Origin of the sequence: Nocardiopsis sp. LOL_012 (assembly GCF_048060475.1) — a bacterium.
Classification (GTDB): Bacteria; Actinomycetota; Actinomycetes; order Streptosporangiales; family Streptosporangiaceae; genus Nocardiopsis.
The window spans coordinates 56,101-112,503 of sequence record NZ_JBHMIV010000015.1 but is presented as its reverse complement, the minus strand read 5'-3'; the positions used below and the strand labels follow the sequence as shown (position 1 = coordinate 112,503).

At 72.4% G+C, this 56,403-nt stretch carries 53 protein-coding genes, 1 pseudogene and 1 other annotated feature; of the genes and pseudogenes, 24 read left to right on the top strand and 30 right to left on the bottom strand.

Annotated features, from left to right (window positions below; genetic code table 11):
• Nucleotides 1–234: 234 nt before the first annotated feature.
• The 5 genes from ACFHWE_RS12185 to ACFHWE_RS12165 form a co-directional block, all read right to left on the bottom strand.
• The gene (locus ACFHWE_RS12185) at nt 235–408 is read right to left on the bottom strand and encodes a hypothetical protein (protein WP_416601253.1); all 174 of its coding nucleotides are present in this window, start codon (nt 406–408) and stop codon (nt 235–237) included.
• Between the two features lie 618 nt (nt 409–1,026).
• A complete protein-coding gene (locus ACFHWE_RS12180; protein WP_416601251.1) occupies nt 1,027–3,003 on the bottom strand; it encodes a hypothetical protein in 1,977 nt (658 codons plus the stop codon).
• Nucleotides 2,993–3,835, bottom strand: coding sequence for a hypothetical protein (locus ACFHWE_RS12175; RefSeq protein WP_416601250.1), 843 nt, complete (start codon nt 3,833–3,835; stop codon nt 2,993–2,995). Before ACFHWE_RS12175 ends, ACFHWE_RS12180 begins: the two co-directional genes overlap by 11 nt.
• Nucleotides 3,836–3,946: 111 nt before the next feature.
• Complete coding sequence (locus ACFHWE_RS12170) at nt 3,947–4,657, bottom strand: Crp/Fnr family transcriptional regulator (protein WP_416601249.1); 711 nt, start codon at nt 4,655–4,657, stop codon at nt 3,947–3,949.
• Between the two features lie 135 nt (nt 4,658–4,792).
• Nucleotides 4,793–5,473, bottom strand: a complete 681-nt coding sequence (locus ACFHWE_RS12165) for a winged helix-turn-helix transcriptional regulator (protein ID WP_416601247.1) — start codon at nt 5,471–5,473, stop codon at nt 4,793–4,795.
• A gap of 53 nt (nt 5,474–5,526) precedes the next feature.
• Between ACFHWE_RS12165 and ACFHWE_RS12160 the strand changes: the two genes are divergently transcribed.
• The 5 genes from ACFHWE_RS12160 (at nt 5,527) to ACFHWE_RS12140 (ending at nt 9,295) form a co-directional block, all read left to right on the top strand.
• Nucleotides 5,527–6,162 carry a maleylpyruvate isomerase family mycothiol-dependent enzyme gene (locus ACFHWE_RS12160; RefSeq protein WP_416601246.1) on the top strand — a complete coding sequence of 212 codons (636 nt, stop codon included), beginning with the start codon at nt 5,527–5,529 and terminating at the stop codon, nt 6,160–6,162.
• Between the two features lie 612 nt (nt 6,163–6,774).
• On the top strand, nt 6,775–7,257 hold the full coding sequence (locus ACFHWE_RS12155; protein ID WP_416601244.1) for a hypothetical protein: 483 nt from the start codon (nt 6,775–6,777) through the stop codon (nt 7,255–7,257).
• A complete protein-coding gene (locus ACFHWE_RS12150; protein ID WP_416601280.1) occupies nt 7,254–7,523 on the top strand; it encodes a DUF6507 family protein in 270 nt (89 codons plus the stop codon). The genes ACFHWE_RS12155 and ACFHWE_RS12150 overlap by 4 nt, the downstream gene beginning before the upstream one ends.
• 75 nt (nt 7,524–7,598) lie before the next feature.
• A complete protein-coding gene (locus ACFHWE_RS12145; protein ID WP_416601243.1) occupies nt 7,599–7,877 on the top strand; it encodes a hypothetical protein in 279 nt (92 codons plus the stop codon).
• Nucleotides 7,878–8,203: 326 nt separating this feature from the next.
• Nucleotides 8,204–9,295, top strand: coding sequence for a DUF6177 family protein (locus tag ACFHWE_RS12140; RefSeq protein WP_416601242.1), 1,092 nt, complete (start codon nt 8,204–8,206; stop codon nt 9,293–9,295).
• A 76-nt stretch (nt 9,296–9,371) separates the two neighbouring features.
• Here ACFHWE_RS12140 and ACFHWE_RS12135 read toward each other — a convergent pair whose 3' ends face one another.
• The 10 genes from ACFHWE_RS12135 to ACFHWE_RS12090 all read right to left on the bottom strand — a co-directional run bounded on the left by ACFHWE_RS12135 (nt 9,372) and on the right by ACFHWE_RS12090 (nt 18,092).
• Entirely contained in the window at nt 9,372–10,358 is a 987-nt protein-coding gene (locus tag ACFHWE_RS12135; RefSeq protein WP_416601240.1) for an SEC-C domain-containing protein, read from the bottom strand.
• A 72-nt stretch (nt 10,359–10,430) separates the two neighbouring features.
• Nucleotides 10,431–10,898 (bottom strand): peroxiredoxin, encoded by a 468-nt coding sequence (locus tag ACFHWE_RS12130; RefSeq protein WP_416601238.1) that lies wholly within the window; start codon nt 10,896–10,898, stop codon nt 10,431–10,433.
• Between the two features lie 95 nt (nt 10,899–10,993).
• Entirely contained in the window at nt 10,994–11,767 is a 774-nt protein-coding gene (locus tag ACFHWE_RS12125; RefSeq protein ID WP_416601278.1) for a DUF4241 domain-containing protein, read from the bottom strand.
• A 266-nt stretch (nt 11,768–12,033) separates the two neighbouring features.
• On the bottom strand, nt 12,034–12,258 hold the full coding sequence (locus ACFHWE_RS12120; protein ID WP_416601236.1) for a hypothetical protein: 225 nt from the start codon (nt 12,256–12,258) through the stop codon (nt 12,034–12,036).
• 96 nt (nt 12,259–12,354) lie between these two features.
• Nucleotides 12,355–13,311 (bottom strand): SEC-C domain-containing protein, encoded by a 957-nt coding sequence (locus ACFHWE_RS12115; protein ID WP_416601234.1) that lies wholly within the window; start codon nt 13,309–13,311, stop codon nt 12,355–12,357.
• Nucleotides 13,312–13,390: 79 nt separating this feature from the next.
• Entirely contained in the window at nt 13,391–15,154 is a 1,764-nt protein-coding gene (locus tag ACFHWE_RS12110) for a hypothetical protein (protein ID WP_416601232.1), read from the bottom strand.
• 200 nt (nt 15,155–15,354) lie between these two features.
• Complete coding sequence (locus ACFHWE_RS12105; protein WP_416601230.1) at nt 15,355–16,320, bottom strand: aldo/keto reductase; 966 nt, start codon at nt 16,318–16,320, stop codon at nt 15,355–15,357.
• Nucleotides 16,320–16,718 (bottom strand): MerR family transcriptional regulator, encoded by a 399-nt coding sequence (locus ACFHWE_RS12100; RefSeq protein WP_416601229.1) that lies wholly within the window; start codon nt 16,716–16,718, stop codon nt 16,320–16,322. The genes ACFHWE_RS12105 and ACFHWE_RS12100 overlap by 1 nt, the downstream gene beginning before the upstream one ends.
• Nucleotides 16,719–16,776: 58 nt before the next feature.
• Nucleotides 16,777–17,565 carry a hypothetical protein gene (locus ACFHWE_RS12095; RefSeq protein ID WP_416601227.1) on the bottom strand — a complete coding sequence of 263 codons (789 nt, stop codon included), beginning with the start codon at nt 17,563–17,565 and terminating at the stop codon, nt 16,777–16,779.
• Between the two features lie 239 nt (nt 17,566–17,804).
• Complete coding sequence (locus ACFHWE_RS12090) at nt 17,805–18,092, bottom strand: hypothetical protein (RefSeq protein ID WP_416601225.1); 288 nt, start codon at nt 18,090–18,092, stop codon at nt 17,805–17,807.
• A 206-nt stretch (nt 18,093–18,298) separates the two neighbouring features.
• Between ACFHWE_RS12090 and ACFHWE_RS12085 the strand changes: the two genes are divergently transcribed.
• Nucleotides 18,299–19,075: a putative protein N(5)-glutamine methyltransferase gene (locus ACFHWE_RS12085; protein ID WP_416601224.1), complete on the top strand. Its 777-nt coding sequence runs from the start codon at nt 18,299–18,301 to the stop codon at nt 19,073–19,075.
• Between the two features lie 34 nt (nt 19,076–19,109).
• On the opposite strand, the gene ACFHWE_RS12080 is transcribed toward ACFHWE_RS12085, so the two are convergent.
• From ACFHWE_RS12080 to ACFHWE_RS12070, 3 genes are all read right to left on the bottom strand, one after another.
• Nucleotides 19,110–19,526, bottom strand: coding sequence for a hypothetical protein (locus ACFHWE_RS12080; protein WP_416601222.1), 417 nt, complete (start codon nt 19,524–19,526; stop codon nt 19,110–19,112).
• Nucleotides 19,527–19,761: 235 nt separating this feature from the next.
• Nucleotides 19,762–20,160 (bottom strand): hypothetical protein, encoded by a 399-nt coding sequence (locus ACFHWE_RS12075; RefSeq protein WP_416601221.1) that lies wholly within the window; start codon nt 20,158–20,160, stop codon nt 19,762–19,764.
• A 456-nt stretch (nt 20,161–20,616) separates the two neighbouring features.
• Nucleotides 20,617–22,059, bottom strand: coding sequence for a helix-turn-helix domain-containing protein (locus ACFHWE_RS12070; protein WP_416601219.1), 1,443 nt, complete (start codon nt 22,057–22,059; stop codon nt 20,617–20,619).
• 214 nt (nt 22,060–22,273) lie between these two features.
• On the opposite strand from ACFHWE_RS12070, the gene aceA reads away from it, so the two are divergent.
• Nucleotides 22,274–23,572, top strand: a complete 1,299-nt coding sequence (gene aceA, locus ACFHWE_RS12065; protein WP_028648200.1) for an isocitrate lyase — start codon at nt 22,274–22,276, stop codon at nt 23,570–23,572.
• A gap of 171 nt (nt 23,573–23,743) precedes the next feature.
• On the top strand, nt 23,744–24,553 hold the full coding sequence (locus ACFHWE_RS12060) for a CPBP family intramembrane glutamic endopeptidase (RefSeq protein WP_416601218.1): 810 nt from the start codon (nt 23,744–23,746) through the stop codon (nt 24,551–24,553).
• On the opposite strand, the gene ACFHWE_RS12055 is transcribed toward ACFHWE_RS12060, so the two are convergent.
• Nucleotides 24,522–25,805, bottom strand: a complete 1,284-nt coding sequence (locus ACFHWE_RS12055) for an MFS transporter (protein ID WP_416601216.1) — start codon at nt 25,803–25,805, stop codon at nt 24,522–24,524. The genes ACFHWE_RS12060 and ACFHWE_RS12055 overlap by 32 nt on opposite strands.
• A gap of 164 nt (nt 25,806–25,969) precedes the next feature.
• Between ACFHWE_RS12055 and ACFHWE_RS12050 the strand changes: the two genes are divergently transcribed.
• Nucleotides 25,970–26,677 carry a FadR/GntR family transcriptional regulator gene (locus ACFHWE_RS12050; protein WP_416601214.1) on the top strand — a complete coding sequence of 236 codons (708 nt, stop codon included), beginning with the start codon at nt 25,970–25,972 and terminating at the stop codon, nt 26,675–26,677.
• Between the two features lie 122 nt (nt 26,678–26,799).
• Here the strand turns inward: ACFHWE_RS12050 and ACFHWE_RS12045 are convergent, their stop codons facing one another.
• Nucleotides 26,800–27,708, bottom strand: coding sequence for an Lrp/AsnC family transcriptional regulator (locus ACFHWE_RS12045; protein ID WP_416601213.1), 909 nt, complete (start codon nt 27,706–27,708; stop codon nt 26,800–26,802).
• A 487-nt stretch (nt 27,709–28,195) separates the two neighbouring features.
• Between ACFHWE_RS12045 and ACFHWE_RS12040 the strand changes: the two genes are divergently transcribed.
• From ACFHWE_RS12040 to ACFHWE_RS12030, 3 genes are all read left to right on the top strand, one after another.
• On the top strand, nt 28,196–29,737 hold the full coding sequence (locus tag ACFHWE_RS12040) for an LCP family protein (RefSeq protein ID WP_416601212.1): 1,542 nt from the start codon (nt 28,196–28,198) through the stop codon (nt 29,735–29,737).
• Nucleotides 29,738–29,871: 134 nt separating this feature from the next.
• Entirely contained in the window at nt 29,872–30,585 is a 714-nt protein-coding gene (locus tag ACFHWE_RS12035) for a cell wall anchor protein (protein WP_416601211.1), read from the top strand.
• Nucleotides 30,586–30,677: 92 nt separating this feature from the next.
• Nucleotides 30,678–31,475 carry a hypothetical protein gene (locus ACFHWE_RS12030; RefSeq protein ID WP_416601210.1) on the top strand — a complete coding sequence of 266 codons (798 nt, stop codon included), beginning with the start codon at nt 30,678–30,680 and terminating at the stop codon, nt 31,473–31,475.
• A gap of 49 nt (nt 31,476–31,524) precedes the next feature.
• On the opposite strand, the gene ACFHWE_RS12025 is transcribed toward ACFHWE_RS12030, so the two are convergent.
• On the bottom strand, nt 31,525–31,734 hold the full coding sequence (locus ACFHWE_RS12025; RefSeq protein ID WP_028648192.1) for a dodecin: 210 nt from the start codon (nt 31,732–31,734) through the stop codon (nt 31,525–31,527).
• A gap of 518 nt (nt 31,735–32,252) precedes the next feature.
• On the opposite strand from ACFHWE_RS12025, the gene ACFHWE_RS12020 reads away from it, so the two are divergent.
• Entirely contained in the window at nt 32,253–32,471 is a 219-nt protein-coding gene (locus ACFHWE_RS12020; protein WP_416601209.1) for a hypothetical protein, read from the top strand.
• A 111-nt stretch (nt 32,472–32,582) separates the two neighbouring features.
• Here ACFHWE_RS12020 and mobA read toward each other — a convergent pair whose 3' ends face one another.
• Together mobA and ACFHWE_RS12010 are read right to left on the bottom strand one after the other, a co-directional pair.
• Entirely contained in the window at nt 32,583–33,164 is a 582-nt protein-coding gene (mobA, locus tag ACFHWE_RS12015; protein ID WP_416601208.1) for a molybdenum cofactor guanylyltransferase, read from the bottom strand.
• A 22-nt stretch (nt 33,165–33,186) separates the two neighbouring features.
• Nucleotides 33,187–34,374 carry an RtcB family protein gene (locus ACFHWE_RS12010; RefSeq protein ID WP_416601206.1) on the bottom strand — a complete coding sequence of 396 codons (1,188 nt, stop codon included), beginning with the start codon at nt 34,372–34,374 and terminating at the stop codon, nt 33,187–33,189.
• A gap of 184 nt (nt 34,375–34,558) precedes the next feature.
• On the opposite strand from ACFHWE_RS12010, the gene ACFHWE_RS12005 reads away from it, so the two are divergent.
• Entirely contained in the window at nt 34,559–35,377 is an 819-nt protein-coding gene (locus ACFHWE_RS12005) for an enterochelin esterase domain-containing protein (protein WP_416601205.1), read from the top strand.
• Here ACFHWE_RS12005 and ACFHWE_RS12000 read toward each other — a convergent pair.
• Nucleotides 35,374–35,814 (bottom strand): RidA family protein, encoded by a 441-nt coding sequence (locus ACFHWE_RS12000; protein ID WP_416601203.1) that lies wholly within the window; start codon nt 35,812–35,814, stop codon nt 35,374–35,376. The two genes, ACFHWE_RS12005 and ACFHWE_RS12000, sit on opposite strands and share 4 nt — an antisense overlap.
• A gap of 164 nt (nt 35,815–35,978) precedes the next feature.
• On the bottom strand, nt 35,979–36,986 hold the full coding sequence (moaA, locus tag ACFHWE_RS11995) for a GTP 3',8-cyclase MoaA (RefSeq protein ID WP_416601277.1): 1,008 nt from the start codon (nt 36,984–36,986) through the stop codon (nt 35,979–35,981).
• A gap of 338 nt (nt 36,987–37,324) precedes the next feature.
• On the opposite strand from moaA, the gene ACFHWE_RS11990 reads away from it, so the two are divergent.
• Nucleotides 37,325–38,146, top strand: a complete 822-nt coding sequence (locus ACFHWE_RS11990) for a lysophospholipase (RefSeq protein ID WP_416601201.1) — start codon at nt 37,325–37,327, stop codon at nt 38,144–38,146.
• A gap of 4 nt (nt 38,147–38,150) precedes the next feature.
• Here the strand turns inward: ACFHWE_RS11990 and ACFHWE_RS11985 are convergent, their stop codons facing one another.
• Nucleotides 38,151–39,617 carry a PLP-dependent aminotransferase family protein gene (locus ACFHWE_RS11985; protein ID WP_416601199.1) on the bottom strand — a complete coding sequence of 489 codons (1,467 nt, stop codon included), beginning with the start codon at nt 39,615–39,617 and terminating at the stop codon, nt 38,151–38,153.
• A 137-nt stretch (nt 39,618–39,754) separates the two neighbouring features.
• Between ACFHWE_RS11985 and ACFHWE_RS11980 the strand changes: the two genes are divergently transcribed.
• Nucleotides 39,755–40,435: a YczE/YyaS/YitT family protein gene (locus tag ACFHWE_RS11980; protein ID WP_416601197.1), complete on the top strand. Its 681-nt coding sequence runs from the start codon at nt 39,755–39,757 to the stop codon at nt 40,433–40,435.
• Between the two features lie 431 nt (nt 40,436–40,866).
• Entirely contained in the window at nt 40,867–42,672 is a 1,806-nt protein-coding gene (locus tag ACFHWE_RS11975) for a glycoside hydrolase family 15 protein (RefSeq protein WP_416601276.1), read from the top strand.
• A gap of 45 nt (nt 42,673–42,717) precedes the next feature.
• Here the strand turns inward: ACFHWE_RS11975 and ACFHWE_RS11970 are convergent, their stop codons facing one another.
• Nucleotides 42,718–44,943 (bottom strand): protein kinase domain-containing protein, encoded by a 2,226-nt coding sequence (locus tag ACFHWE_RS11970; RefSeq protein ID WP_416601196.1) that lies wholly within the window; start codon nt 44,941–44,943, stop codon nt 42,718–42,720.
• Between the two features lie 240 nt (nt 44,944–45,183).
• Between ACFHWE_RS11970 and ACFHWE_RS11965 the strand changes: the two genes are divergently transcribed.
• From ACFHWE_RS11965 to ACFHWE_RS11940, 6 genes and pseudogenes are all read left to right on the top strand, one after another.
• Nucleotides 45,184–46,827: a protein kinase domain-containing protein gene (locus tag ACFHWE_RS11965; RefSeq protein WP_416601274.1), complete on the top strand. Its 1,644-nt coding sequence runs from the start codon at nt 45,184–45,186 to the stop codon at nt 46,825–46,827.
• Between the two features lie 474 nt (nt 46,828–47,301).
• The gene (locus tag ACFHWE_RS11960) at nt 47,302–47,535 is read left to right on the top strand and encodes a DUF4258 domain-containing protein (protein ID WP_416601195.1); all 234 of its coding nucleotides are present in this window, start codon (nt 47,302–47,304) and stop codon (nt 47,533–47,535) included.
• Nucleotides 47,487–47,678: pseudogene (locus tag ACFHWE_RS11955) on the top strand (DUF2283 domain-containing protein); the annotation flags it as partial. The gene ACFHWE_RS11960 and the pseudogene ACFHWE_RS11955, both read left to right, overlap by 49 nt.
• A gap of 144 nt (nt 47,679–47,822) precedes the next feature.
• Entirely contained in the window at nt 47,823–48,050 is a 228-nt protein-coding gene (locus ACFHWE_RS11950; RefSeq protein ID WP_416601273.1) for a helix-turn-helix domain-containing protein, read from the top strand.
• A 90-nt stretch (nt 48,051–48,140) separates the two neighbouring features.
• A complete protein-coding gene (locus tag ACFHWE_RS11945; RefSeq protein WP_416601193.1) occupies nt 48,141–48,815 on the top strand; it encodes a uracil-DNA glycosylase in 675 nt (224 codons plus the stop codon).
• 94 nt (nt 48,816–48,909) lie between these two features.
• Nucleotides 48,910–52,125, top strand: a complete 3,216-nt coding sequence (locus tag ACFHWE_RS11940) for an NACHT domain-containing protein (protein WP_416601191.1) — start codon at nt 48,910–48,912, stop codon at nt 52,123–52,125.
• A 37-nt stretch (nt 52,126–52,162) separates the two neighbouring features.
• On the opposite strand, the gene ACFHWE_RS11935 is transcribed toward ACFHWE_RS11940, so the two are convergent.
• A complete protein-coding gene (locus ACFHWE_RS11935) occupies nt 52,163–53,449 on the bottom strand; it encodes an SIR2 family NAD-dependent protein deacylase (protein WP_416601188.1) in 1,287 nt (428 codons plus the stop codon).
• Nucleotides 53,392–53,500, top strand: a sequence feature (AL1L pseudoknot). (Overlaps the previous gene by 58 nt.)
• Here ACFHWE_RS11935 and ACFHWE_RS11930 point away from each other — a divergent pair.
• Entirely contained in the window at nt 53,438–54,745 is a 1,308-nt protein-coding gene (locus ACFHWE_RS11930; protein WP_416601271.1) for an IS3 family transposase, read from the top strand. Its footprint overlaps the feature before it by 63 nt. The two genes, ACFHWE_RS11935 and ACFHWE_RS11930, sit on opposite strands and share 12 nt — an antisense overlap.
• 473 nt (nt 54,746–55,218) lie before the next feature.
• Here the strand turns inward: ACFHWE_RS11930 and ACFHWE_RS11925 are convergent, their stop codons facing one another.
• Nucleotides 55,219–55,806 (bottom strand): hypothetical protein, encoded by a 588-nt coding sequence (locus ACFHWE_RS11925; RefSeq protein ID WP_416601185.1) that lies wholly within the window; start codon nt 55,804–55,806, stop codon nt 55,219–55,221.
• Nucleotides 55,803–55,985, bottom strand: coding sequence for a hypothetical protein (locus ACFHWE_RS11920; protein WP_416601182.1), 183 nt, complete (start codon nt 55,983–55,985; stop codon nt 55,803–55,805). The genes ACFHWE_RS11925 and ACFHWE_RS11920 overlap by 4 nt, the downstream gene beginning before the upstream one ends.
• Nucleotides 55,986–56,403: the final 418 nt, after the last annotated feature.

Sequence of the window (56,403 nt, the reverse complement as noted above, 5' to 3'; positions counted from 1 at the left end):
CTGCGGAGACCACCATGGTCAGCCCTTCCGTGGATTCGCGGACCCGACAACAACGACTGTGGCGCCCCGGGGCGCCCGATGCCACGGCACCCGGTGTCCGATTGCGGCCAATGGGCTCCCACCGGCCCCTGGAGTACGGCAGGACCCTCCCGCCCCGGATGCCGTGGCATTCCGCCGATCCGTGGGGGTGTCTGGGCCGCCGAACCCCGACAGCCCCTCCCCGTGGTCCCCGGATCACGCTTCGGCCCACCTCTGCCGCAGTCGTTCGGCCAGGTCACGGCGTTCGAAGGCTTCCAGGAGTTCAGTGAGGTTCTGGACGACCGCCGACTTCTGGTAGTCGTCCAGACCGGACAGGAAGGCGTCCAGGACCGGGTCCCGCCCGGCTCCGGCGCCCTCCTCCGGAAACACGTGGCCGGGGCGGGGGCGAACACCTGCCGCGGGGACAGCAGGTCGAGGGCGGCGCCGGCTGCGGCGATCTCGTTCCACCGGTCCTGATGCTGCTCGAACCACCACACGCGGGCGGTCAGGGGGTCGTGGAGGACCTCGTCGAGCAGCTCCCGGACCCTGCGCATGCGCACCCGGTGCTCCTCTCGGGCGACCTCGGCACGGTGCCACACGAGTTGGCGCTGGCGCTCCAGTGCCAGGTCCTCCTCATGCACGGTGAGGGCCACTCGGACGCTCAGGCGGTGGACGGCCTCCACCCCCAGGCCACCGCCCTCGTTGAGCACGCAGGAGACCTCCGCCTGGGCGCGCCCGTGGTCGCCGAGCGCGAAGCCCGAGCTGCGGCGGGCCGCTTCGCGGATCAGCGAGCTCTGAAGACGGGCGCGGTCACGGACGCGGTCGCCGTCCTGGCTCCGGTGCCAGGTGACCGCCAGGTCGAAGGCGGCGTCGAACCACAGCCCCTGGCCGCTGCTGGGCAGGCGCGCGGGGAAGGCGAGTGTCTCCTCGGGGAGCTCCTCGCCGAAGCGGTGCCCCGGCGGTGGGCCGAAGAAGGCGCGGAAGAGTTCTCGAAGCACGGTGTCCTCCTCAGATCCCGTCGAGGGTGCGGCGCAGCCCCTCGACTGCGGGTGATGTGCGGGTGTGGGCGTGGGACCAGCGCCGTGCGCAGCCCCGGAGTTCGGCGGCGAAGCCGGGGTCCTTCGCCGCCGCGTCCATGAGTGTGGCAGCGGCGGGACCCCCGGTCCCCGGCCGGTCGGCGAGGGCATCGAACCAGGACCACAGCACGCGCTCCACGCCGTCTCCGGCTCGGAAGGAGGCCGTCCAGGCGTCGGCCACCGTTTCCGTCCTCAGCGCGCCCCGCTCCAGTTCGTCCTGTAGGCCGGAGGCCTCCGCTGTACCTGCGTGCAGGAGCCGGAGCAGCGCCACGGCTCCGATGCCGCCCCCTGGGCCCGACCAGCCGGAGACGGTCTCCAGCACCCGGGGGAGGTTGCCCGGTTCGGCGGCGATCTCCACCAGTGCGCGGATCAGGCTCTCGGTCCACTTTTGGGGTGCCTTGTCCGCGATGTGGCGCAGCCGGGTGAGGGCGGTGCCGGGCTGGACCCGGCCGTAGACCCGGCACACCTCCAGCACCATCAGGTCCTGCGACGTCGCCTTGGGCGAGGTGGCGACGCGGTAGAGCCGGGAGCGCACCGCCGACCCCAGTTCCCGGGTGACGGCGGCCTCCGCGAGCACGGGGATGGCCGCCCACCTCAGGGCGGGCGAGTCGGACCACCGGTGCAGCAGGGTGTCGACCGGCGCCGGGTCGCGGTGCCGACGGGCCAGTTCCAGCCAGCGCCGGGCCACCAGCACCCGTTCCCTCCTGGGGAGGTCCCGCACCGCTCCGCAAGCCCACTCCTGGAAGGGGCCGCGTGCGTCCGGATGCTCGCGCCACAGGTGGTCCAGGGCGTCGTCGCGGTGGCCGGGGCGGTGGAAGCGGACCCGGTCGTCCCGGACCCGGGCGCCGATCTCCGCGAGGTCCCCGCTGAATCCGTCACCCGAGACGGGGGTGGGCCGGATCGGCGGTACGCCCCACGCCTCGGCGAGCCGGTGGGTGTGGTGGGCCACGATGCCCGAGGGGGCTCCCTCCAGCAGCGCCACCGCCTGGGTCAGGACACGGCGGAACTCGGTGCCCTCGCCGTCGTGCGACCACCCGGGGAGCACGTCGGCAGGGTCGGTGAAGTCCTTGAGGGCGCGGTCGATCCAGGCGGCGTGGTCCTCCTCGGCGAGGGGCGCGTGCGGCGGACGGGTCCGTTCGGCCTCGCGCACCAGCCGCACCGCACGCTCCGGTCCGGCCCCCGACAGCGCCGCCGCCACCCGGGGATCGTCCGCCCAGCGACCGGCGCGGTCCGCCCCGTAGCGCCGGGCCATGGTGCGCCGGAAGACGTCCGCGGCGGCCACCGGGGCGTCGATGCGCAGCCGCGCCCGGCAGGCGGAGAACTCCTGTTCCCAGGGTCCGGGGCGGCAGACGAGGACGAGGAGGGCCCCGGAGGCGCGGACCCGCTCGACCAGGGTCCTGACGGCGGCCCGCTGCCCGGCTGCGGGAGCGGGCAGATCACTCAGGTCGAGGAACCGGGGGCGGTCCGGGACGGGGGTGAAACCGGCCAGTCCCGCGTCGGCGGTGTCGGCGTCGATGACCACCTCGTCCACGGGTGCGCCGGGGCTCAGATCGGCCAGGGCGTGGATGGCGGTGTGGGTCCGCCCCCGGCCGGGTTCGCCCGTGATCAGGCCCAGGCGGTGCCGTGCGAGTTCCTCGGTGAACACGGTGTACTTGCGGGCGTCACTGGGGCAGAAGGTGTCCAGGACGTCCCTGATCCGGTCGGGGCCCAGACCGGACGCGTGGCGGATCCTGCGCAGGGCGGACTCGACGAGGGAGTCGAGGCTCTCGTGGAAGTGCACCCCTCCGTGCAAGGTCCCGGCTTGGACGAGACGGCCGTGGTCGTTGTGGCCGACGTGGTGGGCGGCGGGCCGGGTGTCCCAGGGGTCGGGCGGCGCCGCGTCCTGGTGCCCCTCCTCCTCAGGTGCCATCGGAGACGCCTCCGAACGTGACGCCGCCGTTGAGGGTTCCGGCCTGGACGACCTGGCCGTGGTCGTTGTGGCCGACGCTGTTGCCCGGTGCGCTCTGAGTCCCAGGGGAGGGCTTCGGCCGTGTCTGCGCCCTGTCTCCGCCCTCGTGTCCGGGCTCCTCCTCGGGGCGGGCGGTGCCGGCCCCGAGGGAGGGGGTGGGGACGAAGAGGTAGCCCTCGGACCGGAAGTCCTTGGCCGGCACGGCCGCCTGGACGGGCCGCCAGCGGCTGGCCCGGACGGAGCTGAACCCGCCGAGCACCACGTCCTCGTAGACGCGCCGGGAGATGATGGTGGCCAGCAGGGTGGTGTCGGGGTCGGAGCGCTCCAGCTCGCGCCGTACGGGTTCGGAGTCCAGCAGGCGGTGGGTGCTGACCATCGCCTCGCCCATGGCGTCGAGGCCGCTGCCGTCGCCGGTGTCGGGCAGGGGGCCGACGTCGATGCTGGCGCGCAGCCGCATGCGCAGGTTCCGGTCGAGGACGGCCAGGTGGGGCTGCGCTCTCTCCAGGGCCTTCTGCAGCTCCTCCAGGAAGGGGCTGATGAGGTAGGGCAGGTGCTCGGGTTCGGCCCCCATGACGTAGCCGTCGCCGCTGTGACGGGGGAAGCGCGCGTCCTTCCACACGGGGAGCATGTCGGCGCAGGTGAACGCCTCCTCCAGCACCTGCGGTATCAACCGGCCGATGGCCTGCTGGTTGCGGGCGCTGCTGGCGCTGAACTTCTCCATGTCCACCGCCAACACCGCGCGGTAGGGCGGAAGCGGCGTGCTCTCGCCGATACGGGACAGGTCGATCTCCACGGCGCACTCCTGGGGGTCGGGCCTCGTCTCAGGCCGGTCGGGACCACACTCCCCGCAGGCGCCGTGGCGCTGTGTTCACCTTTGAACACAACCGGGCGGAAGTGTCCGCCGTCACACCGCCCGGCCTTCCTCCACCAGTTCCTCCAGCGCGGCCAGGTCCAGGATCGCCACGTACTGCCGTCCGGTGCGGATGATGCCGCGCTCGCGCAGGCCGGTGTAGGCGTGGTGCACGGAGGTGCGCGACATGCCCGCGAACTCGGCGATCTCGCGCTGGGCCAGCGAGATCGCCAGCAGGCAGCCGCGCGCGGACCGGCCCCCGCCCTCGCGCGCGGGATCGGGGATGGGTTCGCCCACGACCGAGGCGAGATGGAGCAGTGCGGCGGGCAGCCTGAGTTCGACGGGCAGCGCCGCCTGCCGCACCCTGATGCTGTCGCCCTCGTCCTGGCGCATGAGGACGCTGCGCCACAGGACGGCTTGCAGGTCGAGTTCGGACAGCAACCGCTGGAAGCGCGCCGCGGGCAGGAAGGCGGTGGTGCTGGGGCACAGCGCCGTCACCGTGGCGTTCCTGGGGCGCTCCGCGCCGACCAGCGCGGACTCCCCCAGCATCTCCCCGCAGGCACGGAAGGCCAGGGGCACCCGGGAACCGTCGGCGCGGAGGAAGACCACCTTGGCGCGGCCGCTGACCATGAGGTGGACGCCCGCGCCCGTCTCGCCCTGGCGCAGCAGGGCATCGCCCGTGGTGAAGGTGCGCGGCACCGCAGCGGCGACCAGGCGCCGCCACTGCTCGTCGGTGACCAGCCCTCCGAAACCGTGCCTGCGCATACTGCGGCCTCCTTCTCCGACGGGGCACGACCGGCAAGGAGATTCTCACCGTCCGTGGCGTTCCCGGCGAGGGGATGGCCGGAAACGGCCGCGGTACCCCCGGGCGACGTCCGGCGGCCGACCCAAGACCGCGACCTACCCCGGTTCGAGGCGCACGGCGTCGACGAGGGCCCGGGCGGCCCGGATGTCGCCCTCGACCTGGACGCCGACGCTCGCGTCGAGCCGCCCGCTTCCCAGGACCAGTGGCTTCCAGGCCCGGGTCGTGGTCCGCACGACGGCGTCGACGGCGGCGTCCGCGGGTTCCTTGGCGATCGACGTGCCGTGCGCGGTCACGGTGGCCGAGTAGCCGACCGGTTCCCGGTCCAGGGCCCGGGGGTCGGCGAGTTCGAGCGCCACGCGCACCGCCCGCGCCCCCGGCGGCAGTGGCCGTGCGTGGGCCCGCATGGCGAGGACCAGGGTGTCCGGGCTCATGTCGGCGTCCCGTGGGAGCCGCGGCGATCCGACCGCCCACAGTGAGAGCGCCGCGTTGACCGCTTCGAGTCCGCGCCCCCAGTCCGTCAGGTCGTAGACGGCCACCCGGGCCGGGCTCGGCAGGGTGCGCCGCAGGGCGACCCCGGCGGACTCCAGGTCGTTCAGGCGGTGGGTCAGTGCGGTGGGGCCGATACCGGGGATGTCGCGTTGCAGGTCGGCGAAGCGTTTGGGGCCCAGGAGCAGTTCCCGGACCACGATGAGCGCCCATCGCTCGCCGATGAGGTCGAGTGCGTGCGCCGAGGCGCATCCGTCGTTGTAGGAACCGTACGTTCTGCGTGCAGCCACACCCCCATGTTAACTACTTGACCAGTAGTGGCTACTACTGTTTATGTAGTGCCATGAATCGACAGGACTCGGCCGCCGTGTGGCGCGCCGTGCACGCCGAGCGCGCGGCGCTCATCCAGGACCTGGCGGACCTCGCTCCGCAGCGGTGGGAGACCGCGTCGTTGTGCCGCGGGTGGACCGTCCACGATGTCGTGGCGCACCTGGTCGACGGCGCGAAGACGACACGGCTCGGCTTCGCCAGGCAGCTCATCGCCGCCCGGTTCGACTTCGACCGCGGCACCGCCGTCGGGGTGGAGCGGGAACGGGCCGGTGATCCCGCGGACACGCTCGCCGCCTTCCGGGACGTGGCCGGTATGACCGCCACACCCCCCGCGTCGCTCGCCACCCGACTGGTCGAGGCCTTCGTGCACGGCGAGGACATCCGCCGCCCGCTGGGGCTCCACCGGGACTACCCGTCACAGCCCGTCCTGGCGGCGGTGCGGTACCAGGTCAGGACCCCGGTGGGCTTCGGCGGCGGCAAGGAGCGGGCTCGGGGCCTGTGCCTGAGGGCCGGCGGAGCGGACGCCCCGATCGGTACGGGCCAGGACGTCCACGGGTCGCCCATCGCCCTGCTGCTCGCCCTGTCCGGCCGGCCGACCCGGGAGGGTGAGATCAGCGGCCCGGGAGCCGCGTCCCTCACCGGGCGGTGAGGCACCGTCCGGTTTCGGGCGTGTCCTCCGCCGTACCCCCGCCCACCCGTCCGGCGGATCCGCGCGGCGATACCCGCCCCTCACCGGCCGGAGCGGCGCAGCGCCTCGTACACGGGGGCCAGGCGGGCGGCCACGCCGACGCCGCCGACCCACGGCGGCAGGAGCACGCCGAACCTGGGACCGGGGCGCGGCCGCCTCGGTGAGCGGGCCGTGATCCAGGGCGTAGGGGTGGGGGCGGAAGCGCTTGCGGGAGGCGGTCGCGGCGGGCAGTGCGGGGTCCAGGCCCCACACCCGCAGCCGGTCCGCTTCCCAGAACGCCTCGATCACATGCACATCTCCCACTGTCACGGCTCAGCGGAGGTGGCGTGACCGGTTGGGGAGCCTCCCTGGTGGGGTCGGGGTTCGCTCTGCGGCACAGGCGGGCGCTGGATCTCGTCGTGAGGAGAACCTCGACCGCGTGATGGCCTGTGCCCTCCCGGTCACTGGGTACCGTGTTCCCCGGCGCGGTCGTTCAGGGCGGGGGGGCGGACGCGCGGGTTCGAGCGGCTCCCGGCGCGGATCTTCGACTTCACGGCGGGCGGCCGCCGCGACCTCTACTTCGCGGTCCTACACGTGTTCAACGACGCCAACGAGCGGTTGGAGACGTCCCTGCTGGTGGAGGAGGTGCACGCCAGGCTGCAGCGGGTCAGCGCGCTCCTGGACGGGGTCCGGGTGGGCGCGCGAGGGCTGCACACCAAGCTGGCCGAGGAGCAGCGGCCGCGCTCCTCCGACCTCACCGAGGAGGAGCGCGGGCTGTTCGACCGGGTGCTGACCGGTGACACGCGGCGGCACCTGGCGGACCGGCTGCGCCGGGCGAGCGGGCTGGTGGAGTCGATGAACGGCCGCCTGGCACGGCTTCGCGGATCGCGGTGCGGCTGCGCTGGGAGGTGGCCCCCGACGCCCCGAACGGCACCCGCAGCGCGCGAGTTGCTGATGCGCGACCCCCGGCGGCTCAGCGACGCCGAACGCGAGGCCCTGCACGGGTTCTTCCGTGAACGGATCGACGACGCGCGCTCGGAGGACTCGTCGGCGACGAGGAGGGCACCAACGGCCTGACCGGCGAGCACCTCGACCTCGCCACGAGGCTGGAGGAGGCGAGCGGGGAGGCGTGCAGCGTCCCGGTCGCCATCGCGCTCGGCGAGTTCGCCGAACACTTCCTCGGCGTGGTCGGGGAGATGACCTCCCTCAGCGCGAGCGCCACCGGGGGCGCGGGCGAGGCCACCCTGCACTACGTCAACGGCAACCTGGAGATGGCCGGGGACGCCCAGGCCAACGCCTGCGCGGTCCCCGACGGGTCCGGTGACCCCCTGCGGCCGCACTGACCCCGCCTCCGGAGGAGAGCGATGGTCACCGCTCCCCCGCCATAACCTTCCCTTCCCCCTCACCCCCTAGGGACCATGGAATTCACCACCTTCTCGATCGAAGCGTGCGCACCGGCTGCGGACGGCGGAGTCGTCCCAGGGCTGGTGCCCGTCCCCACCCTCGACCCCGACGCGCTGGAAGAGGCGGCCGGGAACCTGCGTACCGTCGGTGCGGCCATCGAGGAGTACGGTTCGGACATCAGCTCCGCCTGGGCCTCCCTCACCGGTATCTACGCGGCGCCCGAGTCCGACCGGCCTGGGTGTGGGCACCGGCCTCTACCGGGACGGGGAGCTGGCGTATCCGTTCGGCAGTGAGCACGGGCAGAACCTCCTGACCAACCTGGACGAGGCCCAGGACAGCTTCTGGGCGCTGGTGGGCTCGGACGAACGGGGAGGATGGTCCGACCCCGGCCACGCGGGGACGCAGTACCACAACGCGCAGGGCGCCTGGATCGAGGGGGGCGACTCGATCGTCCCGGTCAGCGAGTGGGACGACCAACCGATGTACACCGTCGTCAACGGCGCGGGCAACATCGCACTCATGTTCACCCCGGCGGGGTGGTCCAGGACCTTCCTCGGCGACACGGATCTCGGTCCGGGGACGGGCGGGGACGGCTCCTTCCCCGACGGGCGCGGCTCCGATGGCACGGGGGGCGGGCGCGGCGGCGGGTTCCACGGCACCGACACCGTGGACGCGAGTCCGGACGGGCCCAGCGGCACGGTCGACCCCGACCCGGGCGGAGCGGTCGGGGGGATGCACGACTCCCTGGCCGACCTCCAGGAGCAGATGGGCGGTTCCCAGGGGTCGGGGCCGGGCGCGCCGACCGATTCTGCGGAGCCTGCGCCAGCGCCGTCTCCGTCGCCGGAGACCCCCGGCGACCGGGCCGGTGGGGCGGAGGAGGCCCCTGTTCCGGACAGCAGAGTCAGTACGTCGGCCGCCCCCGAGGGGAGGGACGGACCGTCGCCTCGGCCCGGGCCGCCCAGCGGCTCGCGGTCTCGGCCGAAGCCGAACGCCTCCTGGGGACCGCCCTCCCCGACACGCCGCCCGCGCAGCCCTGGTGGGTGGAGGCACGCCCCACCGACGCGGGTCTGGCCGCCCCGGACACCCGGCAGGCGGTGCGCCGTTTCGCCGACAGCCTGGTGGAGCGGTACGGCGGGCTGGTGTGGCAGTCCGAAGCGCACCCCATCGACCACCTGCCCGGCCAGGGCACACCGGCCGACCCGGGCCTGGTGCTGGGCACGACCGCGGAACTGCTCACCGAGGCCCTGGCCGGGGCCGCCCCTCCCTCTTCGGGCCCACCGAACCCGCCGCTCTGGCCTGGGACACCCGCGGCCTCACCGGACTGTGCCGGGACCGGGCGCCCCGCTCCTCACGGCTGGTGTTCACCGGCCCGCCGGTCTCCGTCCGTCCCGAGGGCGTCCCCGCCTTCTCCGGCACCCTGCGGGTGCGCCGCACCCGTGACGGCCTCCGGGAGACCGTGACCCTCGCGGTGAGCCACTCGCCGGGCTCCGCACCCGACCCGTCCGCGCTGGTGCCGCTCGTCCGGGAGTTGGCCGACCGGGGTGTCCTGCACGTCATGGAGGTACGGCTGCGCCGGGGCCGACCGCGGCAGCGGTTGGAGGGACTGCGGCGCGCTCCTGGCCCACCTGGGCCCCGACGAAGCACGGGACGAGGAGACGGACCGCGGCCCGAAGGCACCGGCGATCCGGTTCCGGTTCACCCCACCCGCTGAGGTGCGGTGAACCGGCCTTCGTCCCCAGGCGAAGCCCGGCGTCCCTTCTCGGCCCAGAACGAAGAGCGGCCCGCCCTCAGCGGTGGGCGGGGGCTCCACAGCACTTCTTGTACTTGCGGCCCGAGGCGCACCAGCAGGCGTCGTTGCGCCCGGGCGGCCACGGCCGGAGCCTGGGGTCGCCGACGGCGAACTCCACCCCCACCTCACCGAGTTCGGTGCCCTCCTGAGACAGGTCGGCGCCCGCCCGATCGGCGGCCTCCACGGCTTCGGCGGCGCTGAGCAGCACCACGTTCCAGCGCGTCTGCGGGTACTGGCGCGCCCGCGCCCGCAGGGAGCGCTCGGCGGCGCGGTAGTAGGCGTCGGCGCCGCCCTCGGCGGCCCGCTTGGCGAGCAGGCCCCGTTCACGGGCCTCGTCGAAGGCGGCGCGGGAGTAGAGCGCCTCCACGCCCTCCACCCCGTCCGGCCCTTCCTCCCCGTCGAACGGCTCCAGGAGGTCCCCGGTCCGCTGTTCGGCCACGGCCAGGGCCACCTCGTCGTGGCCGTCGGCGGGCAGGCCCAGGCGCATACGCATGAGCAGGCGGCCGACGAGCGGGGTCAGGGTGAGGGCGTCCGCGCCGTCGAGCGCCTCCGCAGGCTGGGCGAGCAGCCCCCGGGCGGAGATGTTGTAGCAGCGCAGGGCCTCTTCCCAGCGCTCCAGCTCCTGGAGGTCCTCGCCGAGGATCTGGGCCGGGCCCTCGCCCAGACCGCCGGGGCTCAGGAGTTCGGCGGTGATCCGGTCCGCCTCGGCCGTGTCCCGAACCCGGGGCTCCCCGCGCAGGAGCCGCGCCAGTTCGACGGCGGCGTACTGGCCGTCCTCGGGGGCGGGCGGGTGCTCGCTCACGGCCGCCAGCAGGCGGCGGGCCTGCTCATGGTTCCCGGTCCGCACCAGGTTCTCGGCGTGCTCCAGGAGAAGCTCGCCCGCGAATTCGGGGGCGGCGGCCGCGTCGTCCAGCAGACGGCGGGGCAGGTCCAGGTCGTGGAACGCGGACGCCAGGGGCACGGCGGCGGGGTCGTGGTCGGTCATGGCCGTCAGCCTAGGATCCGTCGAGGCCGCCCGTGGCCGATTCCCCGAAACCGGCGCACCGCCGCCGCGCTCTCACTCGCCCTTGAGCCCCCGGACCACGGTGAGGGCCTCCTCGACGTGCTTGTCGATGCCGGTCATCGAGTTGAAGACGTGGCGCACCACGCCCTCGCGGTCGATCACGTAGGTGACCCGGCCCGGGAGCAGGCCGAGCGCCGAGGGCACACCGAACTTCTTGCGGACGGCGCCGCCCTCGTCGCTGAGCAGGGTGAAGGGGAGCTTGTGCTGGTCGGCGAAGGCCGCGTGGCGCTCCACCGAGTCGGAGCTGATGCCGATCACCTCGGCGCCGGCGTCGGTGAAGACCTCGTGGCTGTCGCGGAAGGCGCACGCCTGCGCGGTGCAGCCCGCGGTGTTGTCCTTGGGGTAGAAGTACAGCACCACGGGGTGCTCGCCGAGCCGGTCGTGCAGGCGCACCTGCTCGCCGGTCTGCGTGGGGAGGGTGACGTCGGGAACGGTGTCGCCGACCTGGATGCCCTTGGCCATCGTCGCCTACCTTCGTATCGGCCGTATGCTCTGCACGGCTTCCGGGGTCCTCCCGGTGAGACTACCGATGGCCGCGCGCCCGGCCGCGAGCCCCCCTACGGCTCGGTGCCGTAGACGTCGGCGGGCCGGTCGAGGGCGCGGGCGTCCAGGACCAGGGAGACGGCGCGGCCGTCGGTGTCCCGGCCCAGCCACACCGGGCAGGGGCCGACGCGGTCGACGAGGACGGCCAGCAGTTCACCGCCCTCCGGGGCGCGCAGGACCCTGAACCACGGGCTCGTGTCGCGGGAGCCCGGAGCCGCGGGCGGGCCGGGGTCCTCGGTTCGGGCGATGGCGTGCGCTAGGCGCAGGAGCGTGTACGGGCCGTCCCGGAACTCCAGCTCGCCTTCGAGGGAGTCGCTGACGGCCTCGGCGAACTCCTGAGCGGTTTGGGTTCCGGGGGCCACCAAGAGGGCGCGGGCGCTCTCCTGGAGGCGGCGTTCCCGTTCGGCCAGGCGTTCCCGCTCCCGTTCGGTGTAGCCGATGAGGAGGTTGGGGTCGCGGTCGGGGTCGGTGAGCAGGTCGGCGAGTCCGGGCAGGGACGCCGCGTCGCACAGGCCCACCAGGCCGGAGTCCCCGTCCACGTGCGTGCCGTGGAACCAGCCCTCGGCCAGGCTCTCGCCGGGGCGCAGGGCCATCTCCCAGGAGGCGGCCTGGTCGGCGCCGGCGGCGTCGACGCGCACGGTGGCCACCCGGGTGGAACCGTCGTCGCAGCGCAGGACGGACAGGCGCACGGGGTGTTCGCCGGACGGCAGGGGCTCGGTGAACGCCGTGTCCTCTCCCGCGAACCCGAGCCCTGCGGGCGCGTGGGCCAGGACCCGGCCGGTGGGCAGGGTGGGGGTGCCCGCGTCGTGGACCTCCAGGACGTCTGAGGCCTTCGTCCCGGCGTCGCGGCACGGCCTGCCGGGCTCGAAGAGCGTCTGGACGCCGTCCGGACGTGTCCGGGGACCGCTCCCGGAGGAGGGCCAGGACGCGCTCGAAGACGGCGTCCTGGCTCACGGTCGCACGCATCGGTCCGCCCCACATGGTTCCCGTGTGTCCGTCTGGCCCGGACATCCAACCAGAACCGTCGGGGGCGGCCCGCGCCGACCGCCCCGGATCAGCGGCCCCGCTCCTCCAGTGCCGTGCACTCCTGGAGGGTGACGCTCTCCTTGTCGAGCGCCTCTCCGCAGGTGGCGGCGCAGATCACCAGGGACCAGAACGAGTCGAGGCGCTCACAGCGGACCTCGACCGGCTGCTCGTCGCCCTGGGCGTGGGCCGTCCCCGGAGCCAGGGTGAGGGCCGCCGCGAGCGCAGCGGTCCACAGTGTCCTTCCAGCGGTCATGGTGTTCCCCCGAAAACCACGTTGACTACTCTCCGATTCCATTCAAGAGCAAAGAGTAGTGCACTTGGGGATCGCACACGGGTGACCCGTGGCCGTTCAGCCGGTGGAGGGGGCGCCGCAGCACTTCTTGTACTTGCGCTCCGAGCCGCACCAGCACGGCCGGTTGCGCTCGGGCGGCCAGGGGCGGCGGCGCGGGGAACCCTCGGGTGCGGTGTCCCGGGCCCAGCGGGCCAGGCCGTCCTCGTCGCCCAGCAGGTCCGCGACCTCGTCGAGGCCGGCCAGGACCACGGCGGGGCGCTCCCCCGGCCAGGTGCGCAGCCGCCGTTCGGCCGCCAGGTAGTAGTCGGCCGCGGACTGCTCGGGGACACGCCCCTCGGCGCGGGCACGCGCGTGGGAGGACGGGTCCAGCACCACCAGGGCTGCGGTCCCGCCGTCGGTCCCGGCGGGGCCGTGCAGCTGTTCGTCGAGCAGGTCGAGTTCGTCGCGCAGGGTCGCCTGCCGACCGTCGGCGGACAGGGCCGCCTCGTCGTGGGCGTCGGGGGCGTGGCCGAGCGCGCCGCGCAGGCGCGCCCGGGAGAGCAGGGGGATGAGGCCCAGGGGGTCCAGGCCCGCGACGAGGTCGGCGGGATGGGCCAGCAGCCCCCGACAGCTCACGTTGTAGCAGGCCAGGGCGCGTTCGAGGTCGCCGTCGGTCTCGAAGTCCTCCGCCAGCACGAAGGCGGTCTCCGGCAGGAGCGTGCCCGGGTCCATGAGTTCGTCGATGAGCCGGTCGGCCTCGGCGGCCTCCCCCTGGCCGCGCAGGATCCCCGCCGCCATGTGGACGGCGTACTGGCGGTGCACGGGTTCGGGGGCCCGCTCCCGCAGGACGCCGAGCAGCCGTTGGGCCCGGTCCGGGTCGCTGTGGCGCAGCCCGTCGGCGAAGTCCAGGAGGATGCCCCCGGCGTCGGCGGGGTCGGCCGCCAGTTCGTCCACGCAGGCCTGGGGCAGGTCGAGGGCGAAGACGGCGCCGAGGAACTCCGGCGGGAGCGGGGCCGAGGGCTGGCTGTGGATCATGTCCCCAGGCTAGGTGCCGCCGGGGTGTGCTCGACCAGACACGACGTGTGGCCCACGACGTTCCAGCGGCCCACGGGGGTCAGCCCAGCGGGAGGCGGGCCCAGGCCAGGGCGAGCAGGTCGAGGGCGCCCCGCCCGTACCGGGCGCCCGCCTCCAGTCCCGCCGCCGCTGCCAGGACTGCCAGGAGCAGGGCCAGCGTCCAGGCGAGCCCGCGGCGCCGCCGTCTGCGGCGGGACCTGAGAGGACCGTCGGCGTCGATCCAGGACTGGTCGAGGCGGGCGACCTCGCGGCGCAGGTCCTGTACCTCGGCGTGGTAGTCGTCGCGCTCGCCGCGGACGCGCTGGAGTTCGGCCCGCTCGGCGCGGACGGCCGCGCGGGCGTCGACGATGTCCACGCGAGCCGCCTCGGGGCCGCGGCGGGTGTGCCAGCGCTCCAGGCGGGCGAGGGGGAGGTCGGCGTACTGGGTGGGCCAGTTGCCCTCGCCGGCGAGGTCGGGGCGGATCTCCTCGGTTCCGGGCAGGGTCTCGGAGGCGTAGTCGGATTCGAAGGCGGGGGCCGGATACTCCCGGGAGGGGCCGTCGGGGGCGGGCGGCTGTTGCGCTCCGGTGTCGTCGGGCGGCAGGTCCTCCGCGGCGGGGACCCCGTCGTCGGGTTCGGGGCCCGGGGCGTCGTCGTCGAACGGGGCGGGCACGGTACCGGGTTCGGGGAGCGGCCGGTCCTCCTCGGGAAGGGCCTCGACGACGGGCTCCTCCGCCTCGGCGGCGCCCACCCCCTGCGGCTCCCCGTCGTCGGGCCCGAGATCGGGGAGCGCCTGCGCGGCCAGGGCGTCGTCGCCCTCCCACGGCGGCCGGGGGGCGGGCTCCGGACGCTCGGCCTCCTCGGCGGGCCGGGGCCGGGCGCGGGGGTCGAGCCAGTCGCGCAGCAGGTCGCGGCGTTCGGTGAAGGTCGGCGCGTCGGGCACCCCGCGTTCGTGCAGGTGGTCGGCGAGTGCGTCGCCGCCCTCCTCGCGCAGGAGGGACACCAGGGCCTCGGCCACCCGCAGGAAGTCGGGCGGCGGCGGGGCCGGGCGGGGGGAGAGCGTGTCGGCGGGGGGCGGACCGAAGGCGGTGTGCGGGCCGTCGTCGGGGCCCAGCAGCGGTTCGTAGGTGGAGAAGGACCAGTCCCATCCGGCCGCGGGCAGTGCGTCGGCGGGGGTGAGGACGTCGTACAGGATGCGGTGCAGGCCCCAGAGGAAACGTAACTGGAGGCCCTGCCACAGGTCGGCGTGCTCGGGTTCCAGGGCGAGGCGGACCGGGCGTTCGGGGTGGGCCAGGGCCGCGGCGACGGCTCCGGCCAGGACGGGCTCGCCGCAGATCGTGGTCTCGGCGGCGCGGCGGTCGCGGTTGCGCTGGGCGCCGGGGGCGGCGGTGGCCTCCCACGGTTCGGGGACGGCCAAGGGCTCCATGGTCTCCCAGCCCGGTCCGGGGGGACGGCTCTCGGCGGGGCGGGTGCGGGGGTTCTCGTGCAGGGACAGCACACGGGGGAGGGTGAGTCCGTGGGCGGGGCCCACGATCGCGCAGGCGTGCGCGCGGTGCACCTCGCCGGGCCAGCGGTAGACGAGGGCCGCCTGCCCGTCGGGATAGGCGCGGGACCAGAGGGTCTCGGGATAGTCGGAGGGGGGCGTGCCGGGCAGGGCCGCACCGTAATCGGCGGTGAGGGCGGGGACGAGCCGGTCGCGCCAGGAGCGCAGCGCGGGGAGTTCGTCCTCGGGCAGGGAGGTGGCGGCGGGGCCGGGGCCGTTGCGCCCCAGAAGGGTCGGTTCCGCCCAGGCGAAGTGGATCTGGTGGTAGGTGCTGTCGGGCAACGCCCCTCCCGGGTGCTCGGACCGAGACGGCGTGTCGGCCGCCCCTAGGAAGGTATCCGGGTGCGTGCAGGGGAAAACAGGGGCCTTCGCCCGTCACCGTCCTCGACGGGCACCCGGCGGCGTGGTCTCTTCCGGGCGGGCACGGCCGGGCCCCCGTGCCCGTGGCGGGACCGCTGCCACGGGCACGGGAGTCCTCCCTGTCAACCCGCCTCGTCCAGGCGGGACCGCTGTTCGGGCGAGAGGGCGAGGTCGGTGGCCTCGATCGCCTCGTCGAGCTGGGCCGTACCGCTCACGCCCACCAGCGGCACGATGCCGTGGTCCATCAACCAGGCCAGGACGACCTGGTTGCGGGTGGCGCCGGTCTCGGCGACCACGTCGTCGAGGACGGCGAGGCGGGCCGCGGTGCCGGGGTGGTCGTAGACGGGGTCCAGGGTCTTGTCCCGGCGGGTGTAGGCACCCCACAGCAGCGGCGTGTAGGCCACCACCGTGTACTCGCGCCCCTCGGCGCGCTCGGCGCGGACGAAGTCCAGCAGTTCGGGCGTGACGTGCATGTGGCCCATGGACTGGAGCGGCCGGTCGAAGCGGGGTTGCAGATAGCTGTACCGGTACTGGAGGACACGCGGACGCGGCCAGTGGCGGGTCTCGGCGATCGCACGGGCGCGCTCCAGGCGCCAGGTGCGGTGGTTGGACAGGCCCAGCTCGGCGACGCGGCCGTCGGCGACGAGGGCGGCGAACGCGCCCATGGTCTCCTCCAGGGGGACGGAGCGGTCCTCCTGGTGGGCGTAGAGGAGGTCGAGCCGGTCCGTGCCCAGGCGCTCGCTGCTGCGCTCGGCGGCCTTGGCGACCGCCTCGGCGGACAGGCCCTCCTTGGTCTCCAGCCCGGTTCCGGGCACGGTGGGCTGGGCGCCGAGCTTGGTGGCGATGACGACCTCGTCGGTGACGCCGCGCTCGCGCCGCCAGCGGCCGAGGAAGGTCTCGCTCTCGTGGCCGTGGAAGCCCTCGACCCAGAACTGGTAGCAGTCGGCGGTGTCGACGAACGTCCCGCCGGCCTCGACGAAGCGGTCGAGCAGGGCGGAGGCGGTGGCGTCCTCGGTCTCGCTGCCGAACTTCATCGCGCCCAGGCACAGGGCGCTGACGCGGCGGTCGCCGATGGCGGTGTAGCGCATCAGGTGGTCTCCTCGACCTTTCGGGGTGCGTGTTCGGTGAGAACGGTGACGTAGTGGTCGATCTTGTTCTGGATGGCCGCCTGCCGGTCGTGCAACTCGGCGATGCGCCGCTCCAGGAGGTCCAGGTGCGTCTGGAGCACCTGGACCCGCTGGGTGATGGTGTGGTCGCCGGAGCGGACGAGTTCGGCGAACTCGCGCAGGCGGGCGATGGGCATGTCCGTGTCGCGCAAGCAGCGGATCAGACCGAGGAGGTGGACGTCGTCGGCGCGGTAGCGGCGGTGGCCGCTGGGGGCGCGGTCGACCTGCCTGAGCAGCCCTTCCCGCTCGTAGTAGCGGAGGGTGTCCAGGGTCAGGCCGAACCGTTCGGCGACCTCTCCGGGAGTGAAGTGGTCCTTCATGGCCCCAAGCATGGGACCTGGAGTGCACTCCAGGTCAAGCGGAGGCGGAGAACGCCGCTCAGGAGGGCCTGGGGACCACCGTGATCCAGGTGGCGCGGGCCTGGGCGACCAGGCGGCCGGATTCGTCGTAGAGGGCGCTGCCGGTGTGGACCTTGCGGCCCTCGACGGCCTCCAGGTGGCCCATCGCCACGTAGGTGTGCCCGATCCGCGGCGCCTCCTCGACGCGGGCGGTGAAGCGGCCCAGGACGATGGGGCGGCCCTTGATGTCGTGGGACCAGCCGCCGGGGCAGTCCAGGGCGGTCCAGGTGTCGGGCAGGGCGACGGCGCCGGCGCCGTCGTCGAGGTTCGGGTGCGGGGTCCACGTGCAGGCGACGACGGTCCCGGCGCCGTCGGGTCCGGTGCCGGGGCGCACCCTGCCGGGGCAGAGGTGGAGGCCGTCGCCCTCGGGGCGGGCGGGGCCGCAACTGTAGCAGTGCGGGAAGGGGTGGCCCTCCAGGCCGGGGTAGCGCTTCTCCGCCTCGGCCGCCTCGCCGGGGGTGACGGGTGTGCCGGGGACGGCCGGGCGGTCGGGGAGTTCGGCGCGGACGGCCTCGGCCACCAGGTGGCCCTTGCCGTCGGTCTCGGGGTCGGTGAGCAGCAGGCCGGTCGCGGGGTCGCCCGCGACGGTGAGGGGGCGTCCCAGCGGCGGGGGCGTGCGCAGGGTGACGGTGACGGCGGGGCCGCCCTCCGCGGTGAGCCGGGCGGCGAGCAGCCCGGAGCTGTAGCCGCCGTTGCCCGATCCGTCGGGTCCGTTGCAGGGGGTCGGGATGGTGAGGGTCGGGGCCGCGTCGCCCGGTGCGCCGTTCATAGGCCCAGGGTAGGGCGGCCTCCCCGGATGCGTGCCACCGGCCGCCGTGGCTGGGCGGCGGGCGGCCGGTCGGCGCGGCAGGCGCGGCAGGCGCGGCAGGCGCGCGTAGGAGCTCCGCTGGGCCGGGGACCGCACCGGCGTGGATCACCGGTACCGACCGCGGCTCCCGCCTCCGGGTGTGGTTCGAACTCCACGAGGACCTGATCGCCGCGCTGGGCCCGAAGCGCTGACGCGGCGTGTCACCGGTCGCTGGTGCGCCCTATCTTGCAGAAGGGCCGGTGGCAGGCCGGGGCGAGCACGGTGAACACCGACAGCGGCCACACCGCCGCGGCGACCGCGAGGGGCACCGCCCACATCCCGGGGGTGACGATCGGCATGTCCCCCACGATCCGGGCGAAGAACGCGTGGTTGTCGCGGCAGGGCCGGCACCCGGGTTCGGGTTCGCGGCCCAGGGTGCGCTCGGCCTCCAGGTGGAACAGCAGTGCGGTCACCGCGCCGGCGGAGAGGTAGAGGTAGAGGATCGTCACGGTCGGGTGTCCGGGCCTTCGGGAGAGCGCATCCGCGTATGGTGCCAGACCGGGTCCTGGGGCGCACCCCGTTGTACAGTGGCCGGAGTACGCAGCGGCGGTACGGAGGAGGTGGGAGGCGGTCCTCGCGGTCGACGACCGGGCGCTCTCACCAGGGACAGGACGCGCTGCCTCCTGACGGGCGACCCGCGAACCGAAAGGCATCCGTGGCTCCGACCCGTACCGATTCCCTCTCCGCTCTCACCCGGCGCCTGAGACGGGCGGGCTGCGTCTTCGCGGAGGACGAGGCCCTCCTGCTCGTCGCCACCGCGCACACGCCCGACCGCCTCGCGGAGATGGCCGACCTGCGCTGCCGCGGGGTCCCCCTCGAACACGTGCTGGGGTGGGCCCGCTTCTGCGGTCTGCGCGTGGCCGTCGACCCCGGGGTGTTCGTCCCCCGCCCCCGCACCGAGCACCTGGCCCGCAGCGCCGCGGCCCTGCTCGGCCCGGGCTCGACCGCGGTCGACCTGTGCTGCGGCAGCGGCGCCGTGGGCGCCCACCTGCTCCGGGCCCGTCCCGGAACGGTCCTGCACGCCGCCGACATCGACCCGGCCAGCGTCGCCTGCGCCCGCCGCAACCTGCCCGGACGCCCCGTCCACCTGGGCGACCTGTACGACGCCCTGCCCAAGGGGCTGGGCGGACGCGTGGACGTCCTGGTCGCCAACGCGCCCTACGTCCCCACCGGTCGGATCGCCCTCCTGCCGCCGGAGGCCCGCGACCACGAGGACCGACGCGCCCTGGACGGCGGGCCCGACGGCCTGGGCCCGGTCCGCCGGGTGGCCGCCCACGCCCGCCGGTGGCTCGCCCCCGGCGGGCACCTGCTCGTGGAGGTCGACGAGGGGCAGGTACCCGGGGCGGCCGCCGCCTTCACCGGCGGCGGCCTCACCACCCGGGCCCTCACCTGTCCACGAACCGGTGCCACCGTCCTGGCGGGAGGCCGGTGACCGTCCCCGCCGACCCTTCGTCCGTGGACCGGGCTCAGGAGGAGAGCTCCCCCGGAGGGACCACGGTGATCCTCTCGGGGTCCTCCTGCGGGGCGCTCTCCTCCCCCGCGGACTGGGCCTGGCCCTGCTCGTTGGTGCCCTCCTGGCCCTGGGCCTGGCCCTGCACGTTCTCCAGGTCGTTGATGTTGGCGTTGTCCACGTGGATGTGGTTGTGGATGATGACGTTGATGACCGGGGTGTCCCCGTCCTTGCCGTCCTTCCCCTGGTGGCCGCCGTCCCCGTGCCCGCACTCGGACGGGTAGTAGCCCGAGGAGACACAGTCTCCGCCCGCGTTCCACTGTTCGGGGCCTCCCGGCTGTTCGGGAAGGCTGTCGGCCAGGGCCGCCGACGGCCAGGCCAGGGCCGGGACCGCGGCCCCGGCGACGAGGACACGGGCGATGACCTTCTTCATCTGGATTCTCCCTTCCCCGCGGGCCCGCGACAGGCGGGCCCGCACAAGAGCGCACTCTCACTGGATCACTGCGGTGGGGACCGGGCACGCGCGACCGAGGGGCCCTCCCGTTCCCCGGGCGGGCCCCTCCCGGACGACGGCCGTCGCCGTCATCCGCCGATGCCGTGGATCCGGTCGCCGTGGCGGTCGCCATGCCCGGAGGCCGCTGCGTCCGCCGTCATCACGCCGGTCGGCTTCAGAGGATCGAGTCGTCCTGGGTCTGGCCCTGACCCTGACCCTGGCCCTGGCCCTGGGCGTTGGTCCCCTCGTTGGTGCCCTCCTGGCCCTGAGCCTGGCCCTGAGCGTTCTCCTGAGTGTTCTCGTTGTCCTGCACACTCACCTGGTCCTGGTCCTGGGCCTGGCCCTGGGCGTTGGTGCCCTCCTGGTCCTGGTGCTGTCCCTGGACGTTGGTGAGCTCGTTGAAGTTCAGGTTCTCGCTCTCGATCTCGTTGACGATCTCGAGGACCCGGTCCTTCTTGACGTTGTCCTTGAGCACGTAGTCGGCGTAGCCGGCGAACGCGGCGGCCGGAGCGGCCAGGGCCAGGCCCGGAGCAACGAAACCGGCGATGACGAGTCTGGCCATGGTCTTCTTCATGACAATTTCCCTTTCACATGGATGAATTAATTAGAACCACGCATGATCAGCCGAACCACGCAACACCGAGCCATCAAAGACGAAGGACCCAGAGCAGCATCCACGCCGTGCGCACATGCTTTTCCGCGCGAACCAGCACCTCGCGTCGGCACTAGATCACCACAACACGGACAAGTATGACCAGGCAAGACAGAACCTTAGTTACTGACAGTATTTATACCATTACTATAAGTAACAGATCGGAGGCAAAAGTATGCGCCAATGAAAAACAGCAGCACCGCCGCATGCAAAGGGACACGAAAGAGCAACGACCCAAAGGAACCCGGAAACCGATGAACGCCTCAGAAAGCCGTCAAGAATCGGCCCTGGAACCCCTCGGCGGGACGGGCCGAGGGGGCCGGCGCCCGGGCGCCGGCCCCCTCGCCAGTTGTTCCTGGGGCGTGTCCGCCCCGCCCGTCAGTCCCCGCTGTGCTTCTCCAGGAAGGTGTAGACGTCGTGCTCGTCCACCCCCGGGAAGGTGCCGGAGGGCAGTGCGGACAGCACGTGGGAGTGGGCCCGTGCCGAGGGCCAGACGTTGCCCTCCCAACGGGCGGCGAGGTCGGCCGGCGGGCGCACGCAGCACTCCCCGTTCGGGCAGTTGGACTTGGTTCGGTTGGTGGTCTCGCGCCCCCGGAACCAGCGCGACTCCTTGTAGGGCACGCCGAGGGTGATCGCGAAGTTGCGCTCGCGGCTGGGGTCGACGTGCGCGACGCACCAATGGGTGCCGTTGGGCTTGTCGGTGTACTGGTAGAAGATCGAGTAGCGGTCCGGGGATGCGAAGACCTGGCGGCCCGACCACTGGCGGCACATGCGCTGGCCCTCGATCGCCCCGCTCTCGTCGGTGGGGAAGACCAGGCCGTCGTTCTCGTAGGCCTTGTAGATGATGCCGGTCTCGTCGTTGCGGATGAAGTGGCACACCAGGTCCAGGTGCCGGTGGGCCAGGTTGGTGAACCGGTGCGCGGCCATCTCGTAGGAGACGGAGTAGACGTCGCGCAGGTCCTCCACGGACAGGTCGCGCGCCTCCTTGGCCTCCTGGAGGTAGGGGACCGCCGCCGTCTCGGGGATGAGCACCGCGGCGGCGAAGTAGTTGGCCTCCACCCGCTGGCGCAGGAAGTCGGCGTAGTCGCGCGGGTGCCCGTGGCCCAGGACCACGTGCCCCAGCGTCTGCAGGAGGATCGTCCGGGGGCTGTGCATGCCCAGCAGCGTCGTCTCGCGCTTGAGGTAGATGCGCCGGTTGATGTGGTCGGTGAGGGAGCGCACCGAGCGGGGCAGGTCTTGCACGTACCTGAGGGTGAACCCGTGGTGGGTGGCGATCGCCAGGATCTGGCCCTGGGAGAGGGCACCGGTGGAGTAGTTGACGGCCGCGAGGGTCTCGGCGGCGGCCTTCTCGATGTGCTCGAAGTAGTTGCCGCGCTCGCGCATCTGCCGCCGCAGGTCGGCGTTGGCCCGCCGGGCCTCCTCCGGGGTGGCGGTCGGCTTGACGCTGCGGCGCTTGAGTTCGTCGTACAGGCCGACGATGTGTTCGAGCACGTCGTTGGGGACCCGCTTGCCGACCTTCAGGTGCGGCAGGTTGAGGTCCTGGTAGACGGTGTCGCGCTGGGCCTCCTCCACCGCGATCTCCAGTTGTGCACGCCGGCTCGGAGGCTGCTTGGAGAGGAGTTCCTCGACGGAGACGCCGAGGGCCGAGGCCAGGGACGTGAGGAGGGAGAGCTTGGGCTCGCGCTTGCCGTTCTCCAGCAGGGAGAGCTGCGACGGCGCACGACCCACGCGTTCACCCAGGTCAGAGAGGGTCATTCCGCGCGCGCGCCGCAGATGACGGAGACGTTGCCCGAAGGTAACGAGATCTAGGTCACCTGGCAAAGACGGTATTTCTTCAGCACCAAAGTACGCCATGCGTTCATGGTACGGAAAGAATCGAGCTTCTTCACCCGATTTCGAGTGGAAAAGTCTTGGATCTTGCCCAAGAATCATAGTTACCGGCGGGGAACTTACCGCTCAGGGCTCACCCCCGGCCCTGTGGCACGGGCCCTCGACCGGTGTGAACACTTGGGGCTACACGTAAGGCGGGATCGAAATGGGCACGAGCGCTCGACGTCAGGAAGCCAGCGCGGCACTCCAGCGCGACTGGGAGACCAACCCCCGGTGGGCCGGTATCGAGCGCACCTACTCCGCTGACGACGTGGTCAAGCTGCGCGGATCGGTCACCGAGGAGCACACGCTGGCCCGCCGCGGCTCCGAGCGCCTCTGGGACCTGCTGCACACCGAGGACTACGTCAACAGCCTCGGCGCCCTCACCGGCAACCAGGCGGTCCAGCAGGTGCGGGCCGGCCTGAAGGCCATCTACCTGTCCGGCTGGCAGGTCGCGGCCGACGCCAACCTCTCCGGCCACACCTACCCGGACCAGAGCCTCTACCCGGCCAACTCGGTCCCCAATGTCGTCCGCCGCATCAACAACGCCCTCCTGCGCGCCGACCAGATCACCTGGGCCGAGGGTGACGACAGCGCCCCCGAGTGGCTCGCCCCGATCGTCGCCGACGCCGAGGCCGGCTTCGGCGGCACCCTCAACGCCTACGAGCTCATGAAGGCCATGATCGCCGGCGGCGCCGCGGGCGTGCACTGGGAGGACCAGCTCGCCTCCGAGAAGAAGTGCGGCCACCTGGGCGGCAAGGTCCTCATCCCGACCAGCCAGCACGTCAAGACGCTGAACTCCGCCCGCCTCGCCGCGGACGTCGCCGGCGTCCCGAGCCTGGTCATCGCCCGCACCGACGCGCAGGCCGCCACGCTGATCACCAGCGACATCGACGAGCGCGACCAGCCCTTCATCACCGGCGAGCGCACCGCGGAGGGCTTCTACCGCTTCCGCAACGGTGTCGAGGCCTGTGTCGCCCGCGGCTTGGCCTACGCCCCGCACTCCGACCTGCTCTGGATGGAGACCGCGACGCCGGACCTGGAGGTCGCCCGCGACTTCGCCGAGCGCATCAAGGCCGAGTACCCGGACCAGATGCTGGCCTACAACTGCTCGCCCTCCTTCAACTGGAAGCGCCACCTGGACGACGCGACCATCGCCAAGTTCCAGCGCGAGCTCGGCCACATGGGCTACAAGTTCCAGTTCATCACCCTGGCCGGCTTCCACTCGCTCAACTACTCGATGTTCAACCTGGCCAAGGGCTACGCCCAGAACGGGATGACCTCCTACGTCGAGCTCCAGGAGGCCGAGTTCGCGGCCGAGGCGCAGGGCTACACCGCCACCCGCCACCAGCGCGAGGTCGGCACCGGCTACTTCGACGCCATCAGCACGACCATCGCCCCCGAGGCCAGCACCACGGCCCTCACCGGCTCCACCGAGGAAGACCAGTTCTCAGAGGCTCACTGAGACTCAGGTCTTCGTTCCCCGACGGCCGTCCCCTCCCCGCTTTCGTGGCTGGGGCGGGGCGGGACGGCCGTCCCCCCGGCCGTCGGCCGCGCGCGGTCCGTGTCACACGCCGCGCGGCCGACGGCCGCCTCACGTCCGAGGCGGCCACACACGGCACGTACATTGCTTCGTGTGACCGACAAGACCCACGACACCCCTAGCACCAGCACGGACACGCCCTCCGTGCCGCCCACCTCCCCGCGCCTGCTGCGCGGGGAGGTGCTGTGCGTTTTGGCCCTGTCCCTGATCCCCGCCGCGGTATACGCGGTCATCGCCTTCGCGGGCGTGCTGACCGCCCCGGAGCCGCTGTCCGAACAGACCGCGAGCCTGGTGAACCCGCGGGCGAACGACCGCCCCTGGCTGGACCTGTCGCGCCAGCTCGCCTCGGTGGCCTTCGCGCTCGTCCCCGTGCTGCTAGCCGTGCACCTGCTCCAGCGCACGGGCGAGGGCGCGCGCACCATCGGCTTCGACGTGCGCCGACCGGGGCCTGACCTGGCCGCGGGCGCGGCACTGGCGGCGGTGATCGGCGCGGGCGGGCTGGCCGTGTACGTGTTCTCGTGGCAACTGGGCCTGACGGTGACGGTCCGGCCCAGCAGCCTGGACGGCAACTGGTGGGACGTGCCGGTCCTGGTGCTCCAGGCGGCCAAGAACGGGATCCTCGAAGAGGTGATCGTGGTCGGCTACCTGCTGCACCGGCTGGGGCAGCTCGGGTGGTCGCCGTGGAAGGCCGTGCTGGCGAGTTCGGTGCTCAGAGCGTTCTACCACCTGTACCAGGGGGTGGGGATGTTCTTCGGCAACCTGGTGATGGGGCTGGTCTTCGGCTGGTTCTACACCCGCTACGGCCGGGTGATGCCCCTGGTGGTCGCGCACACCCTCATCGACATCGTGGCCTTCGTCGGCTCGGTGTACCTCATCGGCCGCGTCGACTGGCTGCCGGGCTGACCCGTTCCAGGGCGTCCTCCAGGTGGCGGGGGCGCCCCAGCGCCTGGCCCGCGACCGCGTTGGCCGCGGCCAGGACCAGCATGAGCAGCAGCGGGGCGTGCCAGCCGCCGGAGCTCTCGTGCAGGAACCCGAAGAGGAAGGGCCCCGCGCCGCCCATCAGGTAGCCCAGCCCCTGGCTGGCGGCCGACATCGCGGCGGTGCCCGCGCCCGTGCGGGTGCGCAGCGCGAACGAGGTCAGGGCGAACACGAAGCTGCCGCCCATGGCCACTCCGAGGAACGTCGTCCACAGCCACACCCCCGCCAGCGGCGCGAACCACAGGCCCGCGATGCCCGCGAGGTAGGCCGCGGTGAACACGGCGGCGACCGGCCGCTGGTCGCCCATCCGGGTGAGCAGCAGGGGCAGGAACAGGGAGACGGGCACCCCCAGCAGGCTGAGGTAGGACAGCGCCAGCCCCGCCGTCTGGGGGTCCATGCCCTGGTCGCGCAGCATCTGGACGTACCAGCCGAACATGATGTAGGCCACCGCGGACTGCGTACCGAAGTACAGGACGCTCTGCCGTCCCAGCCCCGTGCGCAGCACCCGCAGGGGGCTCGCCCCGGGTCCCTGTCCGCCCGCCCCGCCGCCGCGCCGCAGGACCAGCAGCCACGGCAGGAGGGCCGCGACCCCGAACAGGGCGTAGGAGCCCAGGGCGATCCGCCACTGCCCGGTGGCCTGTTCCAGGGGAACGGTGGCCCCGGCCGCGAGCGCGGTGCCCACCGCGAGGGCGGTGGTGTACACCGTCGTCATCAGGCCCACGCGGTCGGGGAAGTGCTGCTTGACCAGGGTGGGCAGCAGGACGTTGCCCACCGCTCCCCCGGACAGCGCCAGGGCGCTCAGCGCGAGGAAGGGCCAGGGGCCGTCGGCCAGGGCGCGGCCGGCGAGCCCGGCGGCCAGCGCAGTGAGCGCGTACACCATCAGGCGGTGCCCGCCCAGGCTCCTCGACAGGAGGGGGGTGAGCCCGCCCAGGAGGGCGAAGCACAGCACCGGAAGGGTGGTCAGGAGCCCGGCCTGTACCGCGGACATGCCCAGGCCGCGGGAGACCTCGTCGAGCACGGCTCCGACACTGGTGATGGCGGTGCGCAGGTTGAGGGCGGCCAGCGCGACACCGGCTGCCATCAGGGAAAGCACGGTTCTACGTGAGGCCGCGGCGGCGCCGCTCCCCGCCTGGGGAGCGTCCGCGGCCGAGGCCCGCGCGGCGGCATCGGAGCTCATAGGGGGTGCCTCGCATATTTGTAGGATGACCCGATGTACTTCATGACCATAACGCATTCCCGTTCGTGGACGCCTACCCGCCCGTACTGGTCTAAGCTCCGGCGTAACCGATCCGAATCAGCGCACTGGCCCCGTCATCAGACGAACCGCCCCTAGGAGGAAGCGTGCCCCTCGCCTCGACACGCCGGACCGGTCTCGTTGACCAGGTCATCAACCAGTTACGAGCCCAGATCGACTCGGGTGAGTGGGGCGTGGGCGACCGCATCCCCACCGAGTCGGAGCTCTCCGACCAGTTGGAGGTGGGCCGCAACACCGTGCGCGAGGCGGTCCGGGCCCTCGCCCACGCCGGCCTGCTGGAGATCCGGCAGGGGGCGGGCACGTTCGTCCGCGCCTCCAGTGAGCTCGGCGGCGCCCTGCGACGGCGCCTCGAACGCTCCAGGCTGCGCGAGAACCTGGAGGTGCGCCGCGCGCTGGAGGTCGAGGCGGCGCGCCTGGCCGCCCTGCGGCACAGCGACGAGGACATGGCCGACATCGACCGGGCCATAGCCCTGCGCGAGGAGGCCTGGCGGGCGCACGACACCGGCGCCTTCGTGGAGGCCGACTTCTCCCTGCACCGGGCGATCGTCAACGCCACACACAACACGCTGCTCGTCGAGCTCTACGACGACATCGCACAGGTGGTCTACGCGAGCATCGCGCACACCGCCTACGAGAAGGACGGGGAGACCGACACCCGCCCCTCCTCGACCTCGGCCGCCGTCGGCCTGGACCACGCCGCACTGGTGGAGGCGGTCCGCTCCGGCGACCCGGCGGCCGCGGCGCGTGAGGCGACCTGCTACATCGAGGAAGCGCTCTCACTCGCCCAGGAATGAGAGCGAGGGGCCCCGACCGGGCCCGCCCATCCCCCTTCGCTTCCCCCTCGCCCCCTCCCACCACGGACCGTCCCGTTGGAAGTGGGACGCCCCCGCCCCCGCACGGGGCGCCCCCACGCCCCTCAAACGGGCGCCCACTCGGCGGGCCGCTCCCCTCCACGGCGCTCCTTGCGCACCCTCAGGTGGTCCCAGGTCTCCACGTACCCCACCCCCGGTGCCGCCCGGACCGTCTCCAGCGCCTCCACCAGGCCGCACCGGTCGGACGCGGTGAGCGTGCCGACCACGTCGTAGCGGCCAAAGCCGCTCGCCAGGAAGGACACCCGGGGCATGGTCGCGACCGCCGACGCCAGCGCCTCGGCGTCCCCCCGGCACCGCAGCCCGAACCCGAGCTGCTCGTTCGCGCCCGCGGCAGAGGGTTCGGCGATCGCGGTGACGTGCACGACCCCCGAGCTCAGCAGGCGCACGACCCTGGACCGGGCCGCCGCCTGCGACAGCCCCACCTGGCGCGCCAGGTCGGCGTAGGAGGCTCGTCCGTCCTTGAGCAGCAGGCGCACCAGCCGCCAGTCCAGGGCGTCCAGGTCCACCTCGCGCAGCTCACGCACGCTGCTGTGGGCGTCCTTGAACACGGCGCTCGCGCGGAACACCTCCGCGCTCTCCACCCCCGGCATCGCTCGCAGCTCCGCGAGCTCCTTGGCGAGCGCACCGTCGTCGGCCACCCGGACCTGCGCGACGGCCGGGAAGCGCCCGGCCGACTGGGCGGCGAACGTCACCGCCTCCCGCTCGTCCAGTGCCTCCATCAGCGGCCCCGAGGGGCCGTGGACGCGGAACGACACATGGCCCAGGACCTCCATACCGACGACTCCGGCGTGGAGCACGCCCACGATTCTGATGGCCCCCGAACGGACGAGCTGGCGCACTCTGGCGCGCACGGCCGTCCTGGACAGGCCGACCCCGTCGGCCAGGGCCTGGAACGTCGCTCTGCCGTCCCCCTGCAACGCGCGCATCAGCGCGACGTCAACCGCATCGAGCACGATGGTGCCTCTTTCGTTCCCATGACGCCGCTCTTCCCCCGAACGGCACCCCCTCCTGCGGCCAGATCATCGCAGCTACGGGACGACTCCACTACCGATCGCGAAAGAAAACGGCCGCTTCGCCCATGTGAACGACGGGAAAGCGCCGTCCAACCACTCAGTGACGACATCCCCCGTACATAACAGACTTGTATAGAAGATCAAGAATGAGCCAACCCCCGCACCCACAACCCAGACAAAAGGTCCACACTGAACAGAGGGGCTCCGCGCGGTAGGCGTCGAGCGCCCCGCGCGTCGTGCGCGCCGAAGGTCCTATGACCCGTTCGGCGGCGCAGCGGGGGAATCCGGGGCACCCCTCGAACACGTGCACATGACAGAAGCGCCCGGTGACATACCAGGGCGCCCGGTGCGTGCCGTCGACCGGTGGGCGTTCGGCCGCACCGCGACACGGGGACACAGCACCCCCGCGGCAGGAGAGGAATCGCCGGTGGCTGGCGGAGAAGAGCGGCAAGAGAAGGGGCCCGGGGTCCGACGGGGCACGCGACTGGCCCTGCTGTGGACCGCGGTATCGGTCCCGCTGCCGGGCGCGGCGCACCTGCGGATGGGCCGTCGCCGGTCGGGGGCCCTGATCCTGGGTGTGTACCTGCTGATCGTCGCCGCTCTCGCGGCCGCGGCCGTGTGGATCGCCTCCGACGCGTCGGGGGCGACGACCCGGCTGGCCGGTATCGCCGTGCAGAGCCGGTGGCTCCTGGCCGCCATGGCCGGGGTGTTCGCGGCGGCGGTGCTGTGGATGGCGGTCATCGTGCACTCCTGGACGATCACCCGGCCTCCGGGCGCCGCGATCGGCCGACAGGTGCTAGGCGCCGCGACCGTCCTCCTCCTCTGCCTGGCGGTGGCCGTGCCCTCCGGCATGGTCCTGCACGCCGGATACACCGCCCACCAGACGCTGGCCTCGCTCTTCGGCTCGCCCGAGTCCGACGGCGAGCCCCCGCACGACGACGCGGACCCCTGGAACGGGGCCGACCGGGTCAACGTCCTGCTCCTGGGGTCGGACTCGGCGGAGAACCGCTACGGGACGCGCACCGACTCGATGATGGTCGCCAGCATCGACACCGAGACCGGTGACACCGTGCTCATCGGACTGCCCCGCAACCTGGAGGACGCGCAGTTCCCGACGGGCACGGCGCTGGCTGAGCGCTACCCGCCGCCGTGGGGTTTCGACGACCTCCTCAACGAGGTGTACCAGACGGTCGCCGAGGACCCCGGGGCGCTGGCCATCAACCCGACCGCGGTGGATCCCGCCGCCGACACCCTCAAGGCCGTCATCGGCTACAACATCGGCCTGGACGTGAAGTACTACGCGATGGTCGACATGCTGGGCTTCCGTGACCTGATCGACGCCGTGGGCGGTATCCAGGTCCTCATCGAGGAGCCGATCCCCTACGGGGTCCACGGCGGTGTCCTGGAGCCCGGTCTGCGCCGGCTCGACGGTTACGAGGCGCTCTGGTACGGGCGCTCGCGGGTCAACTCCGACGACTACGGGCGCATGGGCCGCCAGGGCTGCCTGATCAAGTACGTGGCCGACCAGATCGACCCGGCCACGGTCCTGACCGGCTACCGGGAGCTGGCGGGCGCGACCCAGCGCACGCTGACCACGGACATCCCGCAGACCAAGGTGCCCGCGTTCATCGAACTGGCCGACCTGGTCGGCGGCTCCGGTTCGATGAGCACCCTCCAGTTGTCGCCCCCGCAGGTGTACACCGGCAACCCGGACTGGGAGATGGTCAAGGCCCTGGTCGCCGAGGCGCTGGGCACCGGCGGCGACGCGCTGCCCGCCGGCCCCTCGGCCTCCCCCTCCGCCTCGCCGGGGGACGGCGTCCAGGAGAGTCCGGGCGACGGCACCGGGCCCTCCCCCGAGGACGGCCTCACCGAGTGGCAGGAGTACACCGGCCTGGAGGAGCCGGCCCCCGCCGACCCCGGCCGCCAGGTGGGCGAGGACGCCATCGACCTGAACACCCTCTGCCCCTGAGGAACGGCGTCCACAAAGGGCCGCTCTTCCCCATTTTCAGGATAGATAAACATAAAGAACCCCATATGACCGGAACCGGCCATATGGGGTTCTTCGCTTTGTCGCGGACCAGAGCCCGTGTGACCCTTGGCGCCGTGACGAACGCGCAGCTCTGGACCCTCATCGCGCTGGGCGCCTTCCACGGCCTGCACCCGGGCATGGGCTGGCTCCTGGCCGTGTCACGGGGCATGCAAGAGGGCGGGCGGAGGCAGGTCCTGCGCTCGGTCCCAGCGATCGCGGCGGGGCACGCCTTGAGCGTCGGCGTGGCGGCGGTCGCCATCACCGTCACCGGTTCGGCCACCGCGTCGGTCCTCTTCCCCGTGGCCGGCGGCGCCCTGATCGTCCTGGCCGGACTGTGGATGCTGCTCTCGCACCGGCACTTCCACTGGCGCGAGGTGCGACTGCCCCTGTGGCAGGTCTGCGCGTGGTCGTTCCTGATGGCCTCGGCCCACGGGGCGGGGCTGATGCTCATGCCGGTGCTGGCGGGCCGGCTCGCCCACGCCCACGGGGGACACGGCCACGGGGGACACGCAGCCGAGGCCTCCGCCACTGGTGTGCCGGAAGCCTCCTCGGGGACCGTGGCCACCGCCGCGGAGGGGACGTGGACTCTGTGGGACGCGACCCTGCTCGGCCTGGCGGCGACGGGGGTGCACACCGCGGCCATGTTCTGTGCGGCGGCCGTGGCCGCCCTCCTGGCCTACGACTTCCTCGGCTCCCACGCGCTGAAGTGGCGCGGGGTCACGATGGACCGGGTCTGGGCACTGACCCTGCTGCTGGGCGGCGCGTTCGTCCTGTGGTCGGTTCTCTGAGGAGAAACTCCGGCCGGGCCCCGTCCGTTGTCCGGACGGGAACCCCCTCCACGCACGGAGGGGGCCGGTGGCGACGGACGGGACGAAGGCGCATGAGCGGGGACGCGGTGCACAGGAAGCGGTCCAGAAGCCGGTGGCGGGGGCCGCTGACCTCCCTCGCGGTACTGGCGGCACTGGCCGTCGCGGCCGTCCTCGCCGTGAGGTGGATCGCCGAACGCGCCGACCCCTCCCTCACACCCCCCTGGGGGCCGGAGTGCGCCGCGTGGGTGGGCGAGGAGAGCTTCCCCCTCGATCGCGACCAGGCCCAGCGTGCGACCACCGCGGCCGCCGTCCTGGCCCAGGGGGAGGCCGCACCGGTCGCCGCGCCCGACACCGCCGACATCCCCGAACCCGTGATGGCCGCCCTGGTGGAGGGACCCGAGGGGGATGCCGGACCGTCGCTGACCTGCCGGTCCGGCAAGAACCCCGACCTGGCGGTCCAGGAGGACCTGGAGCCGTCCGGCCTCACGGCGCGCGCCGAACGCCTCAGACAGGGCATGCAGGGCGTCTTCGGCGGCCTGTCCCTGGGCGGCTACACCCCCGGCGGCTACAACACCGGGCACGGCGAGCGGTCGGCCCACTACGAGGGGCGGGCCATCGACGTCTTCTACCGGCCGGTCGACGAGGGCAACCGCCGCTCGGGCTGGGTCCTGGCGCACTGGCTGATCGCGCACGCCCCGGACTACGAGATCGACGTCATCATCTTCGACGACCGCATCTGGAGCACCTACCGCCCCTCCATGGGCTGGCGCGACTACGACGCGCCCGACCCCGGCAACGAGATCCTGCGGCACCTGGACCACGTGCACGTGGACGTGCAGCGCGGCACCGGTTCGGGTTCCCAGGGCTGAGGCCCCGGGCGGCCCTCGAAGCGCGCCCCGGGAGCCGCCCGCGCGCCCCTCACCCCTCCAGCCGGAACCCGACCTTCAGGCCCACCTGGTAGTGCCCGATGACGTTGTCCTCGATGTGACCGCGGATCTCGGTCACCTCGAACCAGTCGAGGCCGCGCAGGCTGGTCGAGGCCCGGCCGATGCCGTTGCGGATGGCGTCGTCGACCCCGTCGGGCGAGGTGCCGACGATCTCCGTGACGCGGTACGTGTGGTGAGACATGAGCGCCCCCTGGGCTGTCGTTGCGCGGCCTCCCGGTCCCTGGCTCCGGGATCCCCAACGGCCACACTGGACGACACCGCCGCTGAAGGCGGCCGACACGCGGGGGCGATGGTAGGACTTTGCCCCTCACTGGCGTGATAGAGGAATCCCCTTGGGGCGGAAGCGACACGGGGTGCGCCCTGGCCCGGAGCCCTTGACGGGAAAGGACGGGCAAAGTGTCAGATTAGCCCTGACCTGGGACTTAAGGCCCATGTCCGGCGGGACTGTCCCGAGACAACGTCGTAATCAGCTCTTGACGTACCCCCGGGGGCTGCGGTGTACATTGGGTTCTAGCGCTTCGGTCCCCCGTCGGAGCGCGGGGTGATGTTTCGAGCCCCCGTCGAAACATCACACGCGACGCCGGGTGGTTTGCCCCCGTAACCACCCGGCGTCGCCTTTTTCTGCCGCCGGTCGGCGGCTTTGACCGCACGTGGCCGCGTCTTTACCGCGGGCCACCGACGACTGCCTTGGGGACAGGATTGAGTCATCCCGACACCACCGAGCCCCCGCGCTGCTCCCGGCGGGACTGCCGCGCGAACGCCCGGTGGGCGCTGGTGTGGAACAACCCGAAGCTGCACACACCGGACCGCCGGAAGGTGTGGACGGCGTGCGACGAACACCGCGAGTACCTGTCGAACTTCCTGGACCTGCGCGGGTTCCTGCGCGAGGTCGTGCCGATGGACGAGTTCGAGGGCTGAGATGAGAGGAGAACGGAGTGCGCCCGTCCACGGCGCACCCCGTTCCACCACTCAGCTTACGGCGACCCGCCAAGCGCTCAGGCGCACCGGCGCTTGCGAGGGACCTCCGCCTCACCGGTCCAGGCGACGGCGGGCGCGCTCCAGGTCCTCGGGGGTGTCGACGTCGAAGGCGTCCCCGCCCGGCAGCGGCACCGTCCGGGGTTCCAGCGGGCCGAGCAGGCGGTACAGCGACCGGCCCCCGTAGGCGGCGAGCGCCTCGCGCACGGCGGCGGTGCGCCAGAGTCCGGTGAGCCACTGCTCGCGCCCCTCGGCGTCCACGTACACCGCCCCGGTGTCCGCCCCGGTGAGAGCGGCGGAGAGTTCCTCCAGGTGGGCCGGGGCCAGGTGCGGCAGGTCGGCGGCCAGCAGCGCGAACCACTCCCGCTCCACGTGCGCCAGTCCGGCGCGCAGAGCCGGGACCGGCCCCGATCCGGGCGGGTCCTCGCGGACGTAGCGGGCGCGCGGGCTCCCGCGCTCGGGTCCGACCACGGTCAGGCCCGCGTCGGGGGTGTGGGCGCGGACCGCCTCGGCGACCCGTTCCAGCAGGGTCCGCCCGCCCACGACCAGGCCGGGCTTGTCGGCGCCGCCCAGGCGGCGCGCCCCTCCCCCGGCCAGGACGACCGCGTCCAGGCGGAGGGCGCGTGTGCTCGTCATGCCCCCAGCCTGCACCACGGGTTCAACCCTTGACGCACACCACCTGCCGCAGGTGGTGGACCACCTCGACCAGGTCGGTCTGCGCCTCGATCACCGACTCCAGGTCCTTGTAGGCGCCGGGGATCTCGTCCACCACGCCCAGGTCCTTGCGGCACTCCACGCCCCGGGTCTGCTTCTCCAGGTCCACCTTGGTGAAGGTCTTGCGGGCCTTGGTGCGGCTCATCCGGCGGCCCGCCCCGTGCGAGGCGGAGTTGAACGAATCGGGGTTGCCCAGGCCGCGGACGATGTAGGTGCCCGTCGCCATGCTGCCGGGAATGATCCCGAGGTCGCCCGCTCCGGCGCGGATGGCGCCCTTGCGGGTGACGAGCACGTCCACCCCGTCGTAGGTCTCCTCTGCCACGTAGTTGTGGTGGCAGGAGATCCACTGCCCGAAACCGGTTCCGGGGACCTGCTCGGCCAGTGCGCGGCAGGCCAGGCCCATCATGACGTCGCGGTTGCGCCGCGCGTAGTCCTGGGCCCAGAACAGGTCGCGGCGGTAGGCGTCCATCTCGGGGGTCCCGGTGACGAACACCGCCAGGTTCCGGTCGGGCAGGTCCTGGTTGTGCGGCAGGGAGCGCGCCTGTCCGATGTGGTGGTCGGCCAGTTCCTTGCCGATGTTGCGCGAACCGGAGTGCAGCACGAGCCAGACGGCGCCGTCGTCGTCCAGGCACACCTCCAGGAAGTGGTTGCCGCCGCCGAGGCTGCCCATCTGGCGGCGGGCGCGCTCCAGACGGGGGTGCACAGCCTCGGCGAGACCGCCGAAGCCCTCCCAGAACCGGTCCCAGCCCCGGCTGCGCAGGCCGGGCACGGTGGAGGGGTCGACGGGTTCGTCGTGGAAGCGGAAGCCGACGGGGATCGCCGCCTCCAGGGCCGAGCGCAGGCGGCGCAGGTCGTCGGGCAGGCGCTCGGCGGTCAGGTCGGTGCGCACCGCGGTCATGCCGCAGCCGATGTCGACGCCCACGGCGGCGGGGCTGACGGCGTCGCGCATGGCGATGACCGAACCGACGGTGGCGCCCTTGCCGTAGTGCACATCGGGCATCACGGCCAGGCCGTGGATCCATGGCACTCCGGCGGCGTTGCGGAGCTGGTCCATGGCCTGGGGCTCGACCCCCTCGGGGTCGGCCCACATGCGGATGGGCACCCGTCCGCCTCGGACCTCGGTGTAGGGCATGGCAGGCCACCTCGCTCTCCCGGTTCGGGCCTGTGCGGGGCGGACCCGGTGTCCGCCCCGGCATATCAAGCCAGAAACACGCGGGACGGACCAATGGTTTTCCGCCGCCGACTCCGGCCCCACCGGAGCAGAAGGTGCATAGGGTAGTGCTTCAGATCACTACCAGCCTAACGAGAAAGCCCGTATGCGGACCCATGCGGTCCCACCGCGCCTCAAGCGCACCGTCCGTCCCGAACGGGTGCCCACGCCCCGCGTGGACGAGGTGGCGAAGGACCCCGAGGGGGTCTGGGCCTTCGTCCGCCGCAGCGGCACCCCGCTGGTCGGGGAGGCCGATGACGAGGGCCGCCGCACCGTCACCTTCCTGTGGCGGGGCGGCGACGGACTCGCCGACGTCCTGCTGGTGGCCAACAAGATCGCCGACGCCGACTCCTACGGCCACTGCCGGATGGAGCGCGTGCCCGGTACCGACGTGTGGCACCTGACCTACCGCATGCGCGGCGACTGGCGCTCCTCCTACACCGTCGCCCCCGTGCCCGCCGGTGCCGCAGCGGGCGACCCCGCGGACCTGCCCGAGACGCTGCGGGTCCGCCGCGAGCGCGCCATGGCCGTCTCCGAACCCGGGGACCGCCCGGCCGTCGCCCGCTGGTTCGCCGCCCTCGCCCACACAGTGCCCGACCCGTTCTCGCGCGAACGCCTCGACTGCGCGGCGTCCGTGGTCTCGCTGCCCGAGGCCCCGAAGGCGCTCGGCTCCCACGCCGCCCCGGCGCGCCGCCGAGGCCGACCGGCTGCCCGACCGCGTCCACCTGTCGGCGGCACCTACGAGTGGTCGCTGCTGGACCCCGGTCGGCGGCTGCGCGACGCGCTGGACGAGCGCGGCGGCGCGCTGGGGCACCCCCCGTTCTCCGTCGTGCTGGAGGAGTACCACGGCGGCCACGACCGCGCCTGTTGGCGGGCCGGGCTGCCGGGCGCCCTGGCCTTCGTCACCCACGACTGGGAGCGCTAGCTCCCCTGCCGCTCGGCGGGCGGCAGGCTCACGACGGCGTCGATCTCCACCAGCACGCCGGGCTGGAAGAGCGCGTCGACACCGATCAGGGCGCTGGACGGTGGCACCGCGTCGCCGATGAACCGGTCGCGCGCTCCGCGGACCAGGGGGACGAGGTCGGGGGTCAGGCCCACGGCGAAGACCGTGACTCGCACCAGGTCCCCGACCCCCGCGCCCAGTCGGTGGAGTGTGTCGGCCACGTTGTCGAAGGCCTGGTCGATCTGTGCGCCGAACCCCTCCGGCAGGCGTCCGCCAGCGTCGAGGGGGACGTGTCCGGAAAGGTAGGCGAGCCGCCCGCCCTCGACGACGACCGCCGGTGAGACACCGGGGATCACCTCGTCGCCCACGTGTGTGAGACGGCCGCCCGCCGTCCGTTCCCGCGTACCCGACGTACTCATGTGGCGCTCCTCTACGGTCCGGTGCGGCGCACGGCGCGCCCTACCACCGCCACAATAAAACCAACTAGTTGGTTTTTTCAACCGGCACGACGAACCCCTCACCAAGAAACAGGGCTCCGCTCCCCCCAGGGGGTGTCGGCCGCCGCGCGGCGGCCGACACCGGACTACCCGCCGATAGCGGACATGGGACGTGCGGGCTGGAGGAAGGCGGGATCGTCGATGCCGTGGCCGGGCAGCTTGGCGGCCACGGCCGAGATCCAGCGCTCGGCGATCTCGTCGTCGGTGGCGCCCTCGCGCAGCGGGGTGCGCAGGTCGGACTCCTCCCGGGCGAACAGGCAGTTGCGGATCTGGCCGTCGGCGGTCAGGCGCACGCGGTCGCAGGCGCCGCAGAAGGGCCGGGTGACCGAGCCGATGACGCCGACGGTGGCCGGCTCCCCGTTGGGGAACCGCTCGCCCAGTACGTGGAAGAGCTCGGCGGGGGCGCTGCCGCGCGTGTCGGCGTCGGCCGCCTCCAGGGTGAAGTCGGCTTCCAGGCTCGCGAGGATGTCGTCGGCGGTGACCATGGTGTCGCGGCGCCAGCCGTGCTGGGCGTCCAGCGGCATCTGCTCGATGAAGCGCAGTTCGTAGCCGCGGTCGACGCAGTAGCGCAGCAGGTCGGCGGCCTCGTCGTCGTTGACGCCGCGCATGAGCACGGCGTTGACCTTGACGGGGGTGAGCCCGGCCTCGGCGGAGCCCGCGAGGCCGTCGAGGACGTCCTGGAGGCGGCGGCGGCGCGCGAGTTCCTCGAACACGTCGGGGCGCAGGGTGTCGAGGGAGACGTTGACCCGGTCCAGTCCGGCCTCGGCGAGGGCGGGGGCCATGCGGGCCAGGCCGATGCCGTTGGTGGTGAGGGCGGTGTGGGGGCGGGGCGCGAGGGCGGTGGTGCCCGCGATGATGCCGGGCAGGCCGCGGCGGAGCAGGGGTTCGCCGCCGGTGAAGCGGACCTCGGTGATGCCGAGGCGGGTGACGCCGATGCCGATCAGGCGGAGGAGTTCACCGTCGGTGAGCAGTTCGGGCTTGGGCAGCCACTCCAGGCCCTCGGGGGGCATGCAGTAGGTGCACCTGAGGTTGCAGCGGTCGGTGAGCGACACGCGGAGGTCGGTCGCCACGCGCCCGTAGGAGTCGGCCAGCACGAGCGTCACCCTCTCCAGTCGAGATTTGTGTGGGTTTGACTCGGATCAGCCAATCCGAGGCGTCCCCAGGGTTAAGAGTAGAAGATCACTTTTAACAGTGAGTAAGGCTCATTGCACCTTATGTCGTCTTTTGTCGTTGATCGGCGGGGCACGCCCGCCTGCCTGGGACGCCGTGGAACACACGCACGGTGATCGTTATCCGCCCGATGCACGCCGTCCGCCGGTGCAACACCAACCTGCACAACGGTCACACCGGTCGATCTCCTCCCCAACCGTAGCCCCCGAACGTGTGCACCACCGTAATGTGTCTCCCGACGGACAAGGGAGACTGAGGCACCATGATCACCACACGCGAATGGGCGCTGGCAGGCGGCCCTGACGGCTCCGGGAAACTGGCGGCACGGGCCTGGGCACCCGCCGAGGGCGAACCGGCCTGGCTGGCGGTCCTGGTCCACGGCTACGGCGAACACCTGGGACGCTACGAACAACTGGCCGCCGACCTGGTCGGCGCGGGCGCGGTGGTCTACGGCGCCGACCACCGGGGCCACGGCGCCTCCTCCGGCGAGCGGGTGCTGGTGGAGGACTTCGCCGGCGTGGTGGAGGACGTGCACCGCGTCGTCACCCAGGCCCGCACCGCCTACCGCTCGATCCCCCTGGTCCTCATCGGCCACTCGATGGGCGGGCTGATCGCCGCGCGCTACGCCCAGACGCACCCGGAGGAGGTCGGCGCGCTCGTCCTGTCCTCACCCGTGCTCGGGCGCTGGGAGGTCCTGGAGATCCTGGCCGGGCTCGACGAGATGCCGGACGTGCCCATCGACCCGGACTCGCTCTCCCGCGACCCCTCCGTGGGTGCCGCCTACGCCGAGGACCCGCTGGTCTGGCACGGCCCGTTCAAGAAGCCGACGGTCCTGGCCATGCTCACCGAACTGGACCGGATCACCGAGGCCGGCAGTACCGGCGTCCCGCTGCTGTGGCTGCACGGCTCCGCCGACTCCCTCGTGCCCCTGGAGGGCACAAAGCGCGGCATCATGGCCTACGCGGGCGCCGACGCCACCATGCGGATCTTCCCCGAGGGCCGGCACGAACTGTTCAACGACACCGACCGCGACGAGGCCGTGGCCGAGGTGCTGCGGTTCGTCCGCCGCTTCGTCCCCGCCTGAGCGCTCAGACGAGGAGCCGCCCGCGCGGCTGGGCCGGATGGGCGAGGGCCTCGGTGTAGGCCGCGGCCATCCGGTCCACCGCGTCCTCCAGGACGTCCGGCGGGCGGGTGTAGGCCAGGCGCACATAGCGCTCCAGGGTTCCGTCCACACCGAACACCGGCCCCGCCGCCGTGTGCACCCCGTGCCGCTGGGCCGCGGCGGCGAACGCGCTCGCGACCGGCTGGGGCAGGGCCGCCCACAGCACCAGGCCGCCGCCGGGCACGCTGGGCCGCCAGTCGGGCAGGCGCTCGCGCATCGCCCGCAGCAGGGCGTCGCGGTTGCGGCGCAACTGGCGGCTGCGCTCGGCGCGGATGCGCAGGACGTCGGCGAGCAGGTGCGTGACGGTGAGCTGGTCGAGCACGGACCCGGCCAGGTCGAAGCGCTGACGCGCCGCCATCAGGCGGGAGACCATCGGCACGGTGGTGCGGACCCAGCCCACGCGCAGCCCGCCCCACAGCAGTTTGGCCACCGACCCGACGGTCAGCACCCGGCCGTCGGTGTCGTGTGCGGCCACGGGCGCGGGCAGGTCCCCGGAGTCGATGGCCAGCTCGGCGACGGACTCGTCGACCACCAGGTGGGTTCCGCAGCGGCGGGCCTCGCGCACCAGGGCCTGCCGCTCGCCGTCGTCCATCAGCGCCCCGGTGGGGTTGTGGAAGTCTGGGATGAGGTAGGCCAGCTTCGGCCGCCACTGGCGGAAGGAGTCGGCGAGGTAGTCCATGTCCCAGCCCTGCGGGGTGACGCCGACCGTGCGGATCCTGGCCCCGGCCCGGCGCGCGGCGTCGACGCCGTGCGGGTAGGTGGGCGACTCCACGAGCACGTCGTCGCCGGGTTGGACGAGCAGGTCCACGGCCAGGGTGAGGGCCTGTTGGGCTCCGGCGGTGACGAAGATCTGCTCGGGGGTGGTGGGCAGGCCGCGTTCGACGTAGCGGCGGGCGATGGCGTGGCGCAGTTCCGGCAGGCCGTGGGGGTAGTAGCCCTGGCCGCCCAGGTACGCGGCGAGCTGCTCGGCGGCCCGGAAGGAGGCGTCCCTGAGTCCGTCGACCGCGGGGGGCGCGGCGACACCGAGGTCGATCCGCTCGGGCTCGGGCACCAGCGGTGACAGTTCGCCGTTGCCGGGGTCGGGCAGGACGGTCCAACTGCCCGCGCCCTGGCGGCTCTCCAGGAAGCGGTGGTCGCGCAGCCAGGTGTAGGCGGCGGTGACGGTGTTGCGGCTGACACCGAGCGCGGTGGCCAGGTCGCGTTCGGCGGGCAGGCGGGTGTTGGTGGGGACCCGGCCGTCCATGACCAGCCCGCTGACCGCCTGGGCGATGGCCAGGTAGTACGGTCGCTCCACCGGTGCCTCGCCGATGAGGCGGGCCAGGAGCCGACCGTTGATCCGTCGGCCGCCCGCAGCGCTTCTCCCAGACGGACGTGTGGGGCCCTGCCGTGCCATGTCGTGTACTCCGCAATGCCCGAGAACCGGGCCAGTTGATCTGATTGGCACTTCTCTTCCAGTGCCACTAGGACCACGATACCGAGGTGGCCCCCCGCTTGCACCGTCGTCCCCTGATCCGAGCACAGGAGTGTCCCATGACCGCGCCGCGCCCCCGACCCGCGCCTGCCGCCGCCCTGAGCCGTCTGTTCGTCACCCCGCTGGTGCCGCGGCCCCGGCTGCGGCGGCTGGTCTGGCTGTACCTGGGTCTGGTGCTGTTCGGGCTCGGCGGCGCGCTGCTGGTCCGCGCCGAACTGGGTGCGATGCCGTGGGACGTCCTGCACCAGGGGCTGTCCCTGAGGACGGGGCTGTCGATCGGCACGTGGAGCGTGATCGCCGGGACCGCGGTGATGCTGCTGTGGATCCCCCTGCGCCAGAGGCCCGGCCTGGGCACGGTCAGCAACGTGGTCGTCCTCGGCCTGTCCATCGACCTGTTCCTGTGGCTGCTGCCCGAGAACGGTTCCCTGGAGGTGCGCCTGCTGATGCTGGTGGCGGGCGTCGCCGTGTGCGGGGTGGGCAGCGGGTACTACATCGGCGCCGGGCTCGGCCCTGGGCCGCGCGACGGGCTGATGACGGGTCTGGCCGAGCGCGGGTGGTCGGTACGGATGGCACGCATGGTGATCGAGGTGGTCGTCGTGGTCACCGGAGCCCTGCTGGGCGGCACGGTGGGCGTGGGGACGGTGGTGTTCGCGCTGTCCATCGGACCGATGGCGCAGGCGTTCCTGTCGCTGCTGCGGATTCCGGACGGGAACAGCGGTGCCACAGTGCCTCACCGCTAGGGCGCCTTCCCGACGGGACTGTGTCACCACGGCATAACTTCTCTGAAGAGGAACTCCGCAATACACCACATATCGCCACGACGACCGAAATGCACGTGCAGTCGTGGGTAGCGAATGCCCGTGCAAGAGGGGAAGATGGATCCCGGTAGACGGCAAGGGACGGGTACCGGCCCTCGTCCGTGTCCGATCTTTTCGGCTGCCCTGGCCTGGGAACATAACCGGGTATACGGCGGCCGGGAGCTTCGGGAGGGAGGTGGTCCGGTGATCCGTGAGGCGCCCCTCCCCGAATCCGGGCGGTGTCCGGTGCCGGGTAGGGCCAGTGAGCCCCCGACAGGGCGCGTACACGGGCGTGCGCGAGAGGAGTCGCGACGAAGCGGCAACCGTGTCCCCGCACGGGTTCACGTGCCATCCGCAAATGCCGAAGCAACATGTTGGGGGTGAGCCGCGTGCCCGGCTGGATTGAAGACTACGCACTGATCGGCGACATGCAGACCGCCGCACTGATCGGACGGGACGGCTCACTCGACTGGGCGTGCCTACCCGATTTCGACTCCTCCGCTTGCTTCGCCGCCCTGCTGGGCGACGACCAGAACGGCAGTTGGTCACTGCGCCCCGCAGGGGGCGACCCCCGTGCCACGCGCCGCAGGTACCGGGGGGAGACCCTGATCCTGGAGTCGGAGTGGGACACCGACACCGGGAGCGTACGGGTGATCGACTTCATGCCGCCGCGCGGCGGCGCCCCCCACATCGTCCGCATCGTCGAGGGGATCAGCGGGTCCGTCGAGATGGAGACGGCCATGCGGATCCGGTTCGACTACGGCCACGTGGTGCCGTGGATGCACCGCTCCGGCTCCGAACTCGTGGCCATCGCCGGCCCCGACGCCGTCTGGCTGAGCACCCCCGTCACCCTCCAGGGCCACAACTTCACCCACGACGCGCGCTTCACCGTCACGGCGGGCCAGCGCGTGCCGTTCGTGATGACCTGGCACCCCTCCCAGGTGGAGGAGTCCGACCACCTGGACGCGGAGAAGGCGCTTTCGCGGACCCAGCGGTTCTGGGAGAAGTGGGTGGACCAGTGCACCTACGACGGCCCCTACCGCGAGGCGGTCGTCCGCTCCCTCATCGTGCTCAAGGCCCTCACCTACCGCCCCACCGGGGGCATCGTCGCCGCCCCCACCACCTCCCTGCCCGAGGAGATCGGCGGGGTGCGCAACTGGGACTACCGCTACTGCTGGCTGCGCGACGCCACCATCACCCTGGAGGCGCTGATCCGCTCCGGGTACAAGGACGAGGCGTTCGCCTGGCGCGAGTGGCTGGTGCGGGCCGTGGCGGGCGAGCCGCAGCTCATGCAGATCATGTACGGCATCCGCGGCGAGCGCAGGCTCACCGAGTGGGAGGCCGACTGGCTGCCCGGGTACGAGTCCTCGCGGCCGGTGCGCATCGGCAACGCGGCGGTCGGGCAGTACCAGCTCGACGTCTACGGCGAGGTCATGGACGTGCTGCACCTGGCGCGGCGGTCGGGCATCCGCGGCGGCGACTACCTGTGGGGCATCCAGCGCTCGCTGGTCAACTACCTGGAGTGGTGCTGGGACGAGCCCGACGAGGGCCTGTGGGAGGTCCGCGGCCCGCGCCAGCACTTCGTCCACTCCAAGGTCATGGCGTGGGTGGCCGCCGACCGGGCGGTGCGCAGCATCGAGGAGTTCGGCAAGGAGGGCCCCATCGAGCGGTGGACGGCCCTGCGCGACACCATCCACGCCGAGGTGTGCGAGTACGGCTACGACCCGCACCGCAACACCTTCACCCAGTACTACGGCGGCAAGGAGCTGGACGCCGCCCTGCTGCTCATCCCCGAGGTGGGGTTCCTGCCCTACGACGACCCCCGGGTGGTGGGCACGATCGAGGCGGTGCGCAAGGAGCTGATGGTCGACGGATTCGTGCTGCGCTACCGCACCGACCTGGACAACTCCGCCGACCAGTTGCCCGGCGACGAGGGCGCGTTCCTGGCGTGCAGCTTCTGGATGGCCAACGCCCTGCTGTCCATCGGCCGCCACGAGGAGGCCGAGGAGCTGTTCGAGCGGCTGCTGTCCCTGCGCAACGACCTCGGGCTGCTGGCGGAGGAGTGGGACCCGGGGGCCGGGCGCCAGGTCGGCAACTTCCCCCAGGCGTTCAGCCACGTGCCGCTGGTGACCACCGCGCTGAACCTCGCCGACCACCAGGGCGGCTGGCGCGCGGAGTAGTGAACCCCTCCCGGGGCCGGGTCGCGGCCCCGGGAAGGCGGCGGGTCAAGTGTGCAGGGCAGGGTCGATCCAGACCGGGTGGAGGTCGTTCGCTGTGGACTCCAGTTCCAGCCGGAGGTTCTCCACACCGGTGACGTCCACATCGACGGCGAAGCTCTCCCCCGGTTCCAAGGTCTCGGAGACCAGGGTCTCCCTGTCGGCGTAGAGGAAGAACGAGGTTGTTCCCTCGTCTCCGGAGCGGTCATCCAGCGCAATCACCGCGGTGAACGAGGTGTAGTCGCCGTCGATGTAGTAGTCGGCCCACCCGCTGCACGGAGCGTAGGGGTTGTCTCGGCACACGATTGCCCGTTCATGGCCGTACACTTCACCGTCGACCTGCGCGCGCCCCACCTCGGGACGCCAGGTTCCGTCCCACGAACGGATGTCGAACCGGGTGAGCAGGAACGTCTCCGACTCGGCCGAGGCCTCCTCCGACGCGGAGGACGAGACACCGTCCGAGTCCGCAGACTCCTCCAAGGGCTCCACGGAAGCCTCCTCGTCGGCGGCAGTGGTCCCCCCGCCCGGTTCGGTGCCCGTGGAGGGCTCGTCCAGGGCCGCGTCCACCGGCTCCCCGGCCTGTTCGGAGGCGGTGAGGACGGGCACCACCCGGTCCATCACGACGTAGGCGCCGCCCGCTCCGATCATCATGCACACCACGCCGTAGACCGCGAGCCCGACCAGCCGGGGCTTGCGCGACCGGCGCTTGCCCGGCTCCGGCTCCCGGGGGCGGCTCGTGGGAGGCACGGGGTGGCCGCCCGCCACCGGGTACGGCGCCGTCCGGGGGGCGGCGCCCGCCGCGTTCGGGGAGACCGGACCACTCCAAGCGGGGGACGCGGGTGGCGGGGTGGGGGCGCTGTGGGGGCGCGGCACCGGGGCGGGGGGAGGCACCGGAAGGGGCTGCGGCCCGACGGCCCCCCGGTGGCGGGCGGGGGGCCGGGCAGGGGCGGGCGGCCTCGGCCCCGGCTGTTCTCCCGCCGGAGGCCCAAAGGGGTTTCCCGGCCGCTTCGCCGCCGGGGGCCCCGCGGGGGTTCCCGGCGGGGGCTCGGCGGCCTCCCCCTCCTGCTGCGGCCGTCCGCGCATCCCGCCGACCGGACGCTCGGGCATGTCCTCGACGTCCTCTTCGCGGTCCGGAGCGGGTGGCGGAGCCTGGCCCTGCGCCTCGGGCCCCGAGGTCCGCTCCCCCGGGGGCGCCGCGGGCGGCGGACCGGCGACCGGCTCTCCGGAGGGCGGGGGCGGCTCCGCCTCACCGGTCTCCGGCTCCTTCGGCGTGAGCGGCTCGGCCACCGCCGCGGCCGACAGCGCCTCGCTCACGGGTGCCGCGGGATCCTCCGCGGGCCCGGTCCAGGGCGCGGACGTGGCCAGGGACCGCAGCGCCCGGACCCAGTCCGAGGACGCGGGCCGCTCCCCCGGCTCGGCGGAGAACATCGACAGGACCAGGTCCCGCTGGCGCTCCCCCGCCTCGGCCACCAGGGGCAGCGCACCGAACCGTTCGCGCAACTGCTCCGGCGAGGGCGGCGGCTCCTCCCCCGTCAGCGTGAAGAAGACGACCGCACCGAAGGCGTACCGGTCGGTGGCCGCGGTGTACTCGCCGCTGAACACCTCGGGCGCCGCGTACCCCGGGGTGAACCACGGCCGGGCCGTCATGTGCCGCGCCGCGACCCGGCTCAGCCCGAAGTCCACCAGCGTGGCCTGCCCCTCGTCACTGATCATGACGTTGCCCGGCGACAGGTCGCCGTGCACCACCACGCGCTTGGACGGGGTGGCCCGGCCCGAGTGCAGGACGTCCAGCACCACCGCAACCTGTTCCAGGTAGCGCAGCGCCTCGCGCTGGCCCCGGACGCCCTCCACCGCGTGCTCGGCGCGCCAGTCCCGCAGGTCCAGGCCCTCCACGTAGTTCATCACCAGGTACAGGGCGCGGTCGGAGGGGTCCCCGGCGCCGTCGGCGGGGTGCTCGGGGGCGCCCTCGAAGTGCTCGCGCACCCCCACCACACCCAGGCGGTTGATGAACCGCAGCAGCTCGGCCTGCTCGCCCCACTTGGTGCTCAACTCGGCGAACCGCTCCTCGCCCAGCACCGAATCGGGGTTGAGGGCCTTGACGACCACCGGTTCCGTCTGGCCCGCCAGGGCGACCTCGGCCAGGTAGAGCGTGGCCTCGCCGCCACGCCCCACCGACCGGACCAGACGGTACTTGTCCGGATGGGAATCGGGACCGACGTAAAGATTGAGGGTCACGGCTCTCCGCCACTCATTCACGGGGGGTCAGGGGGTCGGTGCTCGGTTCGAGGGCCCGGCACGAGCACAGCCACGCTCTCACACATCGGTGACGGAACCGGCATCGCGCTCTGCGCAGTCCGGGTTCCGCGAACGGGGATCGGTGGTACCGCCCGGATCACACTTCTGGTCGGGCCACCAACGGGGCACTGTGTACGCTGCGCTTGGGTACCGGAGGCGGAGGGGACGGTGAGGGCCGCGGTGACCGGGGAACGGGTGCTGGGGGGCCGCTACCGGCTGCACACCCTGGTGGGCCGGGGCGGTATGGGCGAGGTGTGGCGGGCGGTCGACGGCGTCCTCGACCGCGACGTGGCGGTGAAGGTGATCCGCCCGGGTTCGGTGGGCACCGCCGAGGTCGTCTCCCGGTTCCGGCGCGAGGCGCGGCTGACCGCGCGCCTGGCGGGCCATCCCCACGTGGTGATCCTGCACGACTTCGGCAACGACGGCCCCGAGGGCGACGAGGTGCTGTACGCGGTGATGGAGCTGGTCCAGGGACGCCCGCTGACGGCGGTGCTGCGGGAGAGCGGGCCGATGCCGGTGCCGCGCGCCGTCGACCTGGTGTCCCAGGCCGCGTCCGGGCTGGGCGCGGCGCACCGGGCGGGGATCGTCCACCGCGACGTCAAGCCGAGCAACCTCATGGTGGTCGAGGAGGGACCCGGCGGCGGCACGGTCAAGGTGCTCGACTTCGGGATCGCCTCGCTCACGGCCGCCGAGACGAGCCGCCGCCTCACCCGGACGGGCGGCGTCATGGGCACGCCCGCGTACATGTCGCCCGAGCAGATCAACGGCACGCGGATGTCGGCGGCCGGGGACCTGTACTCGCTCGGCGCGATCCTCTACGAACTCCTGACCGGCCGGCCGCCGTTCGAGAGCCCCCACCCGCTCGCGGTGCTGCGCATGCACATGGTGGAGCGGCCCCGCCCCGCCGAGGAGCTGCGCCCGGACGTGCCGAGGCCGCTGTCGGAGCTGGTGGCGTCGATGCTGGCCAAGGCCCCCCAGGACCGTCCGGCCTTCGCCGAGGAGGTCCTGGACGGCCTGGCCCCCTTCCTCCCGCGCGGGCGGCCCCGCACGAGGCCGGAGGCGGGCCGGGCGCGAGAGGAGCGTCCCGGGTCCGCGGACGGGGCCGACGCGGCGGAGCCCACCACCCGCCTGGACGCCGACGCGCTGCGCGACCGGCTGGAGGCCGCGCTGGCCCTGGCCGACGGCGGCCGTTACGCGGCCGCCGTCCGGGAGGTGGGCGGGCTGCTCCCCCTGCTGACGGGCGCGCTGGGCGCCGACCACCCCGACACGCTGCGCGCCCGCCGCCAGGAGGCGTACCTGTCGGGCAAGGACGGCGACCACCGCGGTGCGGTCGCGCGCCTGGACGCCCTGGTCGCCGATCTGATGCGCGTCTACGGCGCCCAGCACCCGGAGACGCTGGCGGCCCGCTACTACCTGGCGGCCAACGCGGGGCAGGCCGGGGACCACGCGCTGGCCGCGCGCGTGCACGCCGACCTGGTCCCGGACCTGGTGGCGGTGCACGGCCCGGACGCCGAACGGGTGCTCGGTACGCGCCTGTACCTGGCCTTCGCCACCGGGGAGGCGGGGCGGCCGCGGCAGGCGGTGGACCTGTTGGAGGGGTTGGTGCCCGACCTGGCCCGGGTGCTGGGCGAGGAGGACCGCACGACCCTGCGCGGGCGCCACTACCACGCCGCCTACCTGGGCCACTCCGGTGCACCGGAGGAGGCGGTGCACCGCTACCGCGCCCTGGTGGAGGACCACACGCGGATCTTCGGGGCCGCCCATCCCGCCACCCGTATCGCCCGCTCCCACCTGGAGCGCTGGGAGGCCCGCCTCCGCCCGTAAGGACGCGACACCGGCGGAATGTGAACGTTCCCCTGTGCACAGCCGTGACGAAGCGTCATCTCCATTCGTATGGGCCAAACCGATGTTTCCCGAGGGGCGGAGGACTGTCTACTCCTGCTGGGGCGTGAAGTGGCTGTGGACGACGACATTCTCTCCCTCCGTTCCCCTGCATTCCATGTGCTACCGGCCAATCACCTACCCATCGGGGTGGAGCTGGGGGCCGCGTTCATACAACCCCGTGCTGTCCCAGTCCAGGAGGCTGAGCAACAGGTACGATCGCAGGTCTTCAGACCTTCTGGATCAACGGCCCTGACTGTGGACAGCGCACTCCTCAGCAATTCTGACAGGACCGGCCTCCGGGCGCGCACCCTAAGCGTGGTCATTGACGAACCAGGCACATGGATCGTCACCGTTGAATCAGGGGACAACCACGCGAAACGTACGTTCGACGTCGTTCCGGAGGCAGCAGAATAGATGCCTCCCCGTTTGACCCGGCATCTCCGGGAAAGGATGCGACAGCGGCGGATCACGGAACAGGATGTCCTGTCCGCGCTGACACGCCCTCTCGAAGAAGAGCATGACTCCAAGAACAACTCGTACAAACTGTACGGTCACACGAGAGACGGCCGAAAGATCTATGTCGCGGTGAAAGACACGAAATGGGGCACTCCGGACCCTGTGTTCAAGACGATGGTGGAAGTATCGTGATCCTCATGGAAGCACCTCGAAGCGTGACGATCGACCAAGAAGCGGACGCTGGTTACCTCGCTCTTTCCCATGGCCCGGTGTCGAGGAGTTCCGACCACGGATCGTTCATCGTCGACTACGCCGCAGACGGGCGTCCCATCAGGGTCGAGGTGCTCACCTTGGGCCGCCCGCTGGATACCGACTCGGTCTTGGAGATCCTGAGCGAGTCACCGGGCGAACCGGACTCGGACACACAGGCATGGGTGCTCTCCTTCACTGCCCAGATCACCGACCTCGACGATCAGGTCATCTCCGACCCACCGCAGGAAGGTGCAGGGACACCCCGGGAAGAGGGCCGTTCCCTCACCGTCGCAGAGGCCGCGACGGTCATGCGGGTCTCGAAGCTGGCGGTACACCGAATGGTCCGCTCCGGTGCCCTGCCCGCCATCCGCACCGGTCGCTCCCAGCGCATCCCCAGACAGGCCGTGCACGACTACCTCACGGGGACCGCCGCGAAACTGGGGTCGTTCGGCTGACCGAAGACGAAACCGGAACGCCGAATCGGCTCCGCAGTGGGCCGGCCGAACCGGTCCGGTCTGTCCCCGCCAGCCGCTAGGGTTCTGGCCATGCCGACCAGGGATCTCAACGACATCATGGACAGCGGCTGGGCGAAGGCGCTGGAGCCGGTCGCCCCGCAGATCGCCGCTATGGGCGACTTCCTCCGCCAGGAGGTCGCCGAAGGCCGCACCTACCTGCCCGCCGGGGACCACGTGCTGCGCGCCTTCCAGCAGCCCTTCGACGACGTGCGCGTACTCATCGTGGGCCAGGACCCCTACCCCACCCCGGGCAACCCCGTGGGCCTGAGCTTCTCCGTCGCCCCCGACGTGCGCCTGCCCGCGAGCCTGCGCAACATCTACAAGGAGATGCAGGAGGACCTGGGTGTGCCCATGCCCTCCACCGGCGACCTCACCCCCTGGACCGAGCAGGGCGTGCTGCTGCTCAACAGGGTCCTCACCGTCGCCCCGGGCAAGGCCGGGTCGCACCGCGGCAAGGGCTGGGAGGCCATCACCGAACAGGCCATCCGCGCCCTGGCCGAGCGCGGAACCCCTCTCGTGTCGATCCTGTGGGGCCGCGACGCCCGCAACCTGCGGCCCCTGATGCCGGGTGTGCCGTGCGTGGAGTCCGCCCACCCCAGCCCCCTGTCGGCGCGCAACGGCTTCTTCGGCTCCCGCCCCTTCAGCAGGACCAACGCGATGCTCCAGGAGATGGGTGCCCAGCCGGTGAACTGGGAGCTGCCCTGAGGCGTCACAGAGAGCGAAGCCCCCATAACGACCACGGACCCGACACCCGGTGTCGGGTCCGCCCGCGTTCGACCCCCGATGCGGAAAGGCCCCCATGGCGCAACAGCTCACCTACGCCGACGCCCTGAGGATCCTCGGCGCCGACGACCCCGAGACGGCCGAGTTCGGCGAGAGGCTCGCCGACGGCGGCCTGGCCCTGGCAGGCGTCCCCGACCTCTTCGGCCTCCGGGGCGCTCTGGTCAGCCAGGGGCGCAGGGCCCTGGAGGGGATCAGGGACCGGATCCGGGGGGAGAGCCGCCTGACCCGGACCGCGCGGATCGAGGCGGCGCACCAGATCCTGGTGACCGTGGCCTTCTTCGAGGCGGTGGAGGAGGCCCTGGAGCAGGTCGGCGCCCCCTTCGCCCTGGCGGACCTGGAGTTCACCGGCGAGGAGCAGACGGCCCTGCTGGTGCGCGTCCTGGAGCACTCCGCCCCCGGGCGGGCGCCGCTGATGGGCGCGGCACGCATCGACCGGTTCTTCGTGGACTGCCTGTTCCGCGACTTCGCGCGCTTCCTGACCGGTCTGGCGGTGGCCGAGAAACACGGCGTCCTCTCCGCCGAGCACGCGCTGATCGCACGGCTGCGCCCCGTGGCCTGCGAGTACGCCTCGGTGCGGTACGAGGAGTCCTACCGCCTGCTGGCCGCCGACATCCCCGAGTTCGGCATGTGGGCCCACCTGGAGGAGCACGAGCGGACCCGGTCGGCGGTCGAGACGGGCCTGCGCGCGCTGAGCAGGAGCCTGGAGGCGGTCGGTTCGGACCGGGCCGTGGACCGCAGGCGCGCGGAGCTCGCCGCCGGGCACCGGGCCGTCCTGCGGCGGCCGGTGCTGCGCTCCGACGAGGTGGGCCGGGGGATCACCCTGCCCACCCTGGAGGAGGCCTACGTCCCGCCCCGGGGCCGGGTCGCGTACGCGACCCGCGGCGGCACGCCCTCCACGGAGGAGTGGTGGGAGCCGCTGCCGGTCCTCGACGACCTGCAGACGGTCATCGCCGGACACCTCGTCCACCCCCTGGCCGCGGAGGTACCCACCGTCATCCTGGGTCACCCCGGCTCGGGCAAGTCCAAGTTCACCGAGATGCTCGCCGCGCGCCTGCCCGTGTCGGACTTCCTGCCGATCCGGGTGGAGCTGCGCGCGGTCCAGCCCAACGCCCCCATCCACCTCCAGATCGAGGAGGGGCTGACCGCGGCGCTGCACACCCGGGTGTCCTGGCGCGAGCTGGCCGAGTCCGCCGAGGGCGCGCTGCCCGTGGTCATCCTGGACGGCTTCGACGAACTCCTCCAGGCCACGGGCGTGGACCGCTCCGACTACCTGGAGCGGGTACAGGAGTTCCAGCAGCAGCAGGAGGCCCTGGGACGGCCCGTGGCGGTGATCGTCACCAGCCGGACGGTCGTGGCCGACCGCGCCCGGTTCCCCGACGGCACCCTGGTGATGCGGTTGGAGCCCTTCGACGACGCCCGGATCGAGCAGATGCTGCGGGTGTGGAACCGCGCCAACGCGGCGGTCTACGCCGAGCAGGGCCTGGAGCCGCTCACCCTGGCCGCCGTGGCCCCCTACCGCGAACTGGCCGAACAGCCGCTGCTGCTGCTCATGCTGCTCATCTACGACTCGGCGGACAACGCCCTCCACCACACCTCGGGCGGGCTGTCCAACGAGGACCTGTACGAGCGCCTGCTGAGGATGTTCGCCACGCGCGAGGTGGACAAGCACCGCTCCGGTCTGGGCCGCGAGGACTTCGACGAGGCGGTCGAGGAGGAGCTGCGCCGCCTGGAGATCGCGGCGCTGGCGATGTTCACCCGCCGCAAGCAGAGCGTGACCGCCGAGGAGCTGGGGCGGGACCTGGCGGTCCTCATGCCCAGTGCGGAGCACCCCTCGCAGGCCGGCCCGAACGGGCGGATCGACCCGGCGGCCCGGGTGCTGGGGCGGTTCTTCTTCGTGCACGAGGCGCGGGCCCAGGCCGCCGACGGGACGGCGAGCGTGTTCGAGTTCCTGCACGCCACGTTCGGCGAGTACCTGGTGGCGCGGGCGGTGGCCACCGCGCTGGACGACCTGGAGGCCACGCGTGTGCGGCCCTCCCGGCGCCGGGGTGGGAGCGTGCGCCCCGACGACGGCGAGCTCTACGCGCTCTCGTCCTTCTCCTGCTACACGGGACGCGACAAGGTCGTGGAGTTCCTGGGCACGCTGCTGCTGCGGCGGCTGGAGGCGGAGCCGGGGCTGCGCGAGGCCTACTCGGGCCTGCTGGTGGAGCTGTTCAAGGACGCCCCGTTCCCGGCCCCCAACCGGTCCTACTCCGACTACGAGCCCAACCGGATCCCGCTGACGCGCAGGGAGGCCAACTACACCGCCAACCTCGTGGTGCTGCTGTGCCTGGTACGCGGTGAGCCGGTGGACACCGCCGAGCTGTTCCCCGACTGGGCCGAGCCCGACCAGGCCCTCCAGGGCCGGGCCTCGCTGTGGCGGTCCCTGCCCGGCCCCGAGTGGTTCTCCCTGATGTCGGCCCTGCGCGTGCGCCACCTCAACGGCTGGAACCACGATGAGCTGACCACCGTCATCGGGCTGGACGACGGCTCCGCCGTCGACGCGGGCGAGTGCCTGGGGTTCGAGCTGCGGTCGCGCCCCAAGCAGGACCTGCTGCCCGACGTGACCGATCCCTACGGCATCGCGGTCCCCCACGGCTCGGTCACCGCCCGCCTGCTCAAGTCGGTGTCGATGCGGGTCAACGGCACGGCCGCCCGGTTCACGCTCGGGATACTCCCCTACCTGCGCCACGTCTCCACCGACCTGGCCACCTGGTACCAGGGCGCCGGGGACGAGCGGGTCTGGAGCCAGCTCCACGAGGTCATGCGGCTGCGGATGGAGCCGCCCACCCCGAACGCCCGGGAGCGGCTGGGCAGCTACCGGAGGCTGCTCGGCGAGACGCTCCTGGGCCGGATCGAACTGCTCGTGCTGCGCCAGGCCGCCGAGGACCTGGCCCTGCTGTCCGACGAGGTGGCGCGGGCCGAACTGGCCGCGACCGTCCGACGGTACCTGAACGGCGTGACGGAGGTGGTCTCCGGGAACGCGCTCGGCCCCGGGGAGATCTGGCCGGTACTGAACGCCCTCGGCTCCCGTGTCGGCCGGGAACGCACCGAGCACATCCTGGAGCTGGCCCGCGCGCACCGGGACGGTTCGGCCCCCGCGGCCGAGCACACCGCACGGCCCGCCCACCGGGACCAGTCCGACGCCGTGGCCGCCCCTAGGGCCGTCGGGCTCGGCGGCAGCGCTGGCCCGTGAGCCGTGGCCGCCGGGGTTCGGCACCGGCGGCGGCCCGTCACAGAGCCGACGCGCGCACCCGCCCCACCAGTTCGGGAACGGACTCCCCGATGGGGTCGCGGACGACGGCGGCGGCGAAGTCGTCGTAGGGGGTCGGCTCGGCGTTGACCACGATCAGGGCGGCCCCCGACACCATCGCCATGTCGCACAGGCCCGCCACCGGGTGCACGGTCAGCGAGGTGCCCACCGCGAGGAACACGTCGCACTCGCGGGCCGCCCGCGCCGCCTCCTCGATGACCTCCGCCTTCAGGCGCTGGCCGAAGGAGATGGTGTCCGACTTCTGGATGCCGCCGCACGCGGAGCACCGGGGGTCGGACTCCACCTCCAGCCGTGCGAGGACCTCCGGGGTGGGGGTGCGCAGCCCGCAGGCCACGCACACCACCCACAGCATGGTGCCGTGCACCTCGACGAGCTGCTCCGGGGTCAGGCCCGCGCGCTGGTGGAGGCCGTCGATGTTCTGGGTGACGAGCGCCCGCAGCCGCCCGGTGGCCGCCAGCTCGGCGAAGGCCCGGTGCGCGGCGTTGGGCGCGGCCTCCCACACCGGGTGCGCGCGGCGGCGCAGCCAGGTCTCGCGGCGGACGTCGACATCGCCCATGTAGGTGTCGATGTCGGTCATGAGCTGGGCGGCGGGGTTCTTCGTCCACACCCCGGAGGGCCCCCGGTAGTCGGGGATCCCAGAGTCGGTGGACACCCCCGCCCCGGTGAGCACGGTGATGCGTCCGGCGGACGCCAGCAGGTCGGCGGCGCGCTCGAACGCCTCCCGGTCGGAGTGGTGCGCGGTGTCGGTGATCGAGGCCATAGTCCATTGTTGCAGCGGAGGCCGTGCGGCCTGCTTCCGCGTCACCGACACGGGGACCTCACCCGGCGGACACGACGCCCCGGACGCCCACTCGGACGTGCTCGCGCCACCGCACGCGAGGTCCGCCGCGCCCGTACCGCCCACGAGTTCGACCCGGTCGCCTTCGGTGGCGACGGTCGGTCCCATCCCCATCGAGCAGCCGCAGGGGGCCGTCCAGCGCTGAGTACCCCCCCGGGCCAAGGAGACCGCGTACTCGGTGCCGTCGTCGGAGGCGACGAAGCAGGCGGTCCCGTCGGCGACGGTGCCGCGCAGCAGGCCGAACAGTTGCGCTTCGGCGGAGCCCTCCGCCACCGTGCCGCCGGTGGAGAGGACGTCCAGTTCCTCTCCTGGAGCGGAGCAGCCCACAGCGGACACCACGGCCGCTGCGGTGAGTATCGCGGCGATCGAACGCCCGTACGCCAGGTAACGGCCTACATCGACGTCCACCGTCACCAGTTCGGGGTCGAGCCGATCTGCGAGGTGTTGCAGGTCGCCCCGTCCACCTACTACGCGGCCAAGAGCCGGGTCCCGTCGCTGCGCTCGCGCACCGACGGGGCCACCACCGAAAAGATCCACACGGTGCACGCCGACAACTACGGCGTCTACGGGGTGCGCAAGGTCCACGCCGAACTCAACCGGCAGGGCCACCGGGTGGCCCGCTGCACCGTCCACCGGCTGATGAAACGCGCGGGTCTGCGCGGTATCACCCGCAGCAAGGGCCCGCGGACCACCATGACGGGCGCGGCTCCCGGTCCCCGCCCGGACCTGGCCGAGAGGGCGTTCACCGCGGACGCTCCGAACCGGTTGTGGGTTGCTGACATCACCTACATCCGCACCTTCAACGGGTGGGTCTACGCGGCGCTCGTGATCGATGTGTTCTCCCGCCGCGTGGTGGGCTGGCGGGTGTCGAAGCCGCTGCGCACCGATCTGGCGCTGGACGCGCTGGAGATGGCGGTGTGGAACCGCCAGCACGTGGGCCGGCGCATCGACGGCCTGGTCCACCCCTCCGACCGGGGCGTGCAGGGCGGATTCAACTGGTTGTCGCAACACCTCGATCAAGGGGTGTGGAAATGGGACGACCTCGAGGCTGGGGTGCTGCTGTCACCGGTAGACCGCCGATGCGCTCACCAGGGCGACCGACCACCAACGCGCGCCAGGTTCAGCGTCGCTTCTGGGCCCGAATCGCTGAAGGCCTCTCGACCGAGGACACAGCAGCAGCGCGCGGGCGCCATGGTGGCCGACCGGACCGACCTGCCCGAGCAGGAGCGGCAGGACATCGCCCCGGCGGTGGGCATCGGTGCCGTGAAGTACGCTGACCTGTCCTCGGACCGCGAGAAGGACTACGTCTTCGGCTGGGACCGCATGCTGGCCATGGACGGCAACACGGCCGTCTATCTCCAGTACGCGCTCGCACGTATCCGCTCGATCCCGCGCCGAGCCAGCGATACACCGCCACTCGGCTCCCCGGTGGCGCTGACCGAACGAGCCGAACGTGAACTGGCCCTGCGCCTGGCCCGCTTCCCGGACGCGGTGCAGACGACCATCACGCACCTCCAGCCGCACCGGATGGCCACGTACCTGTTCGAACTCGCGACCGCGTTCGGTTCCTTCTACGAGAACTGCCCCGTACTCAAGTCCGAGGGCCGGGTACGCGAGTCGCGTCTGGCTCTGGCCGCGCACACCGCCATGGTGCTGGAACGCGGGCTCGACCTGCTCGGTATCACCGCCCCCGAGCGGCTGTAGCGGCTCTCCTGCCGGGGCGGGGCTTCGTACGCGGCCTCGCTCCGGCTACCTGTGGGCCTGTGACCGGCTGGTCGGCACCGACGTTCGCGGACACACTCACCGACCGTGGCGCCGATCCCCAACTCCGTTCCTACCCGTGGTCCTACCCCGCAGGGCCGGACTGGTTCACCAACCTCGCGGGCTACGCCAGGCCCGAAGACCCAGGGCGCTGTGTTGCGTACCTCCTACCGTGATCCGCTCACACTGACCGAATTCATGGATCTGTGGCCCGAAGGACCTGCTGTCGGAAGACCTTCATAGCCGACTTGACGGAGCGGCAGAACGTCACAATCCGAGTCCATTCCGTTCTCACATGGTGCTCATACGACCTCGCGATGCTCATCAAGATCGTCCGCTGCAAGCTGGGCTTCCTCCCAAGAGCGGAAAAGGGAGGGGCCGCCGGGACGGGTGGTCCCGGCGACCCCGGAACCGCGCTACCGGGGCGGCGGCAGGGGCACCAGAACGGCGGGCGTGTCGTCCCCTCCCTCACCCAGACGGCGCCAGGCCGTCAGCCAGCGCTGCCAGTCCCCCTCCGTACCGTCGCAGGCGACCACGAAGGCGTTCAGCAGGGTGAACCGGGGAAGCCGGTCGCTCTTGAGTGCGTCGCAGAAGGCCGCCGCCGAGTACAGCCCGCCGCGCTCGGCCATCTTCCGGAACGAGGGGGAGCCCGCCCACTTGCGGTAGCGCCGCATCACGTCCACGAACTCGGCCGGGGTGGCGGCGGTCATCGGGTCGGGCTTCATGTCGTATCCGGGCAGGTCGGGGACCACGGTGCGTGGCGACACGGGCGGCGGTTCGGTCGGGGGCCGGGGATGGTCGTCGACCAGGACCACCGCCCGGTAGGACGGAGTACGGCCGTCCCGGGCGGACACCGGCACGACCGGTACCTCCCCCCACAGGATGCCGTCGGGGTCCCTGCGGACCCGGCGCGGAAGCGCGTCGGGGATCGGCCGGTACCCGGGGTCGGGCCGGTAGCGGAGCAGCGACTGGTGGGGGCCGGAGCCGGCGTTGCCCGCGTTCATCTGCTGTTCCCGGAGCGCAGGGTGCGGTGGGCGGTGTCGGCGGCGAGCCCGGTCGCGGCCGCCGCGATCAGGAGCGCGGTGGCCAGGTCGTGGCCAGTGGCCTGCACGAACACCGCGAAGACCAGGACCAGGACCATGATCAGGACCCGGCCTGCTTGCGGGGTAAGGGAAATGGACATGGTGTCCTTCCGAAAGGGGATGACCTGTGGTGGCCGACGGTCGCACGCCGATTCGTGCTGCATATGGCTTCGGTCGGAGAACTCCGCCCCGTGAGGCGTGCGACGCGAAAGGCCGATGCGGGGAAACTACCTGAGCGCCCCGTCGAAAAGCACAAGGTTCGGTGTGCTATGTCCTGGTAGAAGAAGTTTCAGCAGCAAAGTGACGGAAGAAGTGTTCTGACATAAGCGGCCCCATGCGGAGTTCGGCAGCGTTCAGGGTTGTTCAGAACCGTTCGAGAGGGATCCGTCAATGTTCCCCGGGTTTTGCATGAGCACGCCCCAGGAAATAAGGGAGCCACGGGGCACCCATTCTCGGCTCGACTATTTCCTGTCACAAACTCCGATTTAGGCCATTCCGCAAACCGGTGCACGCTGTCGC

Coding starts and splice junctions, on each gene's coding strand:
- ACFHWE_RS12145 (WP_416601243.1), top strand. CDS start 7,599: ATGGAATTCACCACCTTCTCGATCGAAGCGTGCGCACCGGCTGCGGAC.
- ACFHWE_RS11920 (WP_416601182.1), bottom strand. CDS start 55,985: ATGTCCATTTCCCTTACCCCGCAAGCAGGCCGGGTCCTGATCATGGTC.
- ACFHWE_RS12120 (WP_416601236.1), bottom strand. CDS start 12,258: ATGACCGCTGGAAGGACACTGTGGACCGCTGCGCTCGCGGCGGCCCTC.
- ACFHWE_RS11940 (WP_416601191.1), top strand. CDS start 48,910: ATGGCGCAACAGCTCACCTACGCCGACGCCCTGAGGATCCTCGGCGCC.
- ACFHWE_RS12055 (WP_416601216.1), bottom strand. CDS start 25,805: ATGAGCTCCGATGCCGCCGCGCGGGCCTCGGCCGCGGACGCTCCCCAG.
- ACFHWE_RS12105 (WP_416601230.1), bottom strand. CDS start 16,320: ATGCGCTACACCGCCATCGGCGACCGCCGCGTCAGCGCCCTGTGCCTG.
- ACFHWE_RS12095 (WP_416601227.1), bottom strand. CDS start 17,565: ATGAACGGCGCACCGGGCGACGCGGCCCCGACCCTCACCATCCCGACC.
- ACFHWE_RS12140 (WP_416601242.1), top strand. CDS start 8,204: ATGGCACGGGGGGCGGGCGCGGCGGCGGGTTCCACGGCACCGACACCG.
- ACFHWE_RS12000 (WP_416601203.1), bottom strand. CDS start 35,814: ATGAGTACGTCGGGTACGCGGGAACGGACGGCGGGCGGCCGTCTCACA.
- ACFHWE_RS12130 (WP_416601238.1), bottom strand. CDS start 10,898: ATGGCCAAGGGCATCCAGGTCGGCGACACCGTTCCCGACGTCACCCTC.
- ACFHWE_RS12115 (WP_416601234.1), bottom strand. CDS start 13,311: ATGATCCACAGCCAGCCCTCGGCCCCGCTCCCGCCGGAGTTCCTCGGC.
- ACFHWE_RS12005 (WP_416601205.1), top strand. CDS start 34,559: ATGCGGACCCATGCGGTCCCACCGCGCCTCAAGCGCACCGTCCGTCCC.
- ACFHWE_RS11960 (WP_416601195.1), top strand. CDS start 47,302: ATGCCTCCCCGTTTGACCCGGCATCTCCGGGAAAGGATGCGACAGCGG.
- ACFHWE_RS12010 (WP_416601206.1), bottom strand. CDS start 34,374: ATGCCCTACACCGAGGTCCGAGGCGGACGGGTGCCCATCCGCATGTGG.
- ACFHWE_RS12160 (WP_416601246.1), top strand. CDS start 5,527: ATGAATCGACAGGACTCGGCCGCCGTGTGGCGCGCCGTGCACGCCGAG.
- ACFHWE_RS11980 (WP_416601197.1), top strand. CDS start 39,755: ATGACCGCGCCGCGCCCCCGACCCGCGCCTGCCGCCGCCCTGAGCCGT.
- ACFHWE_RS12170 (WP_416601249.1), bottom strand. CDS start 4,657: ATGCGCAGGCACGGTTTCGGAGGGCTGGTCACCGACGAGCAGTGGCGG.
- ACFHWE_RS12030 (WP_416601210.1), top strand. CDS start 30,678: ATGAGCGGGGACGCGGTGCACAGGAAGCGGTCCAGAAGCCGGTGGCGG.
- ACFHWE_RS12075 (WP_416601221.1), bottom strand. CDS start 20,160: ATGAAGAAGACCATGGCCAGACTCGTCATCGCCGGTTTCGTTGCTCCG.
- ACFHWE_RS12100 (WP_416601229.1), bottom strand. CDS start 16,718: ATGAAGGACCACTTCACTCCCGGAGAGGTCGCCGAACGGTTCGGCCTG.
- ACFHWE_RS12180 (WP_416601251.1), bottom strand. CDS start 3,003: ATGGCACCTGAGGAGGAGGGGCACCAGGACGCGGCGCCGCCCGACCCC.
- ACFHWE_RS11990 (WP_416601201.1), top strand. CDS start 37,325: ATGATCACCACACGCGAATGGGCGCTGGCAGGCGGCCCTGACGGCTCC.
- ACFHWE_RS11925 (WP_416601185.1), bottom strand. CDS start 55,806: ATGAACGCGGGCAACGCCGGCTCCGGCCCCCACCAGTCGCTGCTCCGC.
- ACFHWE_RS12025 (WP_028648192.1), bottom strand. CDS start 31,734: ATGTCTCACCACACGTACCGCGTCACGGAGATCGTCGGCACCTCGCCC.
- ACFHWE_RS12080 (WP_416601222.1), bottom strand. CDS start 19,526: ATGAAGAAGGTCATCGCCCGTGTCCTCGTCGCCGGGGCCGCGGTCCCG.
- mobA (WP_416601208.1), bottom strand. CDS start 33,164: ATGACGAGCACACGCGCCCTCCGCCTGGACGCGGTCGTCCTGGCCGGG.
- ACFHWE_RS11985 (WP_416601199.1), bottom strand. CDS start 39,617: ATGGCACGGCAGGGCCCCACACGTCCGTCTGGGAGAAGCGCTGCGGGC.
- ACFHWE_RS12135 (WP_416601240.1), bottom strand. CDS start 10,358: ATGACCGACCACGACCCCGCCGCCGTGCCCCTGGCGTCCGCGTTCCAC.
- aceA (WP_028648200.1), top strand. CDS start 22,274: ATGGGCACGAGCGCTCGACGTCAGGAAGCCAGCGCGGCACTCCAGCGC.
- ACFHWE_RS11945 (WP_416601193.1), top strand. CDS start 48,141: ATGCCGACCAGGGATCTCAACGACATCATGGACAGCGGCTGGGCGAAG.